54 protein-coding genes and 1 tRNA gene (2 of these 55 running past the window's edge) are annotated in these 55732 nt (G+C 71.1%); 24 read left to right on the top strand and 31 right to left on the bottom strand.

Annotated elements, in window-relative coordinates:
- The 4 genes from cphA to K7C98_RS30375 form a co-directional block, all read left to right on the top strand.
- Positions 1-43 carry the end of a cyanophycin synthetase gene (gene cphA / locus K7C98_RS30390; protein ID WP_224195305.1) on the top strand. Its footprint begins 2819 nt before the window's first position, so only the last 43 of its 2862 coding nucleotides appear in the window; the start codon falls outside the window, past its left edge; it ends in the stop codon at positions 41-43.
- A 21-nt stretch (positions 44-64) separates the two neighbouring features.
- Positions 65-1948, top strand: coding sequence for a Mur ligase family protein (locus tag K7C98_RS30385; RefSeq protein WP_224195304.1), 1884 nt, complete (start codon positions 65-67; stop codon positions 1946-1948).
- Positions 1949-2033: 85 nt separating this feature from the next.
- Positions 2034-2636, top strand: a complete 603-nt coding sequence (locus K7C98_RS30380) for a sigma-70 family RNA polymerase sigma factor (RefSeq protein ID WP_224195303.1) — start codon at positions 2034-2036, stop codon at positions 2634-2636.
- 53 nt (positions 2637-2689) lie between these two features.
- A complete protein-coding gene (locus tag K7C98_RS30375) occupies positions 2690-3241 on the top strand; it encodes a cupin domain-containing protein (protein ID WP_224195302.1) in 552 nt (183 codons plus the stop codon).
- Between the two features lie 43 nt (positions 3242-3284).
- On the opposite strand, the gene K7C98_RS30370 is transcribed toward K7C98_RS30375, so the two are convergent.
- The 3 genes from K7C98_RS30370 to K7C98_RS30360 form a co-directional block, all read right to left on the bottom strand.
- The gene (locus K7C98_RS30370) at positions 3285-4262 is read right to left on the bottom strand and encodes a PDZ domain-containing protein (protein ID WP_224195301.1); all 978 of its coding nucleotides are present in this window, start codon (positions 4260-4262) and stop codon (positions 3285-3287) included.
- Positions 4263-4305: 43 nt separating this feature from the next.
- A complete protein-coding gene (locus K7C98_RS30365; RefSeq protein WP_224195300.1) occupies positions 4306-4614 on the bottom strand; it encodes a hypothetical protein in 309 nt (102 codons plus the stop codon).
- 292 nt (positions 4615-4906) lie between these two features.
- On the bottom strand, positions 4907-5311 hold the full coding sequence (locus K7C98_RS30360; protein WP_224195299.1) for a cyanoglobin: 405 nt from the start codon (positions 5309-5311) through the stop codon (positions 4907-4909).
- Between the two features lie 259 nt (positions 5312-5570).
- On the opposite strand from K7C98_RS30360, the gene K7C98_RS30355 reads away from it, so the two are divergent.
- Together K7C98_RS30355 and K7C98_RS30350 are read left to right on the top strand one after the other, a co-directional pair.
- Positions 5571-6479 carry a serine/threonine-protein kinase gene (locus K7C98_RS30355; protein WP_224195298.1) on the top strand — a complete coding sequence of 303 codons (909 nt, stop codon included), beginning with the start codon at positions 5571-5573 and terminating at the stop codon, positions 6477-6479.
- A complete protein-coding gene (locus K7C98_RS30350; protein WP_224195297.1) occupies positions 6476-7576 on the top strand; it encodes a hypothetical protein in 1101 nt (366 codons plus the stop codon). The genes K7C98_RS30355 and K7C98_RS30350 overlap by 4 nt, the downstream gene beginning before the upstream one ends.
- A 117-nt stretch (positions 7577-7693) precedes the next feature.
- Here K7C98_RS30350 and K7C98_RS30345 read toward each other — a convergent pair whose 3' ends face one another.
- Entirely contained in the window at positions 7694-8128 is a 435-nt protein-coding gene (locus tag K7C98_RS30345) for a DUF2141 domain-containing protein (protein WP_224195296.1), read from the bottom strand.
- Positions 8129-8256: 128 nt separating this feature from the next.
- On the opposite strand from K7C98_RS30345, the gene K7C98_RS30340 reads away from it, so the two are divergent.
- Both K7C98_RS30340 and K7C98_RS30335 read left to right on the top strand, forming a co-directional pair.
- Entirely contained in the window at positions 8257-9174 is a 918-nt protein-coding gene (locus K7C98_RS30340; RefSeq protein WP_224195295.1) for a MerR family transcriptional regulator, read from the top strand.
- A gap of 144 nt (positions 9175-9318) precedes the next feature.
- On the top strand, positions 9319-9960 hold the full coding sequence (locus tag K7C98_RS30335; RefSeq protein WP_224195294.1) for a fasciclin domain-containing protein: 642 nt from the start codon (positions 9319-9321) through the stop codon (positions 9958-9960).
- Positions 9961-10071: 111 nt separating this feature from the next.
- On the opposite strand, the gene K7C98_RS30330 is transcribed toward K7C98_RS30335, so the two are convergent.
- Together K7C98_RS30330 and K7C98_RS30325 are read right to left on the bottom strand one after the other, a co-directional pair.
- Positions 10072-11025, bottom strand: coding sequence for a hypothetical protein (locus K7C98_RS30330; protein WP_224195293.1), 954 nt, complete (start codon positions 11023-11025; stop codon positions 10072-10074).
- Between the two features lie 85 nt (positions 11026-11110).
- Positions 11111-12322, bottom strand: coding sequence for an MFS transporter (locus tag K7C98_RS30325; RefSeq protein ID WP_224195292.1), 1212 nt, complete (start codon positions 12320-12322; stop codon positions 11111-11113).
- A 188-nt stretch (positions 12323-12510) separates the two neighbouring features.
- Between K7C98_RS30325 and K7C98_RS30320 the strand changes: the two genes are divergently transcribed.
- Positions 12511-14994, top strand: a complete 2484-nt coding sequence (locus K7C98_RS30320) for an FG-GAP repeat domain-containing protein (protein ID WP_224195291.1) — start codon at positions 12511-12513, stop codon at positions 14992-14994.
- A gap of 64 nt (positions 14995-15058) precedes the next feature.
- Here K7C98_RS30320 and K7C98_RS30315 read toward each other — a convergent pair whose 3' ends face one another.
- The 3 genes from K7C98_RS30315 to K7C98_RS30305 form a co-directional block, all read right to left on the bottom strand.
- The gene (locus K7C98_RS30315; protein ID WP_224195290.1) at positions 15059-16486 is read right to left on the bottom strand and encodes a phospholipase C; all 1428 of its coding nucleotides are present in this window, start codon (positions 16484-16486) and stop codon (positions 15059-15061) included.
- Positions 16487-16741: 255 nt separating this feature from the next.
- A complete protein-coding gene (locus K7C98_RS30310) occupies positions 16742-18946 on the bottom strand; it encodes a hypothetical protein (protein ID WP_224195289.1) in 2205 nt (734 codons plus the stop codon).
- Between the two features lie 254 nt (positions 18947-19200).
- Positions 19201-19518, bottom strand: a complete 318-nt coding sequence (locus K7C98_RS30305; protein WP_224195288.1) for a DUF2325 domain-containing protein — start codon at positions 19516-19518, stop codon at positions 19201-19203.
- Positions 19519-19846: 328 nt separating this feature from the next.
- Between K7C98_RS30305 and K7C98_RS30300 the strand changes: the two genes are divergently transcribed.
- A complete protein-coding gene (locus K7C98_RS30300) occupies positions 19847-20863 on the top strand; it encodes an RCC1 domain-containing protein (RefSeq protein ID WP_346660312.1) in 1017 nt (338 codons plus the stop codon).
- A 67-nt stretch (positions 20864-20930) separates the two neighbouring features.
- Here K7C98_RS30300 and K7C98_RS30295 read toward each other — a convergent pair whose 3' ends face one another.
- From K7C98_RS30295 to K7C98_RS30270, 6 genes are all read right to left on the bottom strand, one after another.
- The gene (locus tag K7C98_RS30295; RefSeq protein ID WP_224195286.1) at positions 20931-22361 is read right to left on the bottom strand and encodes a rhodanese-like domain-containing protein; all 1431 of its coding nucleotides are present in this window, start codon (positions 22359-22361) and stop codon (positions 20931-20933) included.
- Positions 22362-22399: 38 nt separating this feature from the next.
- Complete coding sequence (locus K7C98_RS30290) at positions 22400-23701, bottom strand: APC family permease (protein ID WP_224195285.1); 1302 nt, start codon at positions 23699-23701, stop codon at positions 22400-22402.
- A 44-nt stretch (positions 23702-23745) separates the two neighbouring features.
- Positions 23746-25002: a DUF4388 domain-containing protein gene (locus tag K7C98_RS30285; RefSeq protein WP_224195284.1), complete on the bottom strand. Its 1257-nt coding sequence runs from the start codon at positions 25000-25002 to the stop codon at positions 23746-23748.
- Between the two features lie 156 nt (positions 25003-25158).
- Positions 25159-25590, bottom strand: a complete 432-nt coding sequence (locus K7C98_RS30280; RefSeq protein ID WP_224195283.1) for a GNAT family N-acetyltransferase — start codon at positions 25588-25590, stop codon at positions 25159-25161.
- 20 nt (positions 25591-25610) lie between these two features.
- Positions 25611-26612: a 3-oxoacyl-ACP synthase III family protein gene (locus K7C98_RS30275; RefSeq protein ID WP_224195282.1), complete on the bottom strand. Its 1002-nt coding sequence runs from the start codon at positions 26610-26612 to the stop codon at positions 25611-25613.
- Positions 26613-26861: 249 nt separating this feature from the next.
- Positions 26862-26934: transfer RNA gene (locus K7C98_RS30270), tRNA-Ala, on the bottom strand.
- Positions 26935-27278: 344 nt separating this feature from the next.
- On the opposite strand from K7C98_RS30270, the gene K7C98_RS30265 reads away from it, so the two are divergent.
- Both K7C98_RS30265 and K7C98_RS30260 read left to right on the top strand, forming a co-directional pair.
- Complete coding sequence (locus K7C98_RS30265; RefSeq protein WP_224195281.1) at positions 27279-27962, top strand: MotA/TolQ/ExbB proton channel family protein; 684 nt, start codon at positions 27279-27281, stop codon at positions 27960-27962.
- Positions 27959-28369 (top strand): ExbD/TolR family protein, encoded by a 411-nt coding sequence (locus tag K7C98_RS30260; RefSeq protein WP_224195280.1) that lies wholly within the window; start codon positions 27959-27961, stop codon positions 28367-28369. Before K7C98_RS30265 ends, K7C98_RS30260 begins: the two co-directional genes overlap by 4 nt.
- Before the next feature lie 21 nt (positions 28370-28390).
- Here K7C98_RS30260 and K7C98_RS30255 read toward each other — a convergent pair whose 3' ends face one another.
- The gene (locus tag K7C98_RS30255) at positions 28391-28603 is read right to left on the bottom strand and encodes a hypothetical protein (RefSeq protein ID WP_224195279.1); all 213 of its coding nucleotides are present in this window, start codon (positions 28601-28603) and stop codon (positions 28391-28393) included.
- 119 nt (positions 28604-28722) lie between these two features.
- Here K7C98_RS30255 and K7C98_RS30250 point away from each other — a divergent pair, with 119 nt between their 5' ends.
- The 3 genes from K7C98_RS30250 (at position 28723) to K7C98_RS30240 (ending at position 31683) form a co-directional block, all read left to right on the top strand.
- The gene (locus tag K7C98_RS30250) at positions 28723-29022 is read left to right on the top strand and encodes an FtsB family cell division protein (RefSeq protein WP_224195278.1); all 300 of its coding nucleotides are present in this window, start codon (positions 28723-28725) and stop codon (positions 29020-29022) included.
- Positions 29019-31169, top strand: a complete 2151-nt coding sequence (locus K7C98_RS30245) for a sensor domain-containing diguanylate cyclase (RefSeq protein ID WP_224195277.1) — start codon at positions 29019-29021, stop codon at positions 31167-31169. The genes K7C98_RS30250 and K7C98_RS30245 overlap by 4 nt, the downstream gene beginning before the upstream one ends.
- A gap of 97 nt (positions 31170-31266) precedes the next feature.
- Positions 31267-31683 carry a hypothetical protein gene (locus K7C98_RS30240; protein WP_224195276.1) on the top strand — a complete coding sequence of 139 codons (417 nt, stop codon included), beginning with the start codon at positions 31267-31269 and terminating at the stop codon, positions 31681-31683.
- Between the two features lie 30 nt (positions 31684-31713).
- Here the strand turns inward: K7C98_RS30240 and K7C98_RS30235 are convergent, their stop codons facing one another.
- Together K7C98_RS30235 and K7C98_RS30230 are read right to left on the bottom strand one after the other, a co-directional pair.
- Positions 31714-32571, bottom strand: coding sequence for an endonuclease/exonuclease/phosphatase family protein (locus tag K7C98_RS30235; protein ID WP_224195275.1), 858 nt, complete (start codon positions 32569-32571; stop codon positions 31714-31716).
- A 100-nt stretch (positions 32572-32671) separates the two neighbouring features.
- Positions 32672-33754, bottom strand: coding sequence for a TIGR04552 family protein (locus K7C98_RS30230; RefSeq protein WP_224195274.1), 1083 nt, complete (start codon positions 33752-33754; stop codon positions 32672-32674).
- Positions 33755-34240: 486 nt separating this feature from the next.
- Between K7C98_RS30230 and K7C98_RS30225 the strand changes: the two genes are divergently transcribed.
- Complete coding sequence (locus tag K7C98_RS30225) at positions 34241-34705, top strand: hypothetical protein (protein WP_224195273.1); 465 nt, start codon at positions 34241-34243, stop codon at positions 34703-34705.
- A 3-nt stretch (positions 34706-34708) separates the two neighbouring features.
- Here the strand turns inward: K7C98_RS30225 and K7C98_RS30220 are convergent, their stop codons facing one another.
- The 3 genes from K7C98_RS30220 to K7C98_RS30210 form a co-directional block, all read right to left on the bottom strand.
- On the bottom strand, positions 34709-34855 hold the full coding sequence (locus K7C98_RS30220) for a hypothetical protein (protein ID WP_170135709.1): 147 nt from the start codon (positions 34853-34855) through the stop codon (positions 34709-34711).
- Between the two features lie 86 nt (positions 34856-34941).
- Positions 34942-35808, bottom strand: a complete 867-nt coding sequence (locus tag K7C98_RS30215) for a ribulose phosphate epimerase (protein ID WP_224195272.1) — start codon at positions 35806-35808, stop codon at positions 34942-34944.
- Between the two features lie 146 nt (positions 35809-35954).
- On the bottom strand, positions 35955-36455 hold the full coding sequence (locus K7C98_RS30210) for a hypothetical protein (protein ID WP_224195271.1): 501 nt from the start codon (positions 36453-36455) through the stop codon (positions 35955-35957).
- A 179-nt stretch (positions 36456-36634) separates the two neighbouring features.
- On the opposite strand from K7C98_RS30210, the gene lexA reads away from it, so the two are divergent.
- The 3 genes from lexA (at position 36635) to K7C98_RS30195 (ending at position 41820) form a co-directional block, all read left to right on the top strand.
- Positions 36635-37279 carry a transcriptional repressor LexA gene (gene lexA / locus K7C98_RS30205; protein ID WP_224195270.1) on the top strand — a complete coding sequence of 215 codons (645 nt, stop codon included), beginning with the start codon at positions 36635-36637 and terminating at the stop codon, positions 37277-37279.
- Positions 37280-37492: 213 nt separating this feature from the next.
- A complete protein-coding gene (locus K7C98_RS45105) occupies positions 37493-39553 on the top strand; it encodes a TonB family protein (RefSeq protein WP_224195269.1) in 2061 nt (686 codons plus the stop codon).
- Positions 39554-39984: 431 nt separating this feature from the next.
- Complete coding sequence (locus K7C98_RS30195; protein WP_224195268.1) at positions 39985-41820, top strand: AMP-dependent synthetase/ligase; 1836 nt, start codon at positions 39985-39987, stop codon at positions 41818-41820.
- A 70-nt stretch (positions 41821-41890) separates the two neighbouring features.
- Here K7C98_RS30195 and K7C98_RS30190 read toward each other — a convergent pair whose 3' ends face one another.
- The 7 genes from K7C98_RS30190 to K7C98_RS30160 all read right to left on the bottom strand — a co-directional run bounded on the left by K7C98_RS30190 (position 41891) and on the right by K7C98_RS30160 (position 50637).
- A complete protein-coding gene (locus K7C98_RS30190; RefSeq protein ID WP_224195267.1) occupies positions 41891-45568 on the bottom strand; it encodes an AgmX/PglI C-terminal domain-containing protein in 3678 nt (1225 codons plus the stop codon).
- 117 nt (positions 45569-45685) lie between these two features.
- On the bottom strand, positions 45686-46075 hold the full coding sequence (locus K7C98_RS30185; RefSeq protein ID WP_224195266.1) for a hypothetical protein: 390 nt from the start codon (positions 46073-46075) through the stop codon (positions 45686-45688).
- A 221-nt stretch (positions 46076-46296) separates the two neighbouring features.
- Positions 46297-47556: a hypothetical protein gene (locus tag K7C98_RS30180; RefSeq protein ID WP_224195265.1), complete on the bottom strand. Its 1260-nt coding sequence runs from the start codon at positions 47554-47556 to the stop codon at positions 46297-46299.
- 397 nt (positions 47557-47953) lie between these two features.
- Positions 47954-48919, bottom strand: a complete 966-nt coding sequence (locus K7C98_RS30175) for an endonuclease/exonuclease/phosphatase family protein (RefSeq protein ID WP_224195264.1) — start codon at positions 48917-48919, stop codon at positions 47954-47956.
- 1 nt (position 48920) lies between these two features.
- Complete coding sequence (locus K7C98_RS30170) at positions 48921-49427, bottom strand: hypothetical protein (protein ID WP_224195263.1); 507 nt, start codon at positions 49425-49427, stop codon at positions 48921-48923.
- A 72-nt stretch (positions 49428-49499) separates the two neighbouring features.
- Positions 49500-49706, bottom strand: a complete 207-nt coding sequence (gene rpsU / locus K7C98_RS30165; protein WP_346660317.1) for a 30S ribosomal protein S21 — start codon at positions 49704-49706, stop codon at positions 49500-49502.
- A gap of 172 nt (positions 49707-49878) precedes the next feature.
- Complete coding sequence (locus K7C98_RS30160) at positions 49879-50637, bottom strand: SDR family oxidoreductase (RefSeq protein WP_224195261.1); 759 nt, start codon at positions 50635-50637, stop codon at positions 49879-49881.
- A gap of 132 nt (positions 50638-50769) precedes the next feature.
- Here K7C98_RS30160 and K7C98_RS30155 point away from each other — a divergent pair, with 132 nt between their 5' ends.
- The 4 genes from K7C98_RS30155 (at position 50770) to K7C98_RS30140 (ending at position 53338) form a co-directional block, all read left to right on the top strand.
- Positions 50770-51219 carry a MerR family transcriptional regulator gene (locus K7C98_RS30155; protein WP_224195260.1) on the top strand — a complete coding sequence of 150 codons (450 nt, stop codon included), beginning with the start codon at positions 50770-50772 and terminating at the stop codon, positions 51217-51219.
- A gap of 42 nt (positions 51220-51261) precedes the next feature.
- On the top strand, positions 51262-51846 hold the full coding sequence (gene folE / locus K7C98_RS30150; RefSeq protein WP_224195259.1) for a GTP cyclohydrolase I: 585 nt from the start codon (positions 51262-51264) through the stop codon (positions 51844-51846).
- Positions 51843-52529 (top strand): histidine phosphatase family protein, encoded by a 687-nt coding sequence (locus K7C98_RS30145; RefSeq protein ID WP_224195258.1) that lies wholly within the window; start codon positions 51843-51845, stop codon positions 52527-52529. The genes folE and K7C98_RS30145 overlap by 4 nt, the downstream gene beginning before the upstream one ends.
- 92 nt (positions 52530-52621) lie before the next feature.
- Positions 52622-53338: an LON peptidase substrate-binding domain-containing protein gene (locus K7C98_RS30140; RefSeq protein WP_224195257.1), complete on the top strand. Its 717-nt coding sequence runs from the start codon at positions 52622-52624 to the stop codon at positions 53336-53338.
- A gap of 95 nt (positions 53339-53433) precedes the next feature.
- Here the strand turns inward: K7C98_RS30140 and K7C98_RS30135 are convergent, their stop codons facing one another.
- Positions 53434-54519, bottom strand: a complete 1086-nt coding sequence (locus K7C98_RS30135) for an Mrp/NBP35 family ATP-binding protein (RefSeq protein ID WP_224195256.1) — start codon at positions 54517-54519, stop codon at positions 53434-53436.
- Entirely contained in the window at positions 54516-54920 is a 405-nt protein-coding gene (locus K7C98_RS30130; protein ID WP_224195255.1) for a (2Fe-2S) ferredoxin domain-containing protein, read from the bottom strand. Before K7C98_RS30130 ends, K7C98_RS30135 begins: the two co-directional genes overlap by 4 nt.
- An 83-nt stretch (positions 54921-55003) precedes the next feature.
- Between K7C98_RS30130 and def the strand changes: the two genes are divergently transcribed.
- Positions 55004-55567 carry a peptide deformylase gene (def, locus tag K7C98_RS30125; RefSeq protein WP_224195254.1) on the top strand — a complete coding sequence of 188 codons (564 nt, stop codon included), beginning with the start codon at positions 55004-55006 and terminating at the stop codon, positions 55565-55567.
- A gap of 90 nt (positions 55568-55657) precedes the next feature.
- Here the strand turns inward: def and K7C98_RS30120 are convergent, their stop codons facing one another.
- Positions 55658-55732, bottom strand: the end of a protein-coding gene (locus K7C98_RS30120; RefSeq protein WP_224195253.1) for an NADP-dependent malic enzyme. It continues 2223 nt past the right edge of the window; only the last 75 of its 2298 coding nucleotides appear in the window; the start codon falls outside the window, past its right edge; the stop codon is at positions 55658-55660.

Genomic DNA, 55732 nt, shown 5'->3' with positions numbered 1-55732 from the left:
CCGCGGCGTCCGCCTCGCCCGCGACGCCGGGCACGAGGACTGACCTGACCGGAGGGACAGCCGCATGCGCCTCCTCGACGCCCGCCGGCTGACCGGGGTCAACCTCGACCTCGACGGCCCCGGCGCGATCGCCGAGGTCGAGTTCGAGGCCGGCGACGACGTCGAGCAGGCGATCGACACCTGGGGTCTGTCCGTCACCCTCGCCACCCGCCTGCTCGGCTGGCTGACGCCGCCCGTCGTCCGCCGGTGGACCGCTCCGGGCGCCGCGACCCCGCGCGGCGCCAGCCTCACCTTCGCGGCCCCCGCCGACGCCCTCTACGTCGCCGTCGACATCACGGAGTGGGCCGTCGACAGCGCGATCCGCCAGCTCCGCGGCGAGCCGCTGCGCAACGTGTACGAGCTCCTGCCCGAGTGGGAGGCCGCCCGCGAGCGCGAGCGCGTGGCCACCCTGCCGGCCCTGCAGGCCGCCGCCGAGCAGCGCGGCGTCCCGCTGCTGCTCGACGACGAGACCGTCTCGCTCGGCGCCGGCGCCGGCTCGCGCGCCTGGCCGCGCTCGGCCGCGCCGGCCCCCGCGGATGTCCCGTGGGACAGCCTGCGATCGATCCCCGTCGCCCTCATCACCGGCACCAACGGCAAGACCACCACCGCGCGGCTCCTGGCCCGGATCGCCCGCACCGCCGGACATGTCCCCGGGAACACCTCGACCGACGGCCTCGCCGTCGCCGAGCAGGTGGTCGAGACCGGCGACTGGACCGGCCCCGGCGCCGCGCGGATCGTCCTCCGCGACCCCCGGGTCACCCTCGCCGTGCTCGAGGTCGCCCGCGGCGGGATCCTCCGCCGCGGCCTCGCCGTCGACCGCTGCGACGCCGCCTGCATCACCAACGTCAGCGCCGACCACCTCGGCGAGCACGGCATCGACGACCTCGCCGGCATGGCCCGCGTCAAGGCCGTGGTCACCCGCGTCGTCGCCCCCCACGGCCGGATCGTCCTCGGCGCCGACGCCCCGGCCGCCGTGTCGCCTGCCGCTTCGGGCATGTCCTCGAAGACATTGCCACTGGAGCATGCCCTGTCGGGCATGTCCTCCGAGACACAGCCCGCCCCCGACATCGCACCTGCCGTTTCGGACAGCCCGCCCGCCGGGGCCTCCGCGCTGCTCGACCTGCCCGCCGCCGAGTTCCCGGCGCCGGTCGTGTGGTTCTCGCGCGACGCGGCGCACCCGCAGCTGCTGCGGCACCGCGCGGCCGGCGGCGAGGTGTGGTTCGTCTCGGCCGCCGGCGCCTTGACCCGCGGCCGCGGCGCCGAGCCGGACGTGCCGATCGTCCCGATCGCCGAGCTGCCGTTCTGCTTCGGCGGCGCCGCCACGCACAACGTCGCCAACGCCCTCGCCGCGGCGGCGCTGGCGAGCGCGCTCGGTCTGTCGGATGAGGCCATCGCCGCCGGCCTGCGCAGCTTCGTCGACAACCCCGGCCGTGCGCAGCTGGTCGAGCTCGAGCACGCCAGGCTGTTCCTCGACTTCGCCCACAACCCCGCGGGCATCGCCGGGCTCGCGCCGCTGCTGGCGCAGATCCGCGCCGGCGCGCGGCTCCTCGTCAGCCTGGGCATCGCCGGCGACCGGCGCGACGACGACATCCGCGACATCGCGCGCGCCGTCGCCTCGCTCGGGCCGGACCTGGTGCTGACCCGCGACCTCGAGCACTACCTGCGCGGCCGGGCTCCGGGCGAGGTCCCGGCGCTGCTCGAGGAGAGCTTCGCGGGGCTCGGGATCGCGTGCGAGCGGGTCGACGGCGAGGTCGCGGCGATCCGTCGCGGCCTGGCGTGGGCGCGGCCCGGCGACGTGGTCGCCATCCTCGTCCACGTCGACCGCGACGAGGTCTGGGCCGAGCTGCGCGCCCGCGGCGTGACGGACGAGGCCGGTCTGCGTCGATCCGGGCGCCCCGGATCGACGTAGAGGCGTGACGGCAGAGGCGTGACGGCCTCGCCCGCTCGCCATGCTTGACGCGCACGCATACGCCCGAGCATATAGTCCAGCACGCGTGTCACGGCTGGGCCCCAGCTCGCCCTCCGGTCCTTCGGGCCCGCGGACCGAGCGCAGCGACGTCGAGCTCCTCGCCGCCATGACGTGCGGCGACAGCGAGGCCCTCGGCGACCTGCACGACCGCTACGTCGGCCTCCTGCTGGCGACGGCGATCCGGATCCTCGGCCACCGCCGCGAGGCCGAAGACCTCGTGCACGACGTGCTCATGGAGGTCTGGCAGAAGTGCGCCGACTACGACCCCGAGCGGGGCAGCGTGCGCACGTGGCTGCTCGTCCGGCTGCGCAGCCGGGCCCTCGACCGCTGTCGTCGCGCCGGCCGCTTCCGCGTCGAGACCCTCGAGGAGCGCGACCTCGACGACCTCGGCCCGGCCGGCGGCGACGAGCCGGGCCAGCGCCTCGACCACGCTCGCGTGCGCCGCGCACTGCAGGAGTTGCCGCCGGCGCAGCGACAGGTGCTGGAGCTGGCCTACTTCGACGGCCTGTCGGCCACCGAGATCGCCGAGCGGCTCGCCGTTCCGGTCGGCACCGTCAAGTCGCGGACCGCCGCCGGCCTCGCCAAGCTGCGCGCCGCGCTTCATGCTGAGGAGAAGGGGGACCGATGACCGGCCGCGACCGCGATGACCGCCCGGACCTCCCGGAGGACGACCTGAAGGACATGCCCCTTTGGGCAGGCGAGGACGACGAGCCCGCCGCCGCCGTCGCCGAGGCGTTCACCGCCCTCTCGCTGGCCCTGCCGCCGGCCTCCCCGCGGTCCGACGCGCGCGCCCGCCTGCTGGCCGCCGTGGCCGCGCCCGAGGCCCGCTTCGCCCCCTTCGTCGCCCGCCTGGCCCGCCTCGTCGACGTCGCCCACGAGCGCGCCCGCGAGCTGCTGGCCAGCCTGGCCCGCGCCGACGTGTGGCAGACCGTGCTGCCGGACGTCGAGCTGGTGCACCTCAGCGGCGGCCCTGCGACGGCCGGCGCCGACGTCGGCTTCGTCCGGATCGCCGCCGGCGCCACCTTCCCGCACCACCGCCACCTCGGCGACGAGCGCTGCCTCATCCTCCAGGGCGGCTTCGTCGAGGACGACGGCACCGTCACCCGCGCCGGCGCCAGCACCTACCGCCCCGCCGGCACCGCCCACACCCTCACCGCCCTGCCCGGCGAGGACCTCGTCTACGCGGTGGTCGTCTTCGGCGTCGAGTTCCCCGGCCTGCCTCCGCGGCCATGAGCGGCGACCTATTGTGACATCTCAAGGCGAATGCGACCCGCGTCTAATCGCGCTCGAAATCGAGGTCAAAGGTACTCGAACCACGTTTTACGGTCACCGTGATCGCATCGGCATCCGCGATCTCCAACGCGATCGCAGCAAATTCTGACTCGTTGGTAAACGGCAACCCCTCCACCGCGATAATCACATCATCCTCCATGAATCCGAGCGCTGCCGCGAGACCGGTCGGAGCGATGTCATCGAAATACATCCCGACAACTCCGCTCGACTCGACTTTCGGATAAAGCCTCGCCGAGTCGCAGAACAACAGCGTCGGCTCCGCCCCCAGGATATCGATGAGGTCCTGGGACACGATGCAAGTTCCACCGCTACACGAAATCCAGTTCCGCAGATCGAGCACCTCGCATCGAGACTCACTCGCCAGCATCGGATTACCGGTCGTCGGCGGCTCTTCCGTCGTCGTCGGCTCTCCTGTCGTCGTCGTCGTCGACTCTCCTGTCGTCGTCGCCGCCCCGGTAACCGTAGCGCTGGCGTTCTCCGGCTCCGGACAACTCGACTCATAGACGTCCTTCAGGTAGCAAGGAACGTCCGGCGTCTCGAGGATGGCCCAATCGAGATCCATCTCCTCGTCGAATGGGTCACACTTTACATTTATCCATCCTTCCCATCCATCAGCATCCCCGTCCCCATCTCCGTCGTACATCTCAGCACACGCCTCTTGCACGGCAAGAAGCAGGTCATTGCGAAGCGCCTGATATGCAAGGTCCTCCTCGTCGGCCTCCATCATGAGAGCATGATCGGCTTCATCGTAGCATTTCCCCCACTTGACGAAGAACGTATCCTCCAGGTCCGACCCTGGGTCCGTCCGCTTCGCAGACAAGGTCACTTCCCACCGCTTGCCGCTCTTCTGGAAGTTGATGCACTTGTCGGAGATAATGCATGATGCCGAGGTCGAGATGACCCCCGCGCCCACCACCGAACTCAAAGCTCCCAGAACAAGACACGATTTCAGATTCTTCACCGAAGTCACCTTTCGCCTTCTCAAATTCCCTCAACGGGTGCAGCTAGATACCTTCAACCCCGTCACACTCCCGCGCACTCGCAATCACCTCGGCCTGACAGGGGAATGGAGGAGGATCGCCGAACGTCCCGATCTTGCGATCGAGCGCCTCTTTGTACTCGAAGTACTCCGAGCAGGACAGCGTCGACAGACACGCGAAGACTTCAAAATCGGCGCGACAGGCGTCACGAATTGCCTTGAAGTTCGCAGGACACCCCTCGAGGCAATCCTCGAGGGTCTTCCCTTCGGACGCGAAGCCACACTCGAACTGAATCGGGCAGGCCTGCTCGCATACCTCGGCGATCTCGTCCATGGGAACCCTTCGCTCGGTGCACCCCCCAATGCTACTCAGCATACCCCCCAGCAGGAAAAGCACCGTGTAACGCAACTGTGCGTGGGGGACCATGCAGCCATTTCTATCTGGTCCCCCTCGAGGTTTCCACCTGGCAACACGTGTGCGTTCGCACGCGGTTTTCCACGCCCCTATTTTGCCACACACGCTGTTCGGCACGTCAGCCGGATCATGACACGACCTCCGGCTCCAGCCATCTCGGCCGACGCGGCTCCTCCGTTGTCAGCCATCACGCGGCTGCGCATCACTCGCCTCACCGGCTGTTCATCAAGAAGCTCGCGGTGTCGGCGAAGAACCCCCGCAGCGTCGCGGCCGACCCCGGCTCGAGCTGCACCTCGGCGAGCGCGGCATCCATCAGCGCGACCCAGCGATCGCGTGCGCGCTGGTCGAGCTTGAACGGCATGTGCCTGGCCCGCAGCCGCGGATGGCCGCGCTGCGCGATGTAGCGCTGCGGTCCGCCGAAGCGACCGACCAGGAAGTCGCGCAGTCGGGCCTCGGCGCCGGCCATGTCGTGGCGCGGGTACATCGGTCCGAGGATGTCGTCGGCGGACACACGGCGATAAAAGGCCGCTGCCAGCCGCGCAAAGCCCTCCTCGCCGATCCGGGCATAGATCTCGTCCTCGGGCGCCAGCTCGCTCATCGCCGGCGAGTGTGCCACGAGCGCACGTCACTTCACGCGTCGCGCACCGTGAGACAGCGGCGAGCCCGTGCCCGGCGGGCCGATCGCCGTGATGACGGCGACGGACGATGTGAACAAGTTCGCCGCCGCAGCCCCGGAAGTTCGCGGGATCCCGGTGTCCGGGTCCGCCGGGCTCGACCTGTCCCAAGATCCGGGCGCTCGCCCGCGGCGCCCGCCCCGCCTCGCTCCGCGCCGAGTTCTCCCGCCTGCGTCCAGGCCCGTGGTAGCCTGGGGGCCGGTGCAGAGCCTGGCGCAGGACGAAGAGGACACCCTCGAAACGGGCACCCTCGTCGCGACCTACTTCCGCGTGCTCGAGTTCATCGGCCCGGCCAACTTCGGCGACCTGTACCGCGGCGAGCACATCCAGATGGGCAGCCGCTGTGCCGTCCGCGTGCTCAGCCCGCAGTGGAAGAGCCTGATCCGCGGCGAGGAGGACGTCGACCGCTTCCGCCGCATGGCCCGCGCCGCCAGCGACACCTCGCACCCCAACATCGCCCAGGTGTTCGACGGCGGCCGCCTGGCCGACGGTCGCCTGTTCCTCGTCACCGAGCTGCTGGTCGGCCGCAGCCTCTTCGAGGAGATCGCCGAGCGTCGTTACCTCCCGATCCTGCGGGCCGCGCGGATCCTCCGCGACGTCGCCCGGGCCGTGCGCGCCGCCCACAACGCCGGGCAGATCCACCGCGACCTCAAGGCCGAGAACGTCATGCTCGTGCCGCTGCCCGACGGCGACGGCGAGGCCGTGCAGGTGCTCGACTTCGGCATCGCCGCCTGGGCCGAGGCCGAGGCGCGCAAGCAGAACCCCGGCGCCTTCGTCGCCACGCCCGAGTACATGGCCCCCGAGCAGGTGCTGGGCAAGCCCGCCACCCCGCTGTTCGACATCTATGCCATGGGCGTGATGCTGTTCGAGGCCCTCGTCGGCGAGACCCCGTTCTCCGGCAACCCGCAGCACCTGATGAAGGCCAAGGTGTCGCGCCCCGCCCCCTCGCTCGGCGCCAAGCTGCCCGGCATGCCGCGCCGCCTGATCGAGCTGGTCGACGACTGCCTCCACACCGACCCCGGCCTGCGCCCCCAGAGCGCCAACGAGTTCGTGGTCCGGATCGAAGAGATCCTCCGCACGCTGAACCGCACCTCGGGACCGCAGACATGAGCGCGCGGGCCGCCGGGCCCCGCCCCGTGTGCCTGCTACCCCCCTGGACATGCCCCAAGGAGCCTGTCCCGAAGAGCAGCACAGACGGCAGCGATCCGGCCGCCCTCGCGCCTGCTGTCCCTGCGGACAGCCCGGCCCCGCCCTCGCGCCCTCCGGCCGTCGTCGCTGCGCGCTCCCCTCCGGCCGCCCTCGCCCTCGCCGCGCTCCTGTCCCTCGGAGCATGTTCCTCCGCACCTGTCCCGATCGACAGCACCGCCGCGGCCGCCCGCCCGACCGTCGCGCCCGCCCCCGAGTGCCCGAGCTTCGCCGTGGTGCCCAGCCCCGGCACCCTGACGCCGCCGGCGATCGTCGAGGCCTCGGGCCTGGCCGCCAGCCGGCAGAGCCCGGGCGTGCTGTGGACCCACAACGACTCGGACGTCGACGGCCCGCTGGTCTACGCCTTCGCCGCCGCCGACGCCCGCTGGCTCGGCCGCTGGCGCCTCGATGGCGCGGAGGTGCATGACTGGGAGGACATGGCCATCGGGCCAGGCTTGAACGGCGGCGACGCGCTCTACGTCGGCGACATCGGCGACAACCTGCGCCGGCGCGCCGAGGTCGTCGTCTACCGCGTCGCCGAGCCGGCCGTCGACCTCGCCCAGGCCCCGGCCGAGCACCGGCTGACCGACGTCGAGCGGCTCGTCTTCACCTACCCGGGCGGCCAGGCCCACAACGCCGAGACCCTGCTCGTCGACCCTGTCCGCGGGGACATGTGCATCGTCACCAAGCAGCGCGGCGACTCGCTGCTGTTCTGCGCCGACGCGCCGCTGACCTCCGGCGCGCTCACGGCCGCCGGTCGCCTCGACGTCGCCAGCCTCGTCACCGGCGGCGCCGTCAGCAGCGACGGCACCCTCGTCGCCGCGCGCACCTACCTCGACGCCCGCCTGTGGCGCCGCGACCCGGCGCGCCCGCTCGCCGAGGCCTTCCGCGGCCCCGACTGCGACATCCCGCTCGCCCTCGAGCGCCAGGGCGAGGCCTTCACCTTCGCCGCCGACGGCCGCGGCTACTACACCGTCAGCGAGGGCCTCGCCCCGACCTTGCACGCCTACGCGCCCGGCTGACCGCGGCCCGGGCCACAAGCCCGAAAGGACATGTCCCCCAGGACACCTCGTCTCGCCCCCGGTCACGCGCCGGTCTTCAAGGACATGTCCCCCCGGACACCTCGACGCAATCACGCCTCACCAGTACACGATCGCGATCTGCTGGACCACCCCGGCCTCGGCGACGCTGAACTTCGCGTCGCGGTACTTCGGCGGCCCGAACCGCCCCTTGGCGTTGTTCGACGTGCCGTAGCCCTCCTTGGGGATCCCCACCCACGTCGTGTCCATCTTGTTGTTGCCGTTCTCGTCGTGCACCACCGCGAACGCGTACTCGCCCGGCGGCACCTCCAGGTCGACGCGCGCCCGGCCGTTCGACACCTTCGCCACCGCGGTCTTCCACGCCTTGTTCGGGTCGCCCGGGAAGCCCTCCGCCCCGCGAAACACCGCCACCAGCACCTGCCCCTCCGCGTTGCGGAACCCGTGCATGCGGATCGACAGCACGCCGGCCGGCGCCGGAGCAGCGGGCTCCGGAGCGAGCGCGAGGGTGAGCGCGATCAGAGTTTGTGTCAGCATTGCCGTCCTCGCTCGCGAGCAGTCCGCCTCGCCCCACGCGGTTGCAGGGCGCCGCAGCTCGCAGTATACAACCTTCGCGAAGAGTTGCCGCCAACCTTTCGCAAGGCCTCGACCCTGCAGCCTGCTCTGTGAGTACGACCGGACGATACCGCATCCAGTCGGTGGCCGAGATGACCGGCGTCTCCGCGGCCACCTTGCGCGCGTGGGAGCGGCGTTACGGCCTGCCTGCGCCGCGCCGCTCGTCTTCGGCCTACCGGCTCTACAGCGATCGCGACGTCGAGCGCATCCGTCGCGTGCGCGAGTTGTGCGAGGCGGGCATGGCGCCGTCGGAGGCCGCGCGCAGCGTCCTCGCCACCGACGAGGAGAGCGCCGAGGCCGCCCGCGTCGAGGCCGACAACGACGAGCTCGCCGTGCAGCGGATCCTCGACGCCGTCGACCACTTCGACCCCGACCGCATCGAGGCCGCCGTCAAGAGCTCGCTGTTCCTCGGCCCGGCCGTCACGTTGTTCGAGCGCGTGTTCCGGCCGGCGCTGATCCAGATCGGCGAGCGCTGGGCCGCCGGCCAGATCAGCGTCGCGCAGGAGCACCTGGCCGCCGAGATCCTCGGCAACACGATGCGCTTCCTGCTGCGCCTCGTGCAGCCCGAGCGCGCGCGCCGGCAGGTCGTGCTCGCCTGCTTCGCCGACGAGGAGCACACCGGCCCGCTCTACGGCGTCGGCCTGCGCCTCGCCACGTGGAGCATCAAGTCGATCGTCCTCGGCGCCCGCACGCCCCCCGACGCCGTGCGTCACATGATCGACGAGCTGCGCCCCGACCTCGTCGGCCTGTCGGCCACCGTCACGCCGAGCCACGAGCGCGCGCTCGCCCTCCTCGACGGCTACGCCGACGCCTGCGGCCCGACCCCGTGGATCGTCGGCGGCCTCGCGTCCGAGTCGATGCGCGAGCCCCTCGTCGCGCGCGGCGGCCACGTCGCGCCGACCACCAAGGAGCGCCTGCACGAGCTCATCGACACCCTCTGCCCGCTCGACTCGAGCGCCGCGGACTGACGCGATCGCCGTCGTCGCGCTGTCGCATGCGTCGCGCGCTCGCGCGACCTCAGCCTCGCGTCCTCGTCTCCGCCGACGACCTCGCGCACTCGTCCGTGCTTCCCCTTTGACAACGCCGGCGTGGCGCGTCAAAACCGCTCGACGATGTCGCCGCGCCGCACCGCCCCCGCCCTGATCGTCGCCCTCGCGCTGGCCTGCACTCGCGCCGGCGAGAGCACCCCGCCGCCGGTCGACGTCCCGCCGCCCGAGCCGCCGCCGGTGGTCGCCGAGCTCGCCCCCGAACCCGAGCCCGAGGCCCCACCCGAGCCGCCGCCGCCGCCCGCGCCCACCCTCGACCTCCTGGCCACCGCCAGCGAGGCCGGCGGCCTCACCACCTTCCTCTCGGCCGTCGACGTCGCCGGCCTGCGCGAGACCCTGCAGGGCCCCGGCCCCTTCACGATCTTCGCCCCGAGCGACGAGGCCTTCGCCGCCCTGCCCAAGGGCGAGCTCGACCGCCTGCTCAAGAACAAGAAGAAGCTCGCCGCCCTGCTGCAGCACCACGTCGTCGCCGGCCCGCCGCTGCCCGCGTCGGCCTACCCCTCGGCCGCCGCCTCCGAGCCGGCCGCACCCGAGACGCCGGCGCCGACCGTCACCACCCTGGCCGGCGCCCCGCTGCCCCCGCTGCCCCCGCTGGCCCGCGCCGACCTCCAGACCACCAACGGCGTCCTCCACATCATCGACGTCGTCCTGCCCGCCCCCGGCAAGGCCAAGCCCGCCGCCAAGCCGGCGGAGAAGCCGGCCCCGTGACCGAGCCCGATCCGCCTGACCTTCAGGGCATGGTCCTGGCGCCCTGTGCTTTCAGACATGCTCCGAGGGGCATGCCCGAAAGCACCTGAAAGACGGACGCGCGACGCCCGCTCACGGCAAGGCGCAGACCCCGACGTTCTCCAGCCCGGACGGGGCCTCGCCGGGTTCGTAGAAGGCCCGGCACTGCTGACCGAGGCCGGGGCAGCTGGGGCTGCTCAGGTCACAAAAGGGCGAGCAGCATCCCGGACCATCGACGCCGATGACGCACTCCTCGGCCACTTCACCGGCGACGCAGCTCAGGCCGGGCGCGCATTGCCAGTGGTCGCCGCAGCCCTCGAAGAGCTGATTGGCGGGCAGGTCGTGGATCTCCAGACAGACAAAGCCTGGCCCGCCGGCGTACACGCAGCTGTCCCCGGCGGGGCAGTCCTGCACCAGCGGATCGCAGCGCGGGATGCACAGCGGGATCTCGCTGTAGCCGAGGCACACCGAGCCGACGTCGCAGAGCGGCTCGCCGGCGCTGCCCTGGCACATCACGGCGCAGGTGCCGGTGCTGGTCTGCGGATCGACGTCGTCGCAGAACAGGCCGATGTCGCAGGTGTCGGGCCCGAAGTGGCCCTCGACGAGCACCTGGCACGGCTCGCCGGCCTGATCCGGCTCGGCGACGATCGGCGAGCAGGTGATGCTCTCGCTGTCGAGGGGAGGCGGACCCTCGGCCGTGCACTTGAAGCCGCTCGGGCAGTCCTGCGCATAGACGTCGCACGCGGGCGGCGGCCCCGGCGGGACGATGAAGACCGCCTCGGTGCCGCCGTCGCAGGTCGTGCAAGTGTCGTCCGGATCTGGCGGGACGACGAAGACCGCCTCGGTGGCGCTGTCGCAGGTCGTGCAGGTGTCGCCCGGGTCGCCGATCGAGCCGTCGCTGTCGGTCGATGACACCGGTGACGGGCCCGACTCCGAGGCTTCGCCGGAGATCCCGCCGGAGATGATCGGATCGAGGATCCCCGGCACGCAACCCGCGAGGGCGAGGGCGAGGGCGAGGGCGAGTGGTAGTCGCGGTGAGCGATGCATATGCAGGAGGTCGTGGGAGCGACCTCGGACGGCTCAACTATTTTCGCGCACGGCTGGCTCGCCTGCCCTCAGGGACAGGTCCGCGTCACGGCACGTTCGCCAGCTCGGTCTCGCCGCGGCGGACCCGGCGCCAGTGCAGCACCGCCGGCAACGTCCCGAGCACGCACATCCCGGCGGCGATCAGGAAGTGGTCGGTGTAGCCGAAATTGGCGGCGGAGAAGCCGGACAGCGACGCTCCGACCCCGGTGGCCAGCACCACCACGCTGGCCTGGATCGTGTAGTCGGTCCCGGCGGTGCGCGGGCGCGAGGCGTCCATCATCATCGTGAACAGCGCCGCCGTCGCCATCCCGCTGGCGAAGTGTTCGAAGGTGCACAGCGCGTACAGCACCCAGCCGTCGCGCCAGCCCGCGGCCGCGATCGCGTACGAGGCGACCGCCAGCGCCTGCACCGCCGCGAACACGAACAGGCAGCGCCAGCGGCCGAAGCTGGTGACGAACGCCCCGCCGACCATCGCCCCGACCAGGCCGGCGATGAACCCCGCGGTGCCGGTGAGCCAGCCGATGTCGGCCAGGCCGAGGCCGACGTCGATGAAGAACGGCCGCAGCATGCCGACCCCGAACGCCTCGCCGAGCTTGAACGCCGCGATCGCGATCAGCCACGAGCCCATCCCGGGGCGGCGGAAGAACTCGGCGAACACCGCCAGCCCGGGCCGCTCCTGCACCTCCGGCGGCGGCTCGCGGAACCCCGCGATCGGCAGCGTCGTGAGCGCGATCGCCCCGGCCATGCACTGGCACACCCGGGCCCAGCCGAGCCACGGGTACAGGATCAGCAGCACACCCCCGCACAGGATCATCCCCAAACGGTAGGCCGCGACCTGCACCCCGTTGCCGAGCCCGCGCTCCTGCGGGGCCAGGATCGTCACCGCCAGCCCGTCGGTCGCGATGTCCTGCGTCGACGCCAGGAAGTTGAGCACCAGCACCCCGAGCAGCATCGCCTGCAGGTCGACGCTCGGCTCGACCAGCGACAGCGCCAGCAGCGTGACCACCGTCAGCAGCTGCAGCGGCACGATCCAGCTGCGCCGGTGGCCGAAGCGCGACGAGCCGTGGCGGTCGACCAGCGGCGCCCACGCGAACTTCAGCGCCCACGGCAGCGCCAGCAGCGACGCCAGCCCCACGCCCTCGAGCGACACGCCCTGCTCGCGCAGCATCGCCGGCAGGAACTGCGAGAAGAACCCGTACGGCATGCCCTGCGCCAGGTAGAGCGAGGCGAGCAGCGCGAGCTTGCCGGCGGGCGTCATCGACCGGCGCACGATAGCGCACCGCGCCCGCCGCCGCACCCGCGCTCGCGACGCGCGCGTCACGGTGCGTCCGCGTGTTCGCGGCGCGGTCGTGGTGTCTCGAGTCACATGTCCTTTGAGTCATACAGGCGCCCGCCCCGGTGGACCCGCGCTTGACGCTCGCGCGCGGCCCGGCGTAGCGTGCCTCGATGATGACTCGCGTTTACGCCTTGCCTTGCACGCTCGTCCTCGCGCTCGCCGGTTGTGGCGACGACGGACGTCCGGCCGACGACGGCACCGCCACGCTCCCGACCTCGACCCAGCCGGGCCTGACCGAGCCCACGGGCACCACCGGCGAGCCGACCGGCACGACCGCCCCGACCACGACCGCCCCGACCACCAGCACCACCACGGGCGGCCAGGGCACCGGTCAGGCCGGCGAGCCGTGCGGCATCAGCAGCGAGTGCGCGTCCGGCCTCGTGTGCGCCGGCGGCGAGTGTGCCCCGACCGACGGCGAGTGTCAGACCGACGACGACTGCAGCGGCGACACCTACTGCTGCGCCGACAGCTGTCTCCCGCCCGGCGAGGGCCCGCCGGTGTGCATCCCGTACGGCTTCGATCCCTACCCCTGGGGTCAGGACGAGTGCGTCGGCGACGTCACCATCGGCCTGTTCGAGCCGGCCGTGCAGTGCGAGTGGACCGAGCCGCCGCCCGGCGATCCCTACCCCGGCCACAAGTCGGTGCTCACCACCCCGCTGATCTTCGACCTCCCGCACGGTCAGAACGTCGAGTTCCCGCAGGCCGAGATCGTCATCGTCACCTACAACTACACCGACGGCGGCGAGCCGTCCGGCTGGGGCTCCGACCCCAACTACTTCGGCGTCATCCGGATCCTCGACGGCACCACCTGCGAGTTGATCGAGACGATCGACGATCCCGCCAACCGCATCATCGCCGCCAGCCCGCCGGCGATCGGCGACATCGACGGCGACGGCAAGGCCGAGATCGTCACCCACCGCGCCGTGTCCGGCACGATCGCGTTCACCTGGGACGACGCGACCAAGAAGTACGTCACCAAGTGGGTCGCCGCCGGCAGCGACTTCAGCATGACCACGCGCTGGGACGGCCCCTCGCTGCACGACCTCGACGACGACGGCGTCGCCGAGGTCATCACCGGCAGCGAGGTCTACGACGGCGCCACCGGCACGCGGCTCAACCCCGGCCAGGTCGTCACCGGCGCCGGCGCCAACCGCTTCTCCGTGATCGGCGACCTCGACCAGGACGGCGCCGCCGAGCTGATCGGCGCCGGCGTGTGGCGCTGGAACGTCGGCACCAACGTGTGGGAGATGGCCTATCCCGGCGACCCCGACGGCGGCTCGCACTACGGCTTCGCCGACTTCGGCACCCCCGGCGCCGACCCGGCCAGCTTCAACGCCACCGCGCTCGACGGCCGCGCCGAGATCGTCAGCGTCACCGGCGGCCTCGTCGAGCTCTACACCCTCGAGGGTCAGCTGATCTTCGCCGCCACCACCGACCTCGGGAGCGGCGGCCCGCCGACCATCGGCGACTTCGACAACGACGGCTTCCCCGAGATCGCCAGCGCCGGCGGCAAGGCCTTCAGCATCTACGACCTCGACTGCAAGGACGCGATGACGCCCGGCTGCGTCGCCCCGTGGATCCGCTGGTCGCAGCCGTCGCAGGACGCCTCGTCGCAGAACACCGGCTCGTCGATCTTCGACTTCGAGGGCGACGGCGCTGCCGAGGCCGTCTACGCCGACGAGTGCTTCCTCCGCGTCTACGAGGGCGCCACCGGCGAGGTGCTCTACTCGACCTTCCGCACCTCGTGCACCTGGTACGAGAACCCCGTGGTCGGCGACCCCGACTACGACCAGAACACGGAGATCCTGGTCGGCTCGAACGACAACTGCGGGGTGATCTGCCCCGACGTCGACCCGATCCACCGCGGCCTGCGCTGCGAGACCGGCGAGGAGTGCGGCGAGCCGTTCATCTGCGACGCCGGCTTCTGCCGCTGCAGCGACAACACCCAGTGCGTCTCCGGCCACGTCTGCACCGAGCCGCTGGCCGGCACCCCGGGCGCGGGCAACGTGTGTCGGGCGTTCCACCCGCCGGGCGTCGGCCTCACCGGTCTGCGTGTCCTTCGGGACAGGCTCGACCGCTGGGCCTCCTCGCGCCCGCTGTGGAACCAGCACGCCTACTCGGTCACCAACATCGACGACGACGGCGGCGTCCCGCAGACCTCGCAGTGGCAGCCGAACTTCACCCAGCCCGACCTCAACAACTACCGCCAGAACCGCCAGGGCGACACGCCGCCGGCCGCGCTGCCGGACATCACCGGCAAGCTCGGCGACCAGACCTGCATGGGCAAGGGCGGCGAGGTCGTCCTGACCAGCACCGTCTGCAACCGCGGCAAGAAGGCCGTCGGCGCCAACCTGCCCGCGACCTTCTACCTCGGCGACCCGGCCGACGGCGTCGTCCTGTGCGTCGCCTACACCGCCGAGCCGGTCCCGGTCGAGGAGTGCCGCGAGGTCTCGTGCACCATCGACGACACGGTCAACGGCACCGTCACCGTCGTCGTCGACGACGACGGGCAGGGCGGCGAGTTCGCGCTCGAGTGCTTCGAGAACAACAACAGCGACGCCATCCAGATCAAGGACTGCAGCCCGGTCGGCTGAGCACCGCCGCGCGTGAGGCCGCGCCGCCGAGGCGCGGCGCGTCGGTCGTTCGCTTCCAGGCCGGCTACTGAGCCGGTTCATGGCGGACCCCGGGCTTCTCGGGGTAGAGCTGGGCGCAGCGGGCGATCGCGCCGGGGTCGACCTCCGGTAGCGAGATCTGCGGCGGCGTCGCGAACGACGGCGACGAGAAGTCGAACATGTCCCACGGAGCCAGCGCGTTGGCGTCGCGGGCCGTCAGCGCCGGCAGCACGAAGCGCGCCTCGATGAAGCGCAGGATCGACGTGTGGTCGTAGACCTCGTGGCTCACGTAATGCTTCCTGGCGAACGGCGAGATCACCATCATCGGCACCCGCACCCCGAGCTGGTCGAACTTGCCCGGCCGGTCGTGCGGCTGCAGCTCGGGCGCGTGCGCGTCGGGCGGGCAGGCGCGCGGCGGGGCCACGTGGTCGAACAGCCCGCCGTGCTCGTCGTAGGCGAAGAACAGCGCCGAGCTCGACCAGTTCGGGCTCGTCATCAGCGCCGAGACCACCTCGGCGACGAACCGCTGACCCAGCTGGGGCACCGACGGCGGGTGCTCCCACGTCGCCATCGCCTCCGGCGCGTCGAACGTCGCGTTGACGAACGCCACCGCCGGCAGCTGCCCGGCCTTCGCGTCGGCGAAGTACTGCGCGATCGGCCGCCGCTGCGTCTCCGGGTCGGGCAAGAGCCCGGTCAAGAAGTCGCCCAGCCCGCCGGTGTCGCTGAAGTACACCTTGAAGGTGACCCCGCGCGTCACCAGGTGGTCGAAGATCGTCGCCTCCGGCTTGAAGTTGACGTTGACGGTGCGCCCGTACGACGAGCCGGCGTACAGGTACATCCGGTTCGGCCACGTCGGCCCCGGCACCGAGGAGAAGTAGCGGTCGGCCAGCGCGAACTCGTTGGCCAGCCAGTAGTAGAACGGCAGGTCGGTGTCGTCGTAGTAGCCGAGCGCCCGCTCGCCCCGGAGCGTCTCGTCGATCACGTCGTCGCCCTTGCCCTCGTTGCTGGTGACGAACCCGTCCATCTCGCCGCCGCCGATCTGCTCGTGCGTCGCGTCCCACGAGTGGTCGGTGCCGCCGAAGCACGGCTGCGTCTGGTGGTAGATCGCCACCGGCGCGCCCTCGGGCCCCGGATTGGTGAAGTCCGCCGGCGCCACGTCGGCCTCCGGTTGCCCGCGCTGCGGCAGCATCTGGAAGTAGTGGTCGAACGAGCGGTTCTCCTGCATGAGCACGACGATGTGATCGATGGGGATCTGCTCGCCGCTCGGGTACGCGTTGCCCTGCGTCTCGGCCGGCAGCGCGCCCGCCTCGTAGGCGCAGCGGTCGCGGCTGGCCTTCGCCTCGGCGTCGCCCGGCGGCGTCACCGGTCGGTCCCAGTTCATCTCCGTCTCGCCCGCCGTCGCCTCGCCTGCTCCGGGCGCGCCCGCGCAGCCCGCCATCGCCAGCAGCGCTCCGATCGATGCTCTCCGTGCCATGCCCTGCTCCCTGTCCGCGATACGGCCTGCCGTCCGCGGCGTGCCGGGTAGCACGCGCGACCCCACGCGCGTCCTCGCATCGGGGAGCCGGGCCCAGGCGCCCGCACACGCGCGCCTCACCGCCCACGAGCGCCCGCGGGCGCAGCTTCCGCCGGTAGCTCAACCACCGGATGTCCATCAAGACATGTTCTTAATCACATGTCCCATCGAACATGCCTTGAAGGACATTAAAGCTCGACGCCGCCGCTCGCCCGCTCATCGCGCGCGTCGACGCCGGCCCAGCCCCACGAGGCCGAGGCCGAGCAGCGCGGCGGGCAACCCCGGCGCGTCCGTGTCGGCCATGCACGCGCAGCCTGCCTGGGAAGTGTCGCCGCCGGGCGCCCCGCCGTCGCTGTCGGTCCCGGTACCCGCGTCGTCGCCGGTCATGCTCTCGCCCGGCACGCCGCTCGTCGGCCCGTCCGTCGTCGGCCCGCCCGTCGGTCCGCTCGTCGGAGTGACCGTCGTCGGCCCCCACGACGGGTCGGGCGAGGTCGCGCCGGTCGTCGGCTCGCCCGTCGTCGCGGTCGTCGACGTCGCCGGCCCGCCGGTCGTGTCCGATCCGGCATTCGTCGTCGCCTCCGTCTCGCCGTCCGTCTCGGTCTCCGGCTGCGGCAATGGGTCCGGCTCGCCGACCTCGCCGCCGTCGAGCCCGCCGCAGTGCAACCCCCCACAGCACGGGTCGATCACCGTCACGTCCATCACCTCGGCGTACAGGTGCTCGAGCACCTCGGACAGCGCCTCGAGCAGCTCGACCTGCGAGTCGGCGGCGAAGAAGTCGAGCGCGCCGCCCGAGCCCCACGCCGCCATCATCGTCAGTTGCTCGACCGCCTCGGGTTCTTCGGCCAGCTCGCCGAGGCCCACCACGTACGTGCGGACCCCGTCGGCGAACAGCTGCGTCAGCGCGGCCTCGACCGCCGCGTCGTCCGAGTCGTAGGTGCCGTCCATGATCAGCACGTTGTAGAACCGGGTCTGTGCGTCGCACGCCTGCGCCGCTTCCGGCTGGGCGCAGCTCGCCTTGTACGCGTCGAGGTTCTCTCGCACCAGCTCGAGCCCGAGGTGGACGAACGCGCCCGAGCCCGCGCACGCGCCCGGCTTCTGCGGGTCGACGTCGCAGCGCGGCATGTGGCTGTGCACCGTCGTCGTCGGGCCGGGGTGCATGATCTCGTCGGTCTGGAAGCTCCACGAGATCGGCGGCCCGCCCCACGGGTCCACGCACCCCGGCGCCTCGCACGACGTCTCGGGGTCGAGCGCCCAGTCGAGCGTGTGATGACGACACGGCGCGTAGTCGACGACGATCTTCTGCTCCGCCGGCGCGTCCCCGCCGAACACCGCCGCGCCGACGAGCGCCCACGTCTCCATGTCGATCGAGCCGGCGAACAGGGAATTCGTCCCCTGGGACAGGATGTCGCCGATCCCGCCGTTCCGCAGCAGATCCCAGCGCGTCTCGCCCATCGCCCCGTGCACGCTGTCGCCCATCACGTTGAGCATCGACGACGAGCCGTCGAGGAGGAACATGATCCGCGGGATCGCCGGGTCACAGTCCGGCACGAAGACGTCGTTGATCTTGGCCTGCACGAACAACTTCAACGCGTCGACGAACGCCTGCGGCTCGCCGTCGAACGCGTGATCCGTCCCGCCGACCGCCGCCAGCGCGTCGGCCTGGGCCTTGCCCGCCGCGTCGCCGACCGACAGCACGTAGGCCGGGATCGCCAGGTCGTTCCACATGTCCTGAGCGACAGGTACCGGATCGGCCGCCGGCGGCTGCAGCACCTGCGTGTCCTCCGGGTCGCTCCACACGCCCTGCGTGATCACGATCAGCGCCCGCTCGCGCGCCTCGGGTCCGACCTCCTGCGGGTGATCGGCCGCCACCGCCGCGAACAGCGACTGCGCCCGCGTCAGCGCCCCGGCCGTCCACGACCCGATCCCCGCCGGCGCCCCGTCCAGCGGCGGGGGCATCGCCGCCAGCGCGGCCAGCACCGCCTGGCCGTTGCACTCGAAGTAGTTCTTGTTCGGCGCCAGCTCGTCGTACCAGCCGACGTCGAGCTTCTGCCCGTCGACCAGCCCGCTCGCGTCACCGGCGATCGTCGTCCCCGGCTGGTCGATGTCCGGGTCGTGGCCGAAGCGCATCAGCGCCAGCAGCACGTTGCCCTGGAGGTAGCCGTTGTCGGTCTCGACGATCAGCTCCACCGCCTCGACGGCTCGCTCCCAGCGCGTGGTGTCGGCGTCGAACGCCGCGTTCATCGCCGTCGAGTAGTCGAGCGCGATCAGGAGCAGCGGCTTGTTGAAGGTGCACTGGCCCTCCTCGGTACACACCGGGGCCGCGCGCGAGGGCTCGACGCCGCCGACCAGCGCCAGTCCGACCCCCGCGAGGCTCCCGAGCTGCAGTCCGATGCGCTTCCACGGGCGCGACGTCTTCGTCATGACCTCGATGGAGCCCGCGCCGGCCCATCCCGTCAATTCACCGCAAATTCGCGCATCTCGCCGCCGCGCTGTGCGCCGCGTACCGGGGGCCGAATTTCACCGCATCGCCGGACGCTCGTCGTTCCGTCGCCGCCCTCACTGGCACGATCCACACACCACGCGCTCGCTCGATCTGACACCGCTGCGATCGACCCGTCCGGTCGACGCCGTGATTCACCGCGACCTGCACGACGTTCGTCGCGGTCGCAGCCCGCTCACGAAGCGTTCTGCTCGACCGCGGCCCGCAGCGCCGACACCGAGGCCGTGCGCAGGTACACCACCTTGGTGTCGTCGGTGACGAGGTCTTTGATCTGATCGCGGAGCGCGTGCGACACCATGCCGACCATGACGACGACGAGCGCGATCTTGCCGGCGCCGTGGCGCACGCCCGGGGGGATCCGCTGCTCGAAGTGGCGCAAGGAGCAACCGAACCGCTGCGCGACCTCGCGATAGCGGCTCGACATCCCGCCGTGTCCGCCCACCACCACGACCGTCGACTCGCTCGCCTCTTTTTTCTCCTGCTTGGTAGCCATGCCCCCTGGTTGTGCAACGCCCGGGCCAACCTCGAATTGCGCCGGAAGGCCGCCAGATACCCCCTGCGCCCTATTCCCAACTTTTTTCCCTTGCCAATTTGGCACGCGCCTCGACGGCTCGGTGCCACGCGAGGATGGGCTACCTTGCGGCGACATGCGTCTCCGCTCGCGCGTCGCGCTCCTCGCCCTCGTTCTCGCCGCCTGCGACGGCGGATACAAGCCTCCGCCGCGCCCTCCCGCTCCGCCTCCGACGACCCCGCAGCCGCAGCCTCGGCCGCGTCCCCAGCCGCAGCAGCCCCCACCTCCCCCAGCGGACCCTGCCGTCGCCGTGTCCGCCCACGGCGAGCACGCCTGCGTCCGCCGCAAGTCGGGCGCGGTCGCGTGTTGGGGCAAGAACAGCGACGGCCAGCTCGGCGACGGCGGCCGGGCCGACCTCCCGCGGGCCACGCTCGTACCTGGTCTTACGGGCATGTCCGAAGTGGCAGCCGGCGGCAACTTCACGTGCGCGCGCAAGCCCGGCGGCCAGGTGCTGTGCTGGGGGAACAACGAGGACGGCCAGCTCGGCGACGGCGCCGGCGCCAGGCCGGGCGCGCGCAGCACCAGCCCCGTGGCCGTGGCCGGCCTCGCCGACGCCGTCGAGATCGCCGCGGGGGCCGCCCACGCGTGCGCGCGGCGCAGGGCCGGCGGCGCGGTCTGCTGGGGCCTCGGCGAGAACGGCCAGCTCGGCACCCAGGCCGACCGCTCGGCCCGACCCGTAGCTGTCCCGGGGACCAGCCGCGCTGTCCAGCTGGCCGCCGGCGACGCCCACACCTGCGCCCGCACCGACGCCGGCAGCGTGCTCTGCTGGGGCCGCAACACCGAGGGCCAGCTCGGCGACAACCTCCACGCCGGCCGCTCCACGCCCAAGCCCGTGCCCGGCCTCGGCGACGCCGTCGACCTCGTCGCCGGCGGCAAGCACACCTGCGCCCGCCGCAAGACCGGCGCCGTGGTCTGCTGGGGACACAACCAGGACGGCCAGCTCGGCGACGGCACCGCCGGCACCTTCGCCCAGCGCACCCCCGTGACCGTCGCCGGCCTGACGGGCCCGCTCGAGCTGGCCGCCGGCGGCGCCCACACCTGCGCGAGAGTACAGGGCGAAAAGGTCATGTGCTGGGGGTCAGGTCGCAACGGACAGGTCGACGGCGGCGCCGCCTCGCGCCCGCGCCCCGCCCCCGTCCCCGGCCTGACCGACGCCGTCGGCCTCGCCCTCGGCGCCGCCCACTCGTGCGCCCTGCAGGCCAGCGGCAACGTCACCTGCTGGGGCAGCGACGAGCACCGCGCGCTCGGCCCTCGGCGACTGCCCTGAAGGACATGCTCTCAAGGCCATGCTCTGAAGGCCATGCCTCCGACGCCATGCCCTCGATGACAGAGCGCTACGCGACCACGCCGGCCGCCTGGACCGTGAACTCGCGCGCGCTGCGGAACACCACGTCGAACACCGGCAGCCCCCTCGCCAGGACCGACAGCGTGGCCGCTTGCTGGATCTCCGCCAGGCGGCGGATGTCCTTGCGGAGGATCCCGTACTCCGCCTCGCCGAGCGGCAGCAGCTCCGGGTGGGTCGTGAAGTAGCGGGCCACCTGCTCGCGCATGAAGTCGGCGACCTGGGGGTGGTTGACGAACATCTGCACCCCGGCCGTGCCGCACGCCGGCGAGATCAGCGGCACGCGGGTGAACGCCCACACGCCCTGCTCGAGGCGCACGTTGACGACCGCGCCCTCCTCGTGGCCGCCGCCGAGGATCACCAGGTCGAGCTCGACCGCGCCGTTCCAGCGCATCGTGAACAGCGCGCGCAGGAACTCCTCGACCACCGCGCGGCGGATCAGGTAGCGCTCCGGGTGCTGCAGCATCAGGCGCAGGTGGCCGCAGCCGACGTTGCCGGGGGTGATGACGTGGCGCAGCACCAGCGGTCTGAGCGCCTCGGGCGGGCTGTCGAGGAACGCGCGCCACTCCTTGGGCCCCGAGGAGGTCGGCGGCAACCGGTCCGTGAGCTCAGGGTCGGCGCGCATCGCCCGGATCAGGTTGTTGCCGGCGGTGGTGTCGGAGTGGATGTAGAAGTGGCCGAACGTCTCGACGTAGCCCTCGAGCAGCGCCGCGATCCGCTCGAGCGGCACCGGCTGGCCGGTCACGCGCTCGACCGAGGCCAGCGCCAGCAGGAACTCGCCGGCGTCGCCGCCGGGGGTCCCGACCACCGCGTGGTCGTCGCGGCCGTCGACGCACGACGTCTTGCTGTGCAGCATCAGCGCCGCCATCTTGACCCACCGGACCCGCTGCGCGTCGCCGATATGGGCCTCGATCTGCGCCTGCGTCAGCGGCCCCTCGGGCTCGCCGGTCTCGATCGGCGCCGGCGCCGGGACGGGGGCCTGGCGCAGGATCGCCTCGTCGCGCATCGTCGCGAACCCGAACTTGCGCCACGCCGTGATCCCGCCGTCCATCACCGCGACGTACTCCATGCCGAGGCACTCGAGCGACTGCGCGGCCTGAGCCGCCCGCGGCCCGCCGTTGCGCGACACCAGCACGATCGGCGTGCCGGGCGGCCAGCGGGTCGGCGCCTCGTGGATCCGCGCCAGCGGCAGCCACACGCTGCCCGGCACGTAGCCGAGCGCTCCGGTCAGCTCCTCGCCCTCGCGCACGTCGATCAGCTGGACCGCGCGGCCCTGGCGGCCGACGAACTCGACCGGCAACAGCGGCGTGCCGTCCGGCGTGGTCCACAGCTGTCCGAGCCAGTTGAGCTTGACCAGCCGCTCGTGGACCGGCAGCGTCAACAGCTCGGCCGAGGTGACCGCCTTCGGGTCTGTCCGTTTCAACCTGTCCCTCCACACATGTCTATTCGATCATCTCGTCGTCACGGCCGCGCGGCGGCGGCGGGCCGCAGCACCAGGAACCAGTAGGGCAGCGGCAGGAGCACGCAGCCGGCGGTGAGCGCCACGATCTCGGCGCCCGAGCCGGCGATCATCAATAGCACGACCGCGAGGCCGATCGCCGCGGTCCACGGGCCGCGGCGGCGCTGGGCGGGGGTGAAGCGTTCGGGCTCGCGCCGCATCAGCACCATCTGAGCCGCGCAGGCGGCCCCGACCGCGACCAGCGCGGTGGCGGTCGAGAGCAGGGCGATGAAGTTGTAGATCTCGAGCGTCGTGCCGCTGAAGTAGAGCCCGACCAGCGCGCCCGACAGCACCGCGGTGAGCACCAGCGCGCGGGTGGGCGTGCCGAAGCGCGGGTGCAGCACCGCCAGGGCGCGCGGGGCCAGCCCGTCGCGCGCGGTCGCGTGGGCCATGCGGCTGGTCACCAGCACCCAGCCGTTCAAGATGCCCGCGACCGACACCAGCGCGCCGATCGTCACCAGCGTCGCCGCGGTCGCCCCGAAGTGGTGGGCCGCGACGTCGGCGAGCGGGCTGGCGCTCTTGGCCAGCAGCCCGGCCGGCACCGCCAGGCTGAGCGAGCCGAGCACCAGCAGGTAGACCGCGCAGGTCAGCGAGAAGCCGATGTACACCGACCTGCGGATCGTGCGACCGGCCCCGCGGATCTCCTCGGCCGGCACGGTGACCGACTCCATGCCGACGAACAACCACGACACCAGCGACACCGCCGGCAGCAGCGAGCCCCAACCCCTGGGCGCGAACGGCTGCACGTGCTCGAGCGACGCCAGCGGCCACAACGCGACGCTGAGCAGCACCAGCGGCGTCAGCTTGCAGATCGTCGTGATCACCTGGATCGCCCCGCCGGCGCGCACCCCGAGCGCGTTCGTCAGCGTCAGCGCCCACAGCAGCGCCTGGCTGACCGCGAACGCGACCAGCGGGTCGCCCGCGGCCGGCCACAGCACCGCGAGGTAGCCGACGAACGCGGTCAAGAACGCCGCGTTGCCGATCACCGCGCACAGCCAGTACAGAAACCCGACCTCGAGCCCGACGAGGTCGCCGAAGGCGCGGCGGGCGAACGCCTGCAGCCCGCCGGACACCGGGTAGGCCCCGCCGAGGTCGGCGAACACCGCGGTGAGGCACAGGTAGCCGGCCGCGTTGATCGCCCAGGCCACCAGCCCGAGCGGGCCTGCCGTCTCGGCCAGGCTCGACGGGATCACGTAGATCCCCGAGCCGATCATGTTGCCGACCACGAGCGCGGTGGTGGCCACGAGCCCGAGCCCGCGGACCATCCCGGAACGTTCGGGCCCGTCGCCCGCGCGCGCGTGGCTCACGGTCACCCGATCGGCCGCAGGCGGCTCATGAGCGGCTCGACCTGCTTGCTCAGGCCCTGGTCCTTCGAGCGGCGTACCAGGCTGCCGGCGGTGAACAGCGCGAAGCTGACGTAGTCGTAGAGCAGCTCCTTGAGCTGGCGCTCGATGTTGGCGCCGGCGAACAGGGCGCGGGCGTTGTCGACCACGCGCTGGGCCTCGAACGCGCCCTTCTCGGCCGGACCGGCGCGGGAGAACAGCTGCTCGTAGGTCGGGTCGACGAAGCTGGCCAGGTTGTTGCGCAGGATCGTGCCCTTGCCGAACGAGTCGGCCTCCTGGTGGATCTGCTGCAGCACCGCGTTGGCGGTCTCGACCACCTCGAGCGGCCCGCCGCGCATGCGCGGCTTCTGCATCGTCACGTGCTTCGACTGGATCAGCTGGAACAGCTGCTTGGTGGTCTGGAACTCGCCGAGGCCGAGCACCCGGCCGAGCTCGATCACGCTGAGCACGCCGTCGATCTGCTCGTAGACCGCGCGGAACTCCTTGGGCGGCTCGGTGCGGCCCTCGGCGCGCTCGGGCACGTAGTCGCCGCTCGGCACCCGCTGGCGGAAGTAGCGCATCTCGTCCATGCGCGTGACCCCGTCCATCAACAGGTTGTTGAGGTTGAGCGACTGGTGGAACGGGATCGCCTCGTCGTCGAAGCCGTCGAGGAAGCAGAACATGCCGTCGCTGACCTGCATCGACGCCAGGACGATCTCCTCGGCCTGCTTGCCGAGGTAGTGATAGACCTGCGAGTGGTTGGAGATCCCGAGCTCGACGGCCATGTCGCCGAAGCGCAGGCCGGACTCCTTCTGCTTGTCGAGCGTGTGGCGCAGCTGGAACTCGTCGATCGCGCCGAAGCGGTACATGATCTTGCCGAACCGCTCCTCGTCGACGTCGCTGGTGGCGCACACCGCGTTGCCCGAGTCGATGAAGATGCTGCGGACGTGCTCGCCGTCGCGGACCGTCAGCTCGCCGCGCCAGTTGGCCTGGGCGATCAGCGCGATGACGTCGCACATCGTGCCGGGGTGCGTGATCTCGCCGGCCAGCCTGACGATCGCGCCGTCCTCCTCGTCGCGCCGGCCGTCCTGGCCGGTATAGCGCATGAACACCACGTGGTTCGGCGTCGGCATCAGCCGGTACGCGCCCGCGCGGGCGCGCATCTGCGTGCTCGCGTGGTCGCCGTGCGGCTGCGCCACGCCTCGCTCATCGATGAAGACCAGGTCGTCTTGCGGCTTGCGCATGCGCTGCGCGGACCTGTGTCCGCGTTCTCCGCCTGCTTGGTATCAAACGCCCTCTTGCACCGCAAGCGGCCTCGGGCCCCGGCGCGGCGCGGCGACCGGCGCCGGGCGCCATGGAGACAGCGTTCTGCGAGCTCGCGTCGGCCCGCGCACGGGCCCTCAGTCGAGGCGGAACGTGAACAGCACCGTGTCCTGCGGCTCCTCGACGCCGCCGACGGCCGCGTACAGGCGCATCGCCGGCGTGTTGGAGCGCTCGGTCGCCACCCACGCGACGCGGCAGCCGAGCTGCTGCCCGAGCGCCAGCGTCGCCCGCAGCAGCGCCTGGCCGAGGCCCTGGCCGCGGTGCGACGAGGCCACGCCGACCTCGTTGATCCACAGCTCCGGGTCGGCCTTGTCGGGGTGGAGGTAGTCGACCGCGGAGACCATGCCGACGACCAGCCCGTCCTCGACTGCGACCACCAGGTGGTGGTGCGGGTCGGCCAGGAACTCGCGCGCGCGCGCCGGCACGACCGGGTCGTCGAACACGTCCGCGGCCACGCGGCCCAGCAGGTCGGCCTCGTCGACCCCGAGCGTCCTGATCTCCGTCGTCATGCTGCCCCTTGCGACATGTCCTAGAAGACAGCCACGGAGCCGGCCCAGGTGAAGCCGGCGCCGAAGGCGGCCATCAGCACGCGCGAGCCGGGGCCGATCTTGCCGGCGCGCCAGGACTCGCTGATCCCGATCGGGATGGTGGCGGCGGTGGTGTTGCCGTAGCGCTCGATGTTGTGGACGACGCGGTCGTCGGGGATCCCGAGCTTGGCGGCGACCAGTTGGTTGATGCGCATGTTGGCCTGGTGCGGCACGAACAGGTCGATGTCGGCCATCGTCAGGCCGGCGCCGCGGACCACCGAGTGGGCCACCTCGGGCATCTTCTCGGTGGCCCAGCGGAACACCTGCTTGCCGTTCATGCGCGGGAAGTGGCGGCCCTCGTCGAGCATCTCCGGCGTCAGGCGCGGGATGTACATGCTGGCCGGGGCCTCGACCCACAGCTCCTGGGCGCCGACGCCGTCGGCGTGGAGCTCGACGTTGCGCACGCCCTGCTCGTCGCGGGTCGCCTCGCCGACCAGCACCACGCCGGCGCCGTCGCCGAACAGCACCGCGACGTCGCGGCCGCGCTCGTTGAACTCCATCCCGGTCGAGTGGACCTCGGCGCCGGCGACGAGCACGTTCTTGTACACGCCGGCGCGGACCCACGCGTCGGCGACCGAGAGGCTGTAGAGGAAGCCGGAGCACTGGTTGCGCACGTCGAGCGCCGGCACGCCGGGGATCCCCAGCTTGTGGGCGAGGAAGCAGCCCGAGCCGGGGAAGTTCACGTCGGGGCTCAGGGTGGCGAAGATCACCGCGTCGACGTCCTTCACGTCGCGGCCCGCCTGCTCGAGCGCCATCTTCGCCGCGGGCAGCGCCAGGTCGCTGGCGCCGATGCCGGTGCGCTCGATGAAGCGGCGCTCGCGGATCCCCGTGCGCTGGTGGATCCACTCGTCGCTGGTCGGCATCAACTTCGCCAGATCGTCGTTCGTCACGACCCGCGACGGGACATAGTGGCCGGAGCCCAGAATAGCGGCGCGCTTCGTCATCGTCGGCATGGTGCCAGGCGCGCCGCGGCGTTCAAGCCTGAAACCCCTTGCGCACCCACTTGCAGGCCGGCGCACGCGACTTCGCAGGGCCAGCGCACGCGTGCGAGGTTACGAGCGTGCGAGGTTGCGAGCGTGCGAGGTTGCGAGCGTGCCCGCGACCTCGGGCGATTGGGAGGCGGCAAAAAGACCGAGACCGAGCGGGCTCTGCAGCCGGCTCGGTCTCGTGTGCTTCGGGTTGTCTTCCCGCGGTGGAGGCGAGGGGGTTCGAACCCCTGACCTTTGCGCTGCCAGCGCAATGCTCTCCCAGCTGAGCTACGCCCCCGTGCGTTTGGTGGGCGGAGTGTGTAACTCCGATACCCCGCGGTCGTCAAGCCCCTTCGCGTGAGCGCACTCCCATGGCGGTCGCGGCGACGGGTTGCGGCTCGGGGTTGGCGCGGAGTAAACCGCATCAAGTCGCTCTTGACCGGCAATCAAACGCCGGCCTTGCGGGTCCGAACACACGCGGCCCGCGCCGGCCTCCGGCCCGCTGCCGTCCCGGACCTCCGGCCCTGATCGACTCCCCGGGCCTCCAGCCCTGATCGACTCCCCGGGCCTCCGGCCCTGATCGACTCCCGGACCTGCCGGTCCCCCTGATTCGAGCGAACCACTTCGGGCGAAACCACCGCGATGGATCTCAAGGAACTCTTCGAACAGGGCGGGCCCCTGATGTGGGCCATCTTGGCCGCCTCGATCGTCGGGGTCGGCATCTTCTTCGAGCGGCTGTGGTCGACGCAGCGATCGAAGGTGCTCCCGCGGGCGTTCGTCGACCGGATCCGGGCGCTCGTCGCCAAGGGCAAGGTCAACGAGGCGCTGCTGCTGTGCGAGGAGAACGCCTCCTCGATCGCGCTCGTCATCGCCTCCGCGCTCCGCTCGTTCGAGCACAGCACCACCCGGGCCGACGTCAAGGAGGCCGTCGAGGAGGTCGGGGCCCGCGAGATCGCCCACATGGACCGCAACGTCGAGATCGTCGGCACCATCGCCGCGATCTCGCCGCTGCTCGGCCTGCTCGGCACCGTCGTCGGCATGATCCAGGTGTTCCGCAACTTCGTCGAGGCCTACGCCTCCGGCGCGGTCGGCCCCGACACCTTCGCCCAGGGCATCTGGCAGGCGCTCATCACCACCGCCTACGGCCTCACCGTGGCGATCCCCATGCTGGTCCTCTACCGCGTCCTGCTCGACCGCACCAACAAGCTGGTGCTCGAGATGGAGGAGGACGCGATGGCGATCGTCAACCTGCTCGAGGACGGCCGCCGCGCCGCCAAGGCCCGCCCCGCCGAGCCCAAGTCGGCGCCCGCCGAGGTGGGCGCGTGAACTTCCGCGGCAAGCACGGGCGCAAGCGGCCCAGCAACGCGCTGGTCGACCTGACGCCGCTCATCGACGTCACCTTCCAGCTGCTCATCTTCTTCCTGCTGACCGCCACGTTCAACACCGACTCCGCCTTCAAGGTCAAGCTGCCCAAGGCCTCGAGCAACGAGCCCGCCAGCGAGTCCAAGGCCCTCGTCGTCGAGATCAGCGAGGACGGCCGCTTCGAGGTCGACCGCGTCGTCGTCGACGACCGCGAGCTGCAGATGCGCCTGTGCAACGCCGCCAAGGACAAGAGCGTGTCCACGGTCAACATCAAGGCCGACCAGAACACGCGCCACGAGAAGGTCGTCCAGGCCATGGACGTCGCCAAGCTGTGCGGCATCGAGAAGCTCGGCATCCTCCACCGCCACTGAGCGCGAGCCCCGGTCGCGGCGCTATCGCGCCCACGGCGGCGTGAACGGCTCCCCGCCCGCGTGCAGCAGCGCCTGGCCGCCGACGGGCAGGCAGACCACCGCCTCGAGCGGCTCCGGCCCGCGCGCCGCGAGCGAGAAGCGGACCCCGGGCGGCAGCACCAGTGTCGAGCCGGGCCCCAGCGGATGCGCCTCGCCGTCGAGACGCGCGACCCCGTGACTGCGGGCTCGACGCACCCGCGCGGTCTGAAGCGCCGTTCGTCACTGCACGGGTGCGCAGCATCGCGCACCCGGACCGCGCCTTGCGCCGATTTTTTGCCCCGATCGATCACCCCGGCCAAGGTCGGCGCGCTCCCATGCAATGGGTCAACCGGATCCTGCTCGCCGCGCTGCTCGCGTTCGCGATCGCCTACCTGCCGCAGCACGTCGCCACCGGCGGCAGCGCCGAGGACCTCGCGCGCGTCGAGAAGGAACACGCCGCGCTGCGCCGCGGCAACGAGCGGCTGCAGGGCGACATCGAGGCCCTGCGCGCCGAGATCGCCGCGCTCAAGCGCGACCCCGAGGAGGTCGCGCGGATCGCCCGCGAGGACCTCAACCTGATCCGGCCAGGTGAAGTGGTGTTCGAGATCCGCCGCGACGACAAGACCAAGCCATGACGACGCTCGCCCGCACCCTCCACGGCCTCCGCCTCCGCGCCCGCGAGCGCTGGAGCCTCCTCGTCCTGCTCGCCACCTGGCTGGTCCTGGCCGTCGGCGCCGCCACGCCCACCGCCTTCGACGAGGGCAGCCCGGCGCTGGCCGCCTCGCTCGCGGTGTTCGCCGCCACCCTCGTGCGCGCCCTCGTGCGCGAGCTGCGGCCGAACGCCGCCACCTACTCGCAGGCCCACGAGCTCGAGCTCGGCCTCCTCATCATCACCGGCACCTACCTGCTGATCGCCGTCACCGGCGGCCTCGCCAGCCCGGCCCACCCGCTGGTCTACGCCCTCGCCTCGTTCCTGCTGCTGCTCCACCGCGCGCGCTGGATCGCCGGCGTGTGGCTGGCCTCGATCGCCCTGCTCGAGGTCCTCGTCGGCTGGTCTTCGGGGCATGGTCAAGGGGCCAGGGTCGCGTTCCACCTCAGCTACATCGCCTTCTTCGCCGCCGGCAACCTGCTGATCCTCGGCGCGCTGGTCCGGCGCCTGCGCGGCGAGCACGCCCAGCGCCTGGCCGACGAGCTGTCGCACATCCGCCAGGAGGCCCGCGACTTCCGCCTGGTCGCCGCCGCCTCGCCGCGGAAGAGCCGCGACGGCGAGGAGGCGCAGCTGACCCAGTCGGCCGTGCACGCGATCCACGAGCAGGTCGCGTTCAGCCTCGAGCTGGTGCGCGGCGACCTCGAGCTGCACACCTGCGCCCTGCTGTGGATGTCCGAGGACGAGCTCGTGCTCAAGCGCGCCGCCACGTCCTCGACCGCGCTGGTGGGCGGCCCCGAGCTGGCCAGCCCCGGCGTCCTGGCCGGCCTGCTGCGCAGCCCGAAGACGCTTGTCCTCAAGAACATGTCCGAAAAGCATCTTCCGCCGTACTACGGCGCCCCGGTCGCGGTCACCGACCTGTGCGCCGTGCCGCTGGTCCGCGGCGAGCGGGTGCTCGGGGTCCTGTGCGCCGACCGCACCGAGAACCGCCCGTTCACCGCGGCCGAGCAGGACAAGCTGGCCGCGGCGGCGCAGCACGTGCTGCGCACCGTCGACCACGAGCGGGCCTTCATCACCGCGATGCGCAGCCGCTACGAGCACGAGCAGCTGTACCGCGCGAGCGAGCTGCTGAGCGGCGCGCTCGGGCTCGAGGCGCTCTACGGCAAGAGCTTCGAGGCGATCCGCGCGATCGCCCCCTACGACCTGGCGGCGATCGCCACCTACGACGAGCACGCCGAGGCGCACCGCGTGCTCGCGGTCGACGTCCCCGGCCAGTCCGACCCCAACCACGGCGAGGGCTGGCGCGGCCTGGCCGAGTCGCTGCGCGACCGCGTGTTCGAGCACGGCTCCGGCCTGGTCGCCATGGCCACCAAGAACCGCCACTTCATGCCGGCCGCCGACGAGCGGGTCGAGCCCGAGACCGTCGTGTTCGACGTCCACACCCGCCTGCGCCCGGCCCAGAGCGTGCTCGTGCTGCCGCTGCTGCACGGCGACAAGGTCCTCGGCACCCTCACCCTCGCCGCCGCGCGCGAGCGCCAGTTCCCGCGCGCGACCCGCGAGATCCTCCGCGTCCTCTCGCACCAGCTCAGCGTCGGCCTGCAGAACGCCCGCATGTACCGGGCGATGGAGGAGCGCGCCACCACCGACGGCCTCACCGGCCTCACCAACCACCGCGCCTTCCAGGAGCGCCTGGCCCAGATCCACGCCCTGGCCGAACGGACAGGTCGCAACTTCTCGCTTATCCTCACCGACATCGACCACTTCAAGAAGGTCAACGACACCTACGGCCACCCGATCGGCGACGCCGTGCTCAAGCGCGTCGCCGCGGTGTTCGCCGGCCGCGCGCGCAAGGTCGACATCGTCGCCCGCTACGGCGGCGAGGAGTTCGTGCTCGTCCTGCCCGACACCGACGCCGAGGGCGCCGCCATCTTCGCCAACAAGCTGCGCGAGGAGGTCGCCGCCCAGACCATGACCAGCGACCACGGCCCGTTCGCCGTGACCATCTCGATGGGTGTCGCCGAGTACCCCACCGACGGCCACGCCACGGCCGAGTTGATCGAGCGCGCCGACCAGGCCCTCTACCACTGCAAGCACAACGGCCGGAACTGTGTCACCCGCGCGAACCAGCTGGCCTGAGCGCCCGCGCGCCGCACATGCCGCCCCGGCCTGTTCTCCGCCGTCCTGGCGCCGCCGCACCGGTTGGCGCCCTCCCGCGATCTGCCATACTGCTCGCATGCGATACGCCTGGCTCGTCCCCCTCCTCCTGGTGTTCGCCTCCGCCTGCGCGGAGCAGCACAACTACAGCGAAGGCGAGATCTGCGTCGACGCCCCCGCCCTCGCCTCGTTCGCCGAGGGCGACGAGGTCGAGTTCGTGGTCGTCCTCGACGACTGCATGGCCTGTCCCAAGGACTTCACCGCCAACTGCGACGTCGACCGCCAGGGCAGCACGATCAACCTCCACGCCGGCGGCGTCTACACCCAGCGCAGCGGCCCCTGCGACACCTGCCTGACCCTCTCGATCGCCTGCGTCGTCGGCGGCCTCGAGCCCGGCAACTACACCGTCCGCAGCGGCGACCAGACCCTCAAGATCAGCCTCCCGCAGCCCGAAGCCCCCAAGCTCGACGCGTCCTGCGACGCCGTCAAGTGGTGAGCCCCGGGCCCCGCCTGCCCCGCGCCCGTCTCACTCGCGCAGCTCGACGCGCACCGGGCAGTGGTCCGACACGCTGCGCAACTTCGAAGGCTCCGTCGTCTGGATCTCGCACGCCAGGGCCGCGCACATGCCGAGGACTTCGGGTGTCCCAAAGGACAGTTGTTTCGCGGCCAGCACGTGATCGAGCAGGCTCGCCTCCCAGCGAGGCACCTCACTGTTCGGCTGCCAGTACTCCGAGCACCCCAGGGCGCGGGTCGGCAGCTGCAGCGCGCGGCTCTCGATCAACCCGTCGATGAAGCGCCGCTCGTCGCTGCTCGCATCGAGAAATCCGGTCGTGTTGAAGTCGCCCGCGACCACGACCTCGGCCCCGAACTCCTCGCGCAGCGCGGGCAGGATCGACGTCAACCATTGCCACTGCGGCTTGCGCCGATCGACCTCCGGAGCCTTGCCGCCCGGCGAGAGATGCACCGAAACCAGCACCAGGGCCCGTCCGGAGGTCGTCCGGAGCGACGCGGCCAGCGCGGGCGCCTGCCCCACGGGACATCGATCGCCCTTGCTGAGCGAGCGGTAGTCTTTCAATTCGAGCCGCGTCGTGTCGTAGACGACACCCACGCTCAGTCGGCCTTTCGGGTTCTTCCGGCACGACTCCGTCAACACCGCCGCGTAGCGCCGTCCCGTCAGCGCGCTGGCGCGATCGACCGTCGCGAAGAATTTCCCCCAATCGTGGATCTCCTGCACCGCCACCGCATCCGCGTCGAGCTCGGCGAGCGCCGCCGCCACCGCCTCCGGATCCGTCTTTTCATGCGGGAACGTCTGGATGTTGAACGTCCCGAGCACCAGCGGCGCCTCGCGGCGGCACCACAGCAGCAGCGCGAGCGCCACCAGCACCAGCCAGAGCCACACGCGACGACGACGACGACGACGCTCCTGCATCACCGTCGACGGTAGACGCGTGAGCGCCGGCCATCAAGGCGACGCGATCGCGCGCTCAGCCGTCGCGCGGCTCGCGGAGCAGGCGCATGCGGACGTGCTGGTGTTGCCGCCGCTTGTACTCCGCGTGCGAGCTCTCGCCTTGCTCGTTGGCCTCCGCGGTGCGCTTGTCCATCACCTGGAACTCGGCGAGCACGAACACCACGCGGCCGCGGCGCTCGTCGTGGTCGCCGGCCAGCAGGGCGTCGACGCGGACCGGCAGGTCGGCGACGAAGTTGAGCACGTGGAAGCTCTTGCCCGAGAACTCGTTGCTCCCCGGCAGCGGGCGGTTGCCGGCGTCGGTGTCGAAGCTGTCGCCGTGGACCTTCAGGCTGTTGAGGTCGATCAGCGTGTTGACCGTCTGGTCGGGCACCACGTAGTTGAACGGGATGCAGCGGTGCAGCATGATCCGCAGCGTCGGCACCAGGTCGTCGGGGTCGCGGACGATCAGGCGGAAGCGCAGGCGGTCGAACACGCGCGCCGCGTTGTTCTCCCGCTTGAGCAGCAGCTTGGTCAGCTGCGACTCCTTCGACTTGCGCGACCACGAGAACTCGACCACCGGCACGCCGGCGGTGCGCAGCTCGTCGAACATGCGCGTCACGCTCTCCTCGACCAGCGAGAAGATCTCCGAGTCGGAGATCGCCAGCGACGCCCGCATCTCACGCGCCTCGAGGTGATACAGGATGTGCATCACCTTGAGCAGCGTGCAGGCCTGCCGCTGGTGCGGCCCGGCCTTGCCGGACGCGATCCGCGGCAGCTGCACCCACGGCACCTTGTCGGCGATGGTGTCGTCGAGGCGCAGCTTGAGCACGTCGCTGATGTAGCGGACGGCCTGCTGGCGCAGGTCGGCGAGGCGGGCCTCGTCGCGGGGGTCGCCGAGCTCGAGCCCGTTGAGCGCGAGCAGGCGGCGCACGTCCTCGTCGGAGCTCAGGGCCAGGCGGTGCCAGTCGATGACCGACTGTCCGCGCAGCAGCAGCTGGATCTCGTTGATGTCCTGCAGGGACAGCTCGGCGTGCTCGCCGCCCTGCTCGGCCTCGCGCCAGAGCGCCTGCGAGGCCAAGAAGGCGCCGAATGGATCCGAGCGCTGCGGAGGCCTGGCCATCGCGCCGCAGCCCAGCTTAGCCGCTTACGCGCCGAGAGAAGCGGAGAGTACCGACGAGCAGACCGATCGTGACGAGGGCGGCACAGATGTTTCCGAGGTAAGCGGTCATGAACCTTGTTGCTCCAGTCCTTGCAGTCGTGTGCTCAGGACTTATCACGGAATCGGGCGAGGTCGGAAAAAGTAGGAGATGTAGGACAATCTCGGCGGAAGCTCAGTTCAAGGTTCGCAAGGCTGGACGAGTAAGCTGGAGCGGGGGGATGTTCAGGCGCGAGAACTGGTCTGAAAAGGGGTCCTGGGCCTGAAAGCGCGTGGCCCCCGTCTTCTGGGGCCAGAACGCCGGATGGCAGATAACACATTCCTGCGTCCGTTGGAAAGTCCCCCACGGGCGCCGCGGCCGCCAGCAGGCTGACGCAGCCGGGTTCGCGGACGCGTGGGCGCACCTCGGGACGGATGGCCACGCGTGCGCGAGGGCGCTACTGTGACGCCATGCGCGACCCCGAGGACGACGATGTGCCCCCCCGCGACGACCGTCTCGGGTTCACCTCGAGCAACTTTCGCCGCAAGATCGGCGAGGGCCTCGCGGGCCTGCTCGACCCCGACGGCGCGATCGGCAAGGGCAAGGAGATCGTGACCGGAGTGACCCAGGCGACCAAGAACGAGGTCGTCCGGATGATCAGCGCCGAGGTCCGGCAGTTCCTCGACGGCATGGACACCGTCGATTTGCTGCAGCGGGTCATCGCCGGCCTGGTGATCGACGTGAAGGCCGAAATCCGCTTCTCCATCGACCCCGAGGGCCAGCTCAAGCCGGCGATCCGGGCCGAGAAGGCCACGCAACGGGTCAAGGAGCCGTCGCAGCCCACGCCTGCGCCGGGTCAGGCGTCGACATCCGCGACGTCGGCCGCACCGACGACGCCGCAGGCGCCCCCGGCCGGCAAGGCTCCCAAAGAGTGAGCCTCAGCTCTGCGCCGCGGGATCGACCGGCACGACCTTGTTGTCGCCGTCGTCGTCGGGGAGCCCGAGCTTCTTCTTGACCGCCTTGTAGATGTCGGCCCCGAGCTTGAGCCCGAAGCCGGTGATGATCGCATTCACGAGGAGCCGCATGACCGGCAGGGTAGCAGCAAGGACCCGGTCGACCTGACGCGGGTCCCTGCCTCTCAGGATCGGTCGCCTGGAGCGCCGGCGCTGGTTCATGCGGGGATCACGCAGACCCCGACATCCTCATAAGAAGGTGGGGCCATGCCCATCTCGAAGAACGGGGTGCACTCCTCGCCGGCCTGACACGGGCCATTGCCGCCGCTGACCGGGCAGAACGGGGTGCAACAGCCCGCGGACCCCGCCGGGCAGTTGGCGACCGACGCCGCCGACGCGCAGAAGCCGCCCTTCTGACACTGATTGATGTACTGGCACTCGGCCCCCGGCCCCCCCTCGCCGGGCATCGCCGACTCCTTGAAGCACACGAACAGATCGCCGGCCGAGTTGTAGCAGCCCTGTCCTTCGGGACAGTCTTGCACGAGCGGGTCGCACGCCGGCAAGCAGATCGGCAGCGAGCCGTCGTTGTAGACCACGCAGTCGGCCGTGGGGGTGTTCGGGCAGTCGTCGCTGTTGTTGCAGAACTCGACGCAGACCCCGTCCAGGCCCTCCTCGTCGGTCAGCAGGCAGATGTTGCCGAGCGCGCAATTGTCGACGCCGGTGTACTTGCCGTTCTCGACGTCGCACGGGTCGCCGACGGCGCCCTCGCCGTTGATCTCGACGCACGTGTTGACGCCCCACGGCTCGCCCTCGACCGGCGCGACCGCCGTACACTTCTGTCCTTCGGGACAGTCTTGCACCCGCGGATCGCACTGACCGCTGATCCCGCCGTCGGGCGGGACGATGAAGCCCGCGCTGGTCGGCTCGCTGCCGGCGCTGGTCGGGTCGACCGGCCCGCTCGTCGCGCTCATGCCACCGCCGGTGGTCGACGTCGTCCCCGGCCCGGTCGTATCATCAGGTTTTTCGGTATCGTCGCCGTCGTCGTTGGGCTCGCCGGTCGGGCCGGACGCGTCCGTCGCGGTCATCATTCCGGACTTCTCGCCACACGCGCCGCCTGCGAGCACGGCGACGGATACGAACCAAAGCTGAAGCGATCTCATGGTGGGCCTCCATTGCGCACGCTATCACAGAAAGCAGCAAAGGCCCGAAACCTCGTAGGAGCTTCGTCGGTCTAAGGCCGTCCCAGGACGAGGCCCACCTTCGCGAGCGCCTCGAGGGTCGCGGACAGCTCCTCGCGGATCTCTGGCGACAGCCCCGGATCGGCCACTGCAGCCTCCAGGCGCCCGATTCGTGGCAGCCAGAGGGTGTGGGCCCGCTCGTCGAAGGCCACCCCGGCGGGGGTCAGCGCCATCGCCTCGTCCCGCAACGCCTGCGCCTCGCTCAGGGAGATCGGCGTCCTGACCACGAGCGGGGCCGGGAGGACCTCGGTCTCCGCGATCATTGGCTCCGGCACGACCACCGAGGCCCCGGCCTGCCAGCCTTGCAGCGCCACGGCCGCCACCACGCCGAGTACGGCGGCGGCGGCGATCGACGGCCATTGGCGCCAGCGCGGCTCGGGCAGGCGGCGGCGGCAGCCCTGGTTGAGCCGCCGCTCCACGCCGGGCGCGATCGCCGGCCGGGAGCTGTCACGGCGGTCCCTTCGCCCCTGACGTCGGTCGAGTTCCGGACCCATGCCGCAAGCGTCGGGGCGGTCGGGCGATCCGGCAAATTTCAGGCTTCGGCGGGCTCTGGCGGGCCCGTGATGCCGGCGCCTTTCGCAGTTCCGCATAGCTTGACCTGAGCAAATTTGTTGTATACACCCGTTCAGTGCCGAAGGCGTGATCTCCGCAGCCGCCGCAGGAGGCTCTCCCCGTGAAACCCCAGCTCACTCACCGCCAGCAGCAAGCGCTCGATTTCATCTCGTCATGCCTGGACGCCAACGGGTACCCACCGACGCTGCGCGAAATCGGCGAGCACATGGGGATCCGCTCGACCAACGGCGTGAACGACCACTTGAAGGCGCTCGAGCGCAAGGGCTACCTGGTCCGTGAGGAGCTCAAGAGCCGCGCGCTACGGCCGGTCGACGCGCCGGAGAGCGCCGCGCGGGTTCGCTCGACCACGACGGAGATCCCGATCCTCGGTCGCGTGGCCGCGGGTCAACCGATCCTCGCCGACGAGAACGTCACCAACCGGATCAGCGTCGACCAGTTCTTCCTCCACGGCAACCAGCCGCGCGAGGTGTTCGGCCTCGTGGTTTACGGCGAGAGCATGATCGAGGATGGAATCTTCGACGGCGATTACGTGTTCGTCCGGCGCCAGGCCACCGCGGAGCGGGGCGAGATCGTCGTGGCCATGATCGAGGGCGAGGTGACGTGCAAGCGTTACTACCCCGAGGGCGACAAGATCCGCCTGCAGCCCGGCAACGCGGCCATGCAACCGATCTACGTCCACCGCGGCGATCATCGCGCCTTCGAGTTGGTCGGCAAGGTGATCGGCGTCTACCGCAGCCTCCATTAGTCCAGCGGGCGCATCGCCGCTGTCGCCGCCGTGAGGCAGCCGAACAGCGGTGGCGAGCCCTGACGAAATATTTCCGCTACAGTGTCCCCCGTGCCGCGGCCGCCCACACCTGGCGCTCTCGCGCCTGGGGACCGCACTCGGCGTCGACGGGGCGCCGGACCACTCGCGCTCCTCGCCTGCTTCCTGGTCTCCGCGGGCCTCAACGTCGCCGCGGTGACTACGAGCCTGCTCGTGCTGATCCGCTCCGACGACCGGGTCGCGTCGCATCCGGTCGCGCGCAAGCCCGCGTGCGTCAACGGCTACGAGCGCGGCCTCGGCCTGCTCGAGAAGGCGCTGTCGGGCGCCGAGGACCAGCTCTACGACGGCCTCCTGCACACGATCGTCGACGGCAAGTGCGAGACCGAGGTGATCGTCGCGCTGGTCGACGACAAGGAGCCCATCGAGCCGCTGGCCGAGCTCGAGGACCCCGAGCCGCCCGAGCCGCGGAAGAAAGAGCGCGAGAAAAAGAAGAAGGAACAGGAGAAGCCGCCCGAGCCGCTGCCGGTCGAGGAGCCGAAGCCCGAGGAGAAGAAGAAGGAAGAGGAGAAGCCGCCGGAGGAGGAGCAGCCGAAGGAGAAGATCGACTTCGAGCTGCTGCAGCTCAAGATGGTCGAGCAGCTCGAGGAGAAGGACGAGAAGGAGTCGCCCGACGACGCGCACTACCTGTCCAACGTCAACCGCGACGTCACCGAGGAGACGCGGGCCGAGATCACCAACTTGCAGCGCGACGCCGAGCAGGCCAAGGCCTCGCAGCAGGAGCCGAGCGACGACCCGACCAAGGGCATGGCGGCCGAGGACAAGATCGCCGAGACGCGCGAGCAGAAGAGCCAGCTGGCGCAGGAGGCCCCGAAGGTCCAGCAGAGCCCGGAGACCAAGATCCCCGAGCAGAACGACCCCAAGGCCAAGAGCAAGCTGTCGATGCGCGACCTGGCCCCGCGCGAGCACTCGCCCGAGATGCTCAAGCACGAGGCCGCGGCCGACGCCGCCGCCGCCGGCGAGCTCGCGCCCGATCAGAAGGCCCAGGCCGCGGTGATGCAGCGCAACAAGCAGCAGGCCGGCTCCTCCGACACCAAGTCACCTGTCCTTCGGTTCAGGTTGTCGGCCAACGAGATGAACGCGCTGTTCGGCCGCGACATCGCCGAGAAGAAGGACGTCATCTCGCAGCGCCAGTCGAAGAAGAAGGGCATCTGGGAGGAGGCGCGCGAGCTCTACCAGTCGCCGCTGGAGAACATGGTCCCCGAGGTGCGGCCCGGCAACCAGACCGCGCTGCGCTCGCGCAAGCACCCGTTCGCGCAGTTCATCGCCACGATGCACCGCACGATCCACGACAAGTGGGCGTTCGGGTTCCTCGAGCAGCTCGACACGATGGGCCGCGGCAACGCGCTCAACAAGCCCGACCTGTGGACGCGCGTCGAGATCGTGCTCAACAGCGACGGCTCGCTCGACAAGCTGCGGACCGTCCGTTACTCCGGCAACATGCAGTTCGACGGGGCCGCGCGCGAGGTCGTGCGCAACTCCGGGCCCTACCCGCAGCCGCCGCGCGAGATCTTGAGCGGCAACGGCAAGGTCTACATCCACTGGGCGTTCCACCGCGACGAGCGGGCCTGCGGCACCTTCGGCGCCGAGCCGTTCATCCTCGACAACGCCGGCCAGGGCGAGCGGCCCGATCCGAATCGAGCTGTCCGTCCGGCCAGCTCGGAGTCGGAGGCGATGGCGTCGCGGCGGCTCGCGCGGCAGATGGGCCCGGCCGCGCCCGGCCCTTCCGGCCCTGAAGGTCCCGCGGCGCCGGGCGGTCACAACCACGAGCACGGCGAGGGCGACGGCCACAACCACGAGCGCGGCACGCCCCCGCCGGAGCAGGGCGGCGACCAGGCCGACCCGGAGGCGGGGCACGCCGCCACCGCCTGGCTCAAGGTGTTCGCCGCCCGCGACGCCGCCAAGCTGGCCGCCCGCGCCAGCCTCCCCTTCGTCATCGGCGATCAGGTCGTCGCCCGCACCCGCGAGGAGCTGCAGGGTGTCCTCCAGGCCATGCTCGACGAGGCCGGCAGCGGCACGCCGGGCCCCGCCGAGGTCTTCACCGCGGCCGGCCTGCGCAAGCGCTTCGGCAGCGTCCCCGCCGGCGTGCAGGAGGGCCTCGGCCGCAACTACGCCGTCAGCAAGGTCCGCGGCGAGCCCTTCATCCTGATCCTCGAGCGCCGCTTCGGCGACTGGCGGGTCGTCGGCGTCGCCCGCTAGCGCTCGAGCGGGCGCATTCGTAAAGCACGAACGGCGGCGGGTCGAAGGCCCGTCGGCACTCCGACGAGCCGCGCGCTCTGCGAGGCGGGCTCGAGCACGCGATTCCACCTGCATTCGTCGCAAGGCTTCCGTGTCCCACCAGTCCAGGACCCGCCCAGCAGGGTCCGCTGGACCACCGCCCGGAATGCCCACTTCACGGCCCGCTCGCTGCGGGCCTGATTTCGCTGTCCAGTCGCTGCGGGAGTCTGCCGTCCGAGGACATGTCCCTTCAGACAGGACGGTCGCTCCATGAACATCGTTCGCAGGCTGCTCGCCGGATCTCGCCTCTCGGCCGCTCGCCCGGCGCGTGGGCGCGCCCGGGCCTCCGGAGAGGCGCCTGGACAGGCGTGCGAGCCTTCGCTACAAGGGTGCCCGATTGGAGCGCCTCGATCATGGCTGACACAAACCTCGCTCAGATGTTCTTCGACCGCGCCCGCTCCGAGGGCCAGCGCCCGGGCTACTGCCTCCGTCAGGGCGGTGCATTCGTCGACGTGCCGTTCGGCGAGGCCGCCGACCGCGTCGAGGCGATCGCCGCCGGCGTGCTGAAGGGTGGCAACACGCCCCCGGAGGGCACCTGCGTCACGATCATGGCCAACACCCGGCTCGAGTGGATCCTGGCCGACTGGGCGCTCCTGTCGCTGGGCTATCGCACGGTGCCGATCTACGTCAGCCTGCTGCCGCCCGAGATCGGTTACATCCACGCCGACACCAAGGCCGAGCTGCTGGTGGTCGAGAACAAGGAGATGCTCGACAAGGTGCGCGCGGCCCAGCGCGGCTTCACCTTCTTCGAGGTCGAGTATCCGGCCGACGCGATCAAGCTCAAGCGCTTCATCGTCATCGACCCGACCGGCATCGCGCCGGCGGCCGACTGGGAGAGCCTGGCCGACGTCGAGGCTCGCGGCCGCGCCGCGCTGGCCGAGACGAAGGGCGAGCGCGACCGGCGGCTGCAGTCGATTCTGCGCAGCGACGTCGCCACGTACACGTACACCTCCGGCACCACCGGCCCGCCGAAGGGCGTCATCCAGACCCACGACAACATGCTGAGCATGCTCGAGAACGTCGAGGAGGTCGGCATGTTCAGCGAGAAGGCGCGCGTCGGCGGGGCGTTCCTGTTCCTGCCGCTGGCCCACTCGTTCGGCCGCCTGGTCGAGTTCGGCGGCGCGTTCTTCCGCTGCAAGATCGTCCTGTCGTCGATCGCCACCGTCGCCGAGGACCTCGGCCTGTCGCGCCCCGGCTTCCTGCCCGCGGCCCCGCGGGTGTACGAGCGCGTCTACGGCAAGATCATGACCACGGTCGCCTCGAGCCCGCCGCTGCGCCAGAAGATCTTCCACTGGGCGCTCGGGGTCGGCAAGCAGACCATCCCGTACCGCCAGAAGAACAAGGCGCTGCCGCTCGGGCTCGGCATCAAGCTCGGCCTCGCCGAGAAGCTGGTGTTCTCCAAGCTCAAGGCCAAGCTCGGCATGGACCGCATGCACGTGCTGCTGTCCGGCTCGGCGCCGCTGCCCAAGGAGGTCGGCGAGTTCTTCATCGCCCTCGGCCTCAACGTCTGCGAGGCCTACGGCCTCACCGAGACCTGCCCCGGCCTCACCACCAACCGCCCCGACAACTGGAAGATCGGCACCGTCGGTCCGGCCATCAAGGGCGTGTCCCTGCGCCTCGCCGAGGACGGCGAGATCCTCGCCAAGGGCCCCAACGTCGTGTCCGGCTACCTCAACCGGCCCGACGCCACCGCCGAGGCGTGGGACAGCGACGGCTGGTTCCACACCGGCGACATCGGCGAGTTCGACGAGGACATGCACCTGCGGATCACCGACCGCAAGAAGGACCTCATCAAGACCAGCGGCGGCAAGTACGTCGCCCCGCAGAAGATCGAGGCCCTGCTCAAGACCAAGCCGATCCTCAGCGAGGCGGTCGTCATCGGCGACGGTCGCAAGTACTGCGTCGTCCTCGTCACCGTCGACAAGGAGAAGCTCGCCGCCTGGTCGCAGCGCACCGGCAACCCGGCCGACATCAACAGCGATGCGGTCCAGAAGGAGATCCAGGGCTACCTCGACGAGGTCAACCAGGGCCTCGCCTCGTTCGAGTCGATCAAGTACTTCCGCGTCGCCCCCGAGGAGTTCTCGGTCGACAACGGCATGCTCACCGCCTCGTTCAAGGTCAAGCGCAAGGAGGTCTCCAAGCGCTACAAGGCCCTGATCGACGCCATGTACCCGTCCGGCAAGGACTGAGCGGCCGCTCTTTGAGACATGGCGCCGAGGACATGCCCTCGGCGCCATGTTTGTTTAATCTCCGGCCGGCTCACAGCGGCTTGGTGAACTGTCCGAGGTCGACGTAGGCGCGGTCCTTCATGATGACGAACGGCCGCTCCTCGAAGCGCAGCTCGCCCTTGCCGTCGTGCTGGACGATCTGCAGCTTGCCCATCCCGTAGCCCATCGGCCCGCGGCTGAAGTAGTGGGCCTCGAGCTTGTACGGGAACGCCTTCGGCTCGCCCTCGATCGTGAAGCACTCCGGCCCGTAGCCGGTCGTCACGTCGGCGTACAGCCGGCCGCCGCTGGGCAGCGTCTTCTGCGAGTAGAACGCGTGGTCCTTGCGCCCGTCGTGGACGTGGAAGTCGACGTCGTTGGCGTCGGTCTCCCAGTTGATGACGAACCGCGTCGACGGCTTGCTCGCCAGCGGGATGTTCATGCCGTCGAGCGTCGCCCGCACCGTGAACGCCGCCGACGGCTCGGCCTTGATCAAAGCCGCCGCGATCAGCCCCACGTCCTCGCGCAAGATCTCCTGGACCCCCGCGAAGCGGCCCCACGGGTACGTCCGCGTCGCGCCGGCCTTGATCGCCTCGAACGCCTCCTTGTGCTTGCCCGCCTTCAGCAGCGCGTACGCGTACAGGCGATGGCTCGACGGGTGGTCCGGCCGCGACTCGACCGCCTTGGCGAAGGTGTCGACCGCCAGCGCCGAGCCCGCCTCGCCGAGCCGCTCGAGCCGCGCGCCGACGTAGCGCCGCAGGTCGGCGCGCGACGGGAACAGGTCGATGATCGAGCCGTAGGCCCGCGCCGCCGTGATCGGGTCGCCCGCGGTCTCGGCCGCCTCGCCGAGAGCGATGAGGGCGAGCACGTCGCCCGGATCTTGCTCGTGCCACGCGAGCGCGAGGGCGACCGCCCCGCGCGCGTCGTTCTGCTTCAACCGCTGCGCGACGTCGAAGAACTTGCCGGTGTACGGGCTGTCCGCGGTGCGGTCGGCCTCGGCCTGCTCGGCCTGCCGCTGCGCGTCCTGCTCGCGCATGCGGGCCTGCCACGCCTCCTCCTCGGCCCGCTGCCGCGCCGACTCCTCGGGCGTCGGCGGCGGCGGCGGCGTGTAGTCGGCCGGCACGCCTCCCCCGGGCTCGAGGATGAACGGGTAGGTCACGGTCACCGAGCCACCGCCCTGCGGCTTGGGGAACGTCCACCGCCGCACCGCCTGGGCCATGCAGGTCCCCACTCGCGCGTCCCGCAGCGTGCTCTCGGACACCACCGCCGACGGCACCTTGCCCGTGCCGCCGATGACGAACTGGATCGCCACGCGCCCCTTGGCGTTGGGATCTCGCGCGAGCGCCTGGTTGTAGCAGTAGCGGATCTCGTTGATGTGCGCGCGCACGATCCGGCGGATGATGTCCTTGTCGAGCGCGCCCTGCACCTCCGCCTTCGCCTGCCGCACCGTCGGCACCCGCCTGCCGCGGCCGCCGAAGCCCGCTCCTGCGCCGCGACCGTAGCCCGAACCAGTCCCGCCCCCGCCCGCGCGACCGATGAGACCGGTATTGCCGAGGCCGATCGTGCCCTCGCCCGTGCCGCCGCCGCCGCGACCGGTACCGACCAGTCCGAGCCCGCCGACGCCGTACGCCTCACCGATCTCCGTCCCCGTGAGCCCACCCCACACGTCCGCGTCGTCGTTGCCGACCGCGAACGCGCCGCCGTACGGGCTGGCGAGGAAGTGACCTGACTCTTGGGACATGGTCCCGAGGATCCCCGCCTGGCGCGACGCCATCTCCGGGTCGAAGTTGCGCGCCATCATCGGGATCGCGTCGCGCTGCGGCTCCGCCGGCGCCCTGAACTCCTCGCCCGGCCCGCGGTTCACCAGCGTGCCCGGGTCGGGCTTCGTCGCCGGCGGCGACTTGCGGTTGTACAGCTCGACCCCCGTCGCGCCCACCGTCAGGATGTCGGCGAGCGCGTTGCGGTCGATGTTGAAGCGCTGGTAGTCCCACTCCGACTCGAGCACGAGCAGCGCCGTGAAGTCGCTGAGCACGCGGTACTTGGTCGATAGCTCGACGATCGTCTTCTGCAACCCCGCGCGCGCCGCCTCGTCCGTCTCGGACAGGCTCGAACGCTGCGCCTGCAGCCGCTCGACCTGCGCCCGGACCCACGCCCGCTCGAGCAATGGCCGCTCCACCGCCGTCGTCGGCACCTCGGCCTCGATGCGGTCCTGGCCCTCGATCACGACCTGCATCGCCGCCTCGGCCGGCAGGTCGGCGTAGACCAGCATCTCGTCGCCGGGCTGCGCGCCCTCGATCGTGTCCGGCCACACCCACGCCGCCCCGGGCACCGACACCTTCATCGCCGGCAAGGTCGCGCTGCCGAGCTTGTGCGCGATCGTCTCGAGCGGCAGACGAGCGTCCATCACCACCCCGTCGCGCGGGAGATCGGCGGTGGTCAACGCCTTGAGCGAGGCGGTGTCCTGGATCCCGCCGTCGACGATCGCGTCGGCGCGCTCGAACCCGGCGGCCGCGAGGGTCTTCGCCGCGTCGCGCAGCGCCGCGTGCTCCGCCGAACCCGCGGTCGTGATCCCGTCGGAGAACACCAGGAGCCGCCTCGACCCGCCCGCGTCCGCCGCGACGGCCGCCAGCGCCCCCGCCAGGTCCGAGGCCCCGAGCGCCCGGCGCGACGCGATCCGCTCGAGCTGCGCCTGCCCGAACCCGCTCGCCGGCCCCGAATAGACCGCCTCCGTCGTCTGATCGAAGCAGACCACGCGCAGCGGGAAGTCTTCGCCTGACTGTTCGCGCATGTTCTTGAGGACATCTGCGAGGCGACGGATCTGGCGGTCGAAGCCGAGCGCCCGCGAGGCGCTGGTGTCGAACAGCACCGTCAGCGCGCCGATCGGCACCGCCGGCATGTCGCCCGCCGGGGCCACGCGAGCGACCGCGAGGTTGTCGTGGCGCAGGCCCATCAGCGTCGACGCCCGGTCCGAGCGGACCTCGAGGTCGCGCTCGGGCAGGTACTTCTGCTTCTTCACCTCGATCACGCGGGTCTGGACCGCGGCCCCGCCGAGGCTCGTCGGCGCCGCCGAATCGCCGGGCTCGCGCAGGATCACGCTGGCGTCGAGCTCGTCGAGCTCGGGCAGCCCGCGCAGCATCAGCCGGTAGGGCTCGGCCGAGCTCGGCAGCTCCTGCGAGTACGACACGATCAGCTCCTTGCGCTCACGCGGGCCGATCGGGAACACGCGGGCGCTGAACGAGTTGCCGGCCTTGTTCTCGAGCAGCGCCGGATCTTGCCGCTTGTGCAGGAAGTCCTCGTAGGCGACCCGCGCCGCCTGGCGCTCGACCACCTCGCCCTCCTGCCAGCGGTCGTGGATCTTCATGGCGAAGCGTGAGATCGCGGCGCCCGGCGGCATGTCGATCTCGAAGCGGCCCTCGATCTGGCGGTCGTTCGGGTTCTCGAACACCAGGTGCAGCTCGGTGAACGCCAGCGGCTCCTCGACCACGCCGCGCGCCTTGAAGCTCACCAGCTTGAGCCCGGTCCCGTCCGACGCCGTCAACGACACCGGCGCCCGCCGCGTCGCCCCGTCGTCCGTGAGCTTCACGCCCTTGCTCGGCAGCGCCATCGTCGTCGCCGTCGCCGTCGCCTCGGCCTTGCCCGGGTTGGCCGTACACCCCAACATCCACGACGCCAGCGCCGCCGTCGCGCCCGCCGTCCTCCTCACCAGGACGTTTGGACATGTCCCAAGCAGCATGTCCTTTGATTCCGACGAGTGCGCGAGTGCGCGAGCGGGAGCACGGCGGTCGAGGCGTGGCATACGGCGGCCTCAGACAACCTCACCGGCGCCAGGTTCCGCGGCGATCGTCATGAGCTAGAGCGGCGGCAACCCGACGAGCGCCGCGTGAGCCTCGGCCCACGCCTGCATGCCCGGACCGTCGAGGCTGTAATCGCTCGTCAGGCTCCACGGCCACGCGCCCGCGTAGCCGTTGGCGAGCAGCACGTCGAGCCGCGCGCCCGCCTGGTCGGAGGCGATGAACTCACCGACGACCATCGGCCGGTCGAGGCCGAGGTCGGTGTACATCTGCGCCGTCGGCGAGAACAGCACCGTCCCCAGCTCCGGATCGCCGTTCCACGCCTGGTCGTCCATCCAGGGGTAGTAGTGCGTCTGGTAGAAGTCGAGCTCCAGCGACGAAAACCCGCGGGCCTCCGCGAACTCGGGCGTCCACACGCGGCACCACTTCAACGACGTCGACCGAAGCATGTTTTCACGGACATGTTCTCCGAGACCGGTCGGGTGTCGTCGCCGGCGAACGAGATGCCCGCGCGGCCGTCGGTGAACACGAACCACCGCGCGACCCGTAGCCCGTCCGACGCGGGCGCGACGATGCCGGCGTCGAGCGAAACGGCGTGTATCGCCCCCACAACGACCGAGGGGCCGCCCGGCGACGCCGGACAGCCCCTCGCGTTGCAACTCGACAGCGATCAGCCGCCGGCAGCGATCGAGCCGGAGACCTGGACAGCCGCGTCGAGCTGGGTCTTCAGCTTGCCACCCGCATCCTTGAGGAGGTTGGCCGCCTGCGGGAGCAGGGTGATCGCACAAGCCGCGCCGAGCGAGGCCTTGAGGTCGCCCGAGGCCTTGAGCTCGGCCGCCGCACCGTTGACCGCGCTGACGCCGGCATCGCCGAGCGTCGCGGTGACGTCGATCAGACCCTCCGCCTTGGCCATCGCGGCGAGCAGCGCGGCGTAGCGGATCTTGAAGGTGCTGATGAAGGCGCGGAACTCGAGCTCGCCCTGCGAACCGGCCGCGACGTTGAGCTTGTACTGGATGTCCAGCGACGGCGGGTAGCACTGCACGCTCGCCTCGGCCTTCGCCTCGACGGTCGCCTCGCACTCGGCCGACACCGACGGCGGCGTCGCCTTGCCGTCGCAGCCGCCCTCGCACTTGACGTTCGCCTCGGCCGACGCCGAGCAACGGACCTCCGCGTCCGCCTGGCAGTCCGCCATGCCCGGGTCGTACTCGCACGAACCGGTGCACTTGCCCTCGCACTTGCCACCCGCGCCGAGGTCGCACTCGCCCTGGCAGTCGCCGGCGCAGCGACCCTCGAAGTCCTGGCCGTCGCACTGGCCGCGGCAGGTGCCCTCGCACTTCGCCGCGATCTCGAGGTTGCAGCTGCCCGAGCAGCTACCATCGCACGTCAGCATCGGCGCCTGGCCCTTGCAGGTCAGGCCGCCCGCGGCGCGGCAGTCGGCCTGGGCCTCGGCAGAGACCTTGCACGAACCCTCGCACGAGACCTCGACGCTGCCCGGCTTGGCCTCGACGTCGCACTCGGCGGCCGCCTTGGCGGTGACGTCGAGCGACGCCTCGCAGCGCGCCGGCTCGGCCTTCACCTGGATGCCCGCGTCGATGTCGACCCACGCCGACAGCTTGCCCTCGAGCGCGGCCTTGAAGTCCGCCGGACCCGTGGCGCCGACGAGCGCGTAGAGCCCCTTGAGCTCGGCCTCGATGTTGGCGGCGGTGGTGTTGATGGCGCCCGACACGTCGAGCGTCGCGCTGAAGAACGCGTCGACCTCGGCGATGCCCGACACGGCGAACTTGCCGTTGAGGAACGCTTCCTTGTCGCACGTGAGGCCGCACTGCTCCGCCAGGTCGCCCGCATCGCAGCCCTGCGTGGCTGTGAGCGAGACGCCCGCGATGAGGCCGCCGGCGATCAACCCAAAGGATCCCATTCGATTCGTGATCATGATCTTCACTTGCTCCTTACCAAGCTCTGCGATGAACTCGTCGGTGGTTTCCACGGAATTCTCGCCGCGCTGGCCCGGACGCGCGCGCCCGAGCTAACGGTCGAGATGGTCCCATGACCGAAGGACCCTGCAAAGCCCCTTTAAAAGGGAACGAGCCCGGGCGCAGCAACGTGGGCACTGCGCCGGACCCGTCACGAACCGCAACCCAACCGCCCGGGTGCGGGAGGTTAGCTTTGCAAGGTTCGCTCGCGAAGACAGGACCAGACATGGAAGCCGATGGTGCCCTTGGACAGCGCGACCGCGCAAATCTTCAGCCGGGCCGGCGGTGTTTACCATGCTCCGCGACCGGTGCCAGTTTTGCCCCGCGCGAATCCGACGCAGACCGCTGCCACCGGTCTCAGGGATCGTCGTCGGGCCCGGGCTCGAGGTCGACGATGACCGGACAGTGGTCGCTCAGATCGGTGTAGTCTCGCTCGGGATAGGTCGGGGTCGAGCGGAAGGGGCGACAGGCATGACGAGCACAATGAAGGAGTGGCTCGGCGTGGGCCTTCGCGACCTCGGCCTCGAGGAGCCCTGCGACCCACACCAGGTCGAGCAAGGACGGCTCGTGCCAGGCGTCGCGCCTCGCCCCGTCCCAGTACACCGAGCAGCCTGAGCGGTTGACCACTCGCTGCAGACCCACGGCGCCGAGTCGCGCATCGAGTGCCTTCAGCTCCGCGTCGGGTCCACCTCTGGTCGGACCGGTGGCGTTGAAATCGCCGAGCACGATGACATCGCCGTCATCTTGCGCGATCTCCTGCACGATCTCCGCCAGTACTTCCCACTGCGAGCGACGCAGCGCGTAGCCCTCGTCGCGCGCCTTGAGGTGCACGACGAGCACATGAAAGTCGGGGCCGCCGCCGCGGACCCGCAAGTAGCCCGAAAGGCCAGGTCGCACCGGGCCGCCCATGGCGAGGCGCTCGTGCTCTCGCGGCGCACCGACGAGCTCGATGCGGGACGGGTCGTACAGGAAGCCGAGCTTCTGCCCGCCGCGTCCGCCCGCCGTCGACAGCACCAACTCCCAGCCCGGCATCAACTGCTTCAGTCGCGCCGCGTCGTGGATCTCCTGCACCGCGATCACGTCGGCAGCGAGCTCGGGCAAGCGCGCCGCCAGCAGCGTGAGATCCTGCCCCTCGTCGGGGAAGTTGCGCAGGTTCCACGTCGCCACCCGCAGCCGACCCGCCAGCTTGCTCGGCGCGCCGCCGTCGCCCGGCAGCGCCAGCCAGCGGCGGATCGACTCGCCGGCCAGCGACCAGGCGAGCACCAGCACGATCACCAGCGCGGCGCCGAGCCAGCGAGGTCGTCGTCGCCGCCGCCGCGTCACTTCAGGCCTCGAACTCGTACTCGGTGAAGCCGAGCTCGAACGTGCACGCCCGCGCCGGCTCGATCGCCGTCGGCGGCGCCGCGGCGTGCTGCACGACGTAGCGCCCGGCCAGGCGGACCACCGCCTCGGGCGCGTGCGCGAGACCTGTCCCGAAGGTCAGGCGCCGCCCGCCGCCGGGCGCGTCCGCGTGCGCGAGCAGCTGCAGCGCCGTCGCGTCTTCCGGCGCCTGCGCGTACAGGTCGCAGCCCGCCGCGTCGACGGCCGTCTGCTCGACCTCGACCTCGACGCGCATCGACCACCCGCGCCGCGTCGCCCGCCGCTGGAGATCTGCCAGCAGGTCGGCGGCCGCGAACTCGTAGATGTCGTCGTCGTCGAGCGCGCCGGGCTGGGCGACCGGCAGCGCGACCGTATAGACCGGACAGAACGCCGCGCCGCCGTGTGGATCGCCGACGCCGTACACGCAGCGCAGGCCGATCAACCCCGGGGCCAACCATGCTTGTTCGGACATGTCCCTCGGGACACCGTCATCGCGCCGGGCGGCGACCAGACGCAGACGCATGGGACATGTCCGAAAGGACTGCTAGCCCTCGCCGCGCATCGGGATCCGCTTGCGCTGGCGACGCTTGCGGCGGCGCTCGGCCTCACGGAGCTTGCGCTTCATCTTCACGCTCGGCTTCTCGTAGTGGCGACGGCGCTTGATCTCGCGGAGCACGCCCTCGCTGGCCATGAGGCGGCGGAGCTTGCGGATCGCCCGCTCGACGCCGCGCTCGTCGACCTTGACCTCCAGCGGGCGGCCCGTCACCGGCCGATGATCGTTCACGGTGGTGGCGGGGTTCGGGAGCGGCTCGCGGCGCTGGTTGTAGTCGGAGAACTCTTCGTCGGTTTGGCGGGCCATGGTGAAGGCCGCAATGGATAGGAGATCCCGCGCCGCCGGTCAAGCGGCCCGCCTGCGCCGGTGTTCACCCGCCCGCGACGCCGCCGGCGGCCGTCCGCCCGCCGTCGACGGCGATGACTTGCCCGCTGATGAAGGAACTGCGGGCCAAGAAAAGCACCGTCTCGGCCACGTCGTCCGGCGTGCCGATCCTCCCGAGCGGGATTGCGCGCAGAATCCGCGCGCGGATCTCCGAGCCCTCGGCGTACCGCGGATCTTCTTCAGGCCAGGCGACGACCCCCGGCGCGACGCCGTTGACCCGCACCGCCGGCGCCAGCTCGACCGCCAGCGCCTTCGTCGCCATCCACAACCCGGCCTTGGCGGTGCAGTGGTCGAAATATCCCCGCCACGGCTGCATCCCCGCGACGTCGAGGATGTTGACCACGGCGCCGCGCGCGGCGGTCAGCGCTGGCGCCAGCGCCCGCGCGAGCGACACCGGCGCGACCAGGTTCACCTCGAGCACGCGCCGGAGGTCATCGTCGCTGCGCGCGAGAAAACCGCCGCGCTCGAAGGTCGCCGCGCTGTTGACCAGCAGATCGAGCCTAGCGCCCGCCGGCTCGAGCACCCGCTGCGCCACCGCCGCGCGCGCCGACTCCGCCGCGAGATCGCCCTGGATCGTCCCGAGACACCGTTCGCCGAGTTCGCTGGCGACCTCGACCGCCTCGGCCCCGCTACGGTGATAGTGCAACCAGACGCGGTAGCCGCCGCGAGCCAGCGCCGTGGCGATCGCCCGACCGACGCGCACGGCGCCTCCCGTGACCAGAGCGATGGGCTCCGAGTGCTCCATGGCCGGCAGAGCCTACCGATCTCACGAGCGGATGCCACCACCGAACCCTCTCGCAATATTGACTGTTACGATAGGTCACAGGTAAGGTTTCTTCATATGGCGGGGACGGCTCGGACGCTCAGTTTGAAGGACATGCTGGCCGGGAGCGGCTGCACACCACGCACCGTGCGGTTCTACGAGCGCGAGGGCCTGCTGCGGGCCACGCGGACGCGCGGGGGGCACCGCGCGTTTTCGCCCGAGGAGCTCGACCGCCTCAACTTCATCGTCGCGCTGCGGGAGGCCGGCTGGTCGCTCGAGGAGATCGCCGAGCTGTTGGCGGTCCGTGGCGCCGCCGCCAGCGACCGCGACGCCTGCCGTCAGCTCGACCATGCCCTGCGCACGCGCCTCGGCGAGCTCGAGCGCAAGCTCGACGTCCTCACGCGGCTGCGCAGCGATCTCGAGGGCACCCGCGAGGCGCTCGCGGTGTGCAGCGAGTGCACCCAGGCGTCCCCCGACCGCACCTGCTGCCGCGACTGCAAGCGGCTCCCCGAACCCGGCGAATTGCCGCGAGGGTTTCGCCTGATCTGGCGTGGCGACGGCTAGCGCACGTGCCTCGACCGCGCGGAACGGGTATATCGGGGCGCAGTGTCCTCCAAGCGCGCCGAAGACAAGCCTGCGGAGAACGACCGGCGGATCGCCCTCGAGCAGGCGATCACGACGCTCCTCGACGCCTGCGGCGTCGACCGCGGGCACAAGGACTTCACGAGCACGGCGAGCCGGGTCGCCCGCGTGTGGTCGCAGGAGTTCCTGTCCGGCTTCGACATGGACCCCGCCAAGATCCTCGGCGACCCGGTCGAGGGCGAGGGTGAATCGGCGCTCGTCGTCGTGCGGGGGATCCCCTTCCACGGCCTCTGCCCGCACCACTTGCTCCCCTACACCGGCACCGCCACCGTCGCCTATCTACCCGCCGCCAGGCTCGCGGGCTTCGGCCGCCTCGCCGATCTCGTCGCCTGCTTCACCCGCCGTTTGACCCTGCAAGAGCGCGCCTGCAACGACGTCGTCGACGCGCTGGTCGAGCACCTCGGCGCGCGCGGGGCCGGTTGCGTCATGCGTGGGCGCCACACCTGCCTCAGCATCCCCGACAACAAGCACGACGCCGAGGTCGTGACCAGCTCGGTGCGCGGCGAGATGTCGAGCCGGCCCGATCTGCAGGCCCAGCTGTTCGCGTGACCGCGCTCCGCCTGTACCTCGTGCGCCACGGCGAGCCTGTCGCTTCGGACATGTTCATCGGGCACGCCGACGTCGGCCTGTCGCCGCGTGGACTCCGCCAGGCCGACGCCGTCGCGCAGGCGCTGGCCCCCGTGCCGCTGGCCGCGATCTACAGCTCGGACCTCGAGCGGGCCGCGATCGGTGCCGCGCGGATCGCCGCCACCGGCAGCGAGCGCCCTGCGCCGAGCGCCTTGCTCGAGCTCCGCGAGATGAACCTCGGCGTGCTCGAGCAGGTGTCGTTCCGCGACGGGCGCGCACGCGTACCCGAGCTCGCCCGACTCGGCTACGACGACCTCCTCGACCATCGCCTGCCCGGCGCCGAGAGCGTGCGCGACCTGGCCGCACGCGTCGTCCCCTGCGTCGTCGGGCTCGTCGCCCGTCATCGACGCGGGCCCGGCGAGTCGCGGCGCGCTCCGGCCCCGGCCGTCGTGATCGTCGCGCACAACACCGTCAACCGCGTCGTCCTGGCCTGCGCCGCGGGGCTCGGGCCGGCCGGATACACGCGCTTCGAACAGGCCCACGGGTCGCTCAACCGGGTCGACGTGCCTGACACCTGGAGCGCAACCGACCCGTGGGCGGGCACACGAATCGGCCTCGTCAACTGGACCCCTGAAGCGACCGAAACCGCCGCTCTTTCTCGCTAGAGCAATTCCTGCGCGGTTGTGCACCAGCCGGCCTGCTGGCCCGCGGACTGGTGGCGGCCGGCAGCTCGCGGGGTATAAAGCAGCGTCGCCCCATGCTCACGGCCAGGTCCACACCGCTGCCCGAAGTTTTGGCGGCGCTGCCGATCTTCCCGCTGCCGAACGTCGTCCTCCTGCCGGGCATGGTGCTGCCGCTCAACGTGTTCGAGCCGCGCTACCTGCAGCTCGTCGACCACGCGTTGAATGAAGGCCAGCACATCGGCGTGCCGCTGCTGCGGCCCCGCGGCGAGCGGACGGCCGAGCGCCGCCCCGCGATCGAACCGGTGTTCGGGCTCGGCAAGCTGGTGTTTCACCTGCGCCTGCCCGACGGTCGGCGACTGATCCGCCTCGAGGGCCTGGGGCGCGTGCAGCTCGTGCGCGAGCTGCCGATGACCAACCTGTTCCGCCAGGTCGAGGCCGCCGCGCTGCCCGAGCCGCCCGTGTTCGACAAGTCGTCGCTGCTGCTGCTGCGCTCGCAGATCGAGCGGCTGGCGCGGCTGTCGGGCGACGACGGCGACGCGCTCGGCTCGCTGCTGGCCCTGCCCGACCCGCGGATCCTCCTCTACGCCCTCACCGCCTTCCTCCCCAGCCTCGAGCTCATGGGCGGCCACGACGTCGCCTCGGCCGCCGCCCGGCGCGAGCTGGTCGACCTGCAGCAGCAGAGCCTGGCCGCCGAGACCCCCGAGGACCGGCTCACCTTCCTGGTCGACCGCACCGCCACCCTCCTGCGCCGCCTCGGCGACGGCAGCGAGGCCTCGATCCTGCTCAACTAGTCGCGGCCTTGTGGCTGTCTCGCGGGACATGTGTCCCGCGAGACATGCGCGAGAGGACATGTCTCCCGAGACACGCCTGTCCTTGCGGACAGGCCTCAGGTCACCGTGCGCAGCAGGCTGCTGCGCTTGGGCCCCGTCGCGCTGAGCTTGCTCAGCGCCAGGGCCGCGCGCGCGGCCACGTTGGTGAAGGCCTTGGCCTGCTCGCTGTCGGGCGCGCCCTCGACCACCGGCACGCCGGACTCGCCGCCGTAGGACACGCGGTTGTCGATGGGCACCTGGCCGAGCAGCTCGACGCCGAGCTCGCGGGCCAGCGCCGCCCCTCCGCCGGAGGCGAAGATGGCGTCGTGGTGGCCGCAGGTCGGGCACACGTAGAAGCTCATGTTCTCGACCACGCCGACGACCGGCACCTCGAGCTTGTTGAACATGTTGACCGCCCGACGGACGTCGATGAGCGCGACCTCCTGCGGGGTGGTGACCATGATCGAGCCGGTGATCGGGATCAGCTGGGCGAGCGAGAGCTGGGCGTCACCTGTCCCCGGGGGCAGGTCGACGATCAGGTAGTCGATGTCGCCCCAGTCGACGTCTTCGAGGAACTGCTTGAGCAGCTTGTGGATCATCGGCCCGCGCCACACCACGGCGTTGCCGGGCTCGACGAAGAAGGCGACGCTCATGACGGGGATCCCGCGGTACATCGCGGGGCTGATGCGGTCGCCGGCGAGGGTGGTCGACGTCTCGCGCTCGGCGGTGCCGAGCATCTTCGGCACGCTGGGCCCGTAGATGTCGGCGTCGAGCACGGCCACCCTGGCGCCGAGGCGGTGCAGCGCCATCGCCACGTTGACGCTGACGGTGCTCTTGCCGACGCCGCCCTTGCCGGCCGCGACCGCGAGGATGTTCTTCACCGTCGGCAGGCGGTTGAGGTCCTGCCGCGCCGGCTTGTGCGGCACCTTGAGGCCCCACTCGATGGTGCCGCGGAGGTTGCGAGCGGCGAGCGCCGCGCGGACCGACGCTTCGAGCGCGTCGCGCAGCGGGAACCCCGGCGAGATCAGGTCGATCTTGAACTTCGCCTCGCCCGCGGCGTCGATGCGGACGTCAGAGACTTGGTCGGCGACGATCTCGCGGCCGGTCGCCGGGTCCTTCACGCCCGACAACGCGGCCAGCACTTGCTCCACGGTGACGCTCATGCCTTCTTCTCCTCCGCCGCCTGTGCGTCGGGTTCCTCATGCCCCTCGAGCGCGGACAGGTCGAGCAGGTTGTCCTTGGGCAGGCGGTGGCGCCGCAGCGCCTCGCCGGGCTCGCCCGCGAGCACGTGTTCGCGCATCAGCGCGTCCGCCGTCGCCACGTCCATGCGCCCGTAGTACGTCGCGCCGCCCTCGTCGTCGACCACCAGCACGGTGACCCCTGACTCACACGGTCCGAGGCACGTGCAACCCATCACGCGCAGCCGCGTCTTGAGGCCGAGCTCGACGCGGAGTTGCTTGAGGCGGTCGAGCACGTCTTTGCTGCCACGACGCATGCAGCTGCCCTGGATCGCGTCCGGGTCGCGCAAGTTCTGACAGACGAACACGAGCGAAGGCTGCTTCATGGCGCGGCGCTCACCTGTAGCACGGGGACTTTGCTCGGCCGGCGCGCCGGCTTACAATATCGGGCGGAGCCAACGCACAGGTTATGGCAGTCCTCGACATCGTCAAGTACCCCGATCAGCGGCTGCGCGAAGCGACCTTCGACGTCGGCGAGATCACCGACGACATCCGTCAGCTCGTCCGCGACCTGATCGACACGATGTACTCGCTCAACGCCGCCGGGATCGCCGCGATCCAGGTCGGGCGCCTCGAGCGGATCTTCGTCCTCGACGGCAAGGTCCCCGCCGGCGGCGACGACAACAGCCCCCCGCTCGTCTTCATCAACCCGGAGCTGGTCGAGACGGGCAAGGGCCTCGCGGTGGCCGAGGAGGGCTGTCTGAGCTTCCCCGGGGTGTACGTCGACATCAAGCGCCCGCGCTGGGCCAAGGTCCGCGCCCGCGACCTCGACGGCAACACGGTCGAGGTCGACGGCGACGGCCTCCTCGGCCGCGCCCTGCAGCACGAGCACGACCACCTGACCGGCAAGCTGATGATCGACCTCGTCGGCACGATCAAGAAGGAAGTCATCAAGCGCAAGATGAAGCGCTGGCACGCCGAGCACGACGGCGAGAAGCCCGCCGCGGCCCCGAGCCTGCCCGAGCTCGTGTGAGCCGCGGGCGCCGGTCGCCCGCTCGCCTCGGCTCCGCCCCTCCGCGCCAGGCGCGAGAGGGGCGTCGCTGCTTTCTCCGGTTCGCGGGCTTCAGACCAGCTGCGGACTGCCGCTCGCGTCGGCCTCTTCCTTCTGGGCCGCGACCACGGTCAGCGCCGTCATGTG

Origin of the sequence: Nannocystis pusilla (assembly GCF_020073745.1) — a bacterium.
Taxonomy (GTDB): domain Bacteria; phylum Myxococcota_A; class Polyangia; order Nannocystales; family Nannocystaceae; genus Nannocystis; species Nannocystis radixulma.
The sequence above is the reverse complement of the archived record's forward strand: the minus strand, read 5'-3'. Positions and strand labels throughout refer to the sequence as shown.

What these genes read in the sequence shown, in the direction of transcription:
- K7C98_RS30385 (WP_224195304.1), top strand. Translation starts at nt 65, where the DNA reads ATGCGCCTCCTCGACGCCCGCCGGCTGACCGGGGTCAACCTCGACCTC.
- K7C98_RS30375 (WP_224195302.1), top strand. Translation starts at nt 2,690, where the DNA reads ATGCCCCTTTGGGCAGGCGAGGACGACGAGCCCGCCGCCGCCGTCGCC.
- K7C98_RS30365 (WP_224195300.1), bottom strand. Translation starts at nt 4,614, where the DNA reads ATGGACGAGATCGCCGAGGTATGCGAGCAGGCCTGCCCGATTCAGTTC.
- K7C98_RS30350 (WP_224195297.1), top strand. Translation starts at nt 6,476, where the DNA reads ATGAGCGCGCGGGCCGCCGGGCCCCGCCCCGTGTGCCTGCTACCCCCC.
- K7C98_RS30345 (WP_224195296.1), bottom strand. Translation starts at nt 8,128, where the DNA reads ATGCTGACACAAACTCTGATCGCGCTCACCCTCGCGCTCGCTCCGGAG.
- K7C98_RS30335 (WP_224195294.1), top strand. Translation starts at nt 9,319, where the DNA reads ATGTCGCCGCGCCGCACCGCCCCCGCCCTGATCGTCGCCCTCGCGCTG.
- K7C98_RS30330 (WP_224195293.1), bottom strand. Translation starts at nt 11,025, where the DNA reads ATGCATCGCTCACCGCGACTACCACTCGCCCTCGCCCTCGCCCTCGCC.
- K7C98_RS30325 (WP_224195292.1), bottom strand. Translation starts at nt 12,322, where the DNA reads ATGACGCCCGCCGGCAAGCTCGCGCTGCTCGCCTCGCTCTACCTGGCG.
- K7C98_RS30320 (WP_224195291.1), top strand. Translation starts at nt 12,511, where the DNA reads ATGATGACTCGCGTTTACGCCTTGCCTTGCACGCTCGTCCTCGCGCTC.
- K7C98_RS30315 (WP_224195290.1), bottom strand. Translation starts at nt 16,486, where the DNA reads ATGGCACGGAGAGCATCGATCGGAGCGCTGCTGGCGATGGCGGGCTGC.
- K7C98_RS30310 (WP_224195289.1), bottom strand. Translation starts at nt 18,946, where the DNA reads ATGACGAAGACGTCGCGCCCGTGGAAGCGCATCGGACTGCAGCTCGGG.
- K7C98_RS30305 (WP_224195288.1), bottom strand. Translation starts at nt 19,518, where the DNA reads ATGGCTACCAAGCAGGAGAAAAAAGAGGCGAGCGAGTCGACGGTCGTG.
- K7C98_RS30290 (WP_224195285.1), bottom strand. Translation starts at nt 23,701, where the DNA reads ATGGTCCGCGGGCTCGGGCTCGTGGCCACCACCGCGCTCGTGGTCGGC.
- K7C98_RS30285 (WP_224195284.1), bottom strand. Translation starts at nt 25,002, where the DNA reads ATGCGCAAGCCGCAAGACGACCTGGTCTTCATCGATGAGCGAGGCGTG.
- K7C98_RS30280 (WP_224195283.1), bottom strand. Translation starts at nt 25,590, where the DNA reads ATGACGACGGAGATCAGGACGCTCGGGGTCGACGAGGCCGACCTGCTG.
- K7C98_RS30275 (WP_224195282.1), bottom strand. Translation starts at nt 26,612, where the DNA reads ATGACGAAGCGCGCCGCTATTCTGGGCTCCGGCCACTATGTCCCGTCG.
- K7C98_RS30265 (WP_224195281.1), top strand. Translation starts at nt 27,279, where the DNA reads ATGGATCTCAAGGAACTCTTCGAACAGGGCGGGCCCCTGATGTGGGCC.
- K7C98_RS30250 (WP_224195278.1), top strand. Translation starts at nt 28,723, where the DNA reads ATGCAATGGGTCAACCGGATCCTGCTCGCCGCGCTGCTCGCGTTCGCG.
- K7C98_RS30245 (WP_224195277.1), top strand. Translation starts at nt 29,019, where the DNA reads ATGACGACGCTCGCCCGCACCCTCCACGGCCTCCGCCTCCGCGCCCGC.
- K7C98_RS30240 (WP_224195276.1), top strand. Translation starts at nt 31,267, where the DNA reads ATGCGATACGCCTGGCTCGTCCCCCTCCTCCTGGTGTTCGCCTCCGCC.
- K7C98_RS30230 (WP_224195274.1), bottom strand. Translation starts at nt 33,754, where the DNA reads ATGGCCAGGCCTCCGCAGCGCTCGGATCCATTCGGCGCCTTCTTGGCC.
- K7C98_RS30225 (WP_224195273.1), top strand. Translation starts at nt 34,241, where the DNA reads ATGCGCGACCCCGAGGACGACGATGTGCCCCCCCGCGACGACCGTCTC.
- K7C98_RS30220 (WP_170135709.1), bottom strand. Translation starts at nt 34,855, where the DNA reads ATGCGGCTCCTCGTGAATGCGATCATCACCGGCTTCGGGCTCAAGCTC.
- K7C98_RS30215 (WP_224195272.1), bottom strand. Translation starts at nt 35,808, where the DNA reads ATGACCGCGACGGACGCGTCCGGCCCGACCGGCGAGCCCAACGACGAC.
- K7C98_RS30210 (WP_224195271.1), bottom strand. Translation starts at nt 36,455, where the DNA reads ATGGGTCCGGAACTCGACCGACGTCAGGGGCGAAGGGACCGCCGTGAC.
- K7C98_RS30195 (WP_224195268.1), top strand. Translation starts at nt 39,985, where the DNA reads ATGGCTGACACAAACCTCGCTCAGATGTTCTTCGACCGCGCCCGCTCC.
- K7C98_RS30190 (WP_224195267.1), bottom strand. Translation starts at nt 45,568, where the DNA reads ATGCTGCTTGGGACATGTCCAAACGTCCTGGTGAGGAGGACGGCGGGC.
- K7C98_RS30185 (WP_224195266.1), bottom strand. Translation starts at nt 46,075, where the DNA reads ATGCTTCGGTCGACGTCGTTGAAGTGGTGCCGCGTGTGGACGCCCGAG.
- K7C98_RS30180 (WP_224195265.1), bottom strand. Translation starts at nt 47,556, where the DNA reads ATGATCACGAATCGAATGGGATCCTTTGGGTTGATCGCCGGCGGCCTC.
- K7C98_RS30170 (WP_224195263.1), bottom strand. Translation starts at nt 49,427, where the DNA reads ATGTCCGAACAAGCATGGTTGGCCCCGGGGTTGATCGGCCTGCGCTGC.
- K7C98_RS30160 (WP_224195261.1), bottom strand. Translation starts at nt 50,637, where the DNA reads ATGGAGCACTCGGAGCCCATCGCTCTGGTCACGGGAGGCGCCGTGCGC.
- K7C98_RS30155 (WP_224195260.1), top strand. Translation starts at nt 50,770, where the DNA reads ATGCTGGCCGGGAGCGGCTGCACACCACGCACCGTGCGGTTCTACGAG.
- K7C98_RS30140 (WP_224195257.1), top strand. Translation starts at nt 52,622, where the DNA reads ATGCTCACGGCCAGGTCCACACCGCTGCCCGAAGTTTTGGCGGCGCTG.
- K7C98_RS30135 (WP_224195256.1), bottom strand. Translation starts at nt 54,519, where the DNA reads ATGAGCGTCACCGTGGAGCAAGTGCTGGCCGCGTTGTCGGGCGTGAAG.
- K7C98_RS30130 (WP_224195255.1), bottom strand. Translation starts at nt 54,920, where the DNA reads ATGAAGCAGCCTTCGCTCGTGTTCGTCTGTCAGAACTTGCGCGACCCG.
- def (WP_224195254.1), top strand. Translation starts at nt 55,004, where the DNA reads ATGGCAGTCCTCGACATCGTCAAGTACCCCGATCAGCGGCTGCGCGAA.